The 57,671-nt window shown below is 34.1% G+C and carries 45 protein-coding genes and 1 tRNA gene (2 of these 46 cut by a window edge); 32 read left to right on the top strand and 14 right to left on the bottom strand.

From position 1 onward, the window contains the following. The 4 genes from FLACHUCJ7_RS18480 to FLACHUCJ7_RS18465 form a co-directional block, all read left to right on the top strand. Positions 1 to 958: the 3' portion of a tetratricopeptide repeat-containing sensor histidine kinase gene (locus FLACHUCJ7_RS18480; protein WP_180909964.1), read on the top strand. It extends 782 nt beyond the left edge of the window; 958 of the gene's 1,740 nt are visible here — the last part of the coding sequence; its start codon lies off the left edge, out of view; the stop codon is at positions 956 to 958. Beyond that, positions 945 to 1,691 (top strand): LytR/AlgR family response regulator transcription factor, encoded by a 747-nt coding sequence (locus tag FLACHUCJ7_RS18475; RefSeq protein ID WP_078228576.1) that lies wholly within the window; start codon positions 945 to 947, stop codon positions 1,689 to 1,691. Before FLACHUCJ7_RS18480 ends, FLACHUCJ7_RS18475 begins: the two co-directional genes overlap by 14 nt. 218 nt (positions 1,692 to 1,909) lie before the next feature. Then, the gene (locus FLACHUCJ7_RS18470) at positions 1,910 to 3,238 is read left to right on the top strand and encodes a beta-1,3-glucanase family protein (protein ID WP_180909963.1); all 1,329 of its coding nucleotides are present in this window, start codon (positions 1,910 to 1,912) and stop codon (positions 3,236 to 3,238) included. 435 nt (positions 3,239 to 3,673) lie between these two features. Next, the gene (locus tag FLACHUCJ7_RS18465; RefSeq protein ID WP_110306461.1) at positions 3,674 to 4,498 is read left to right on the top strand and encodes a hypothetical protein; all 825 of its coding nucleotides are present in this window, start codon (positions 3,674 to 3,676) and stop codon (positions 4,496 to 4,498) included. Between the two features lie 683 nt (positions 4,499 to 5,181). On the opposite strand, the gene FLACHUCJ7_RS18460 is transcribed toward FLACHUCJ7_RS18465, so the two are convergent. From FLACHUCJ7_RS18460 to FLACHUCJ7_RS18435, 6 genes are all read right to left on the bottom strand, one after another. Continuing rightward, a tRNA-Met gene (locus FLACHUCJ7_RS18460) sits at positions 5,182 to 5,254 on the bottom strand. A gap of 135 nt (positions 5,255 to 5,389) precedes the next feature. Further along, complete coding sequence (locus FLACHUCJ7_RS18455; RefSeq protein WP_180909962.1) at positions 5,390 to 6,505, bottom strand: PepSY-associated TM helix domain-containing protein; 1,116 nt, start codon at positions 6,503 to 6,505, stop codon at positions 5,390 to 5,392. 457 nt (positions 6,506 to 6,962) lie between these two features. Beyond that, complete coding sequence (locus tag FLACHUCJ7_RS18450; protein WP_180909961.1) at positions 6,963 to 7,922, bottom strand: HTTM domain-containing protein; 960 nt, start codon at positions 7,920 to 7,922, stop codon at positions 6,963 to 6,965. 8 nt (positions 7,923 to 7,930) lie between these two features. Further along, positions 7,931 to 8,503: a hypothetical protein gene (locus FLACHUCJ7_RS18445; RefSeq protein WP_180909960.1), complete on the bottom strand. Its 573-nt coding sequence runs from the start codon at positions 8,501 to 8,503 to the stop codon at positions 7,931 to 7,933. 76 nt (positions 8,504 to 8,579) lie between these two features. Further along, a complete protein-coding gene (locus tag FLACHUCJ7_RS18440; RefSeq protein ID WP_123922033.1) occupies positions 8,580 to 9,227 on the bottom strand; it encodes a hypothetical protein in 648 nt (215 codons plus the stop codon). A 390-nt stretch (positions 9,228 to 9,617) separates the two neighbouring features. After that, positions 9,618 to 10,673 carry a glycoside hydrolase family 130 protein gene (locus FLACHUCJ7_RS18435; protein ID WP_180909959.1) on the bottom strand — a complete coding sequence of 352 codons (1,056 nt, stop codon included), beginning with the start codon at positions 10,671 to 10,673 and terminating at the stop codon, positions 9,618 to 9,620. A gap of 466 nt (positions 10,674 to 11,139) precedes the next feature. Between FLACHUCJ7_RS18435 and katG the strand changes: the two genes are divergently transcribed. The 4 genes from katG to FLACHUCJ7_RS18415 all read left to right on the top strand — a co-directional run bounded on the left by katG (position 11,140) and on the right by FLACHUCJ7_RS18415 (position 18,856). Next, positions 11,140 to 13,413: a catalase/peroxidase HPI gene (gene katG / locus FLACHUCJ7_RS18430; protein ID WP_078228499.1), complete on the top strand. Its 2,274-nt coding sequence runs from the start codon at positions 11,140 to 11,142 to the stop codon at positions 13,411 to 13,413. Between the two features lie 430 nt (positions 13,414 to 13,843). After that, positions 13,844 to 14,878, top strand: coding sequence for a LacI family DNA-binding transcriptional regulator (locus tag FLACHUCJ7_RS18425; RefSeq protein WP_180909958.1), 1,035 nt, complete (start codon positions 13,844 to 13,846; stop codon positions 14,876 to 14,878). A gap of 217 nt (positions 14,879 to 15,095) precedes the next feature. Further along, entirely contained in the window at positions 15,096 to 17,387 is a 2,292-nt protein-coding gene (locus tag FLACHUCJ7_RS18420; RefSeq protein WP_379780569.1) for a GH92 family glycosyl hydrolase, read from the top strand. 38 nt (positions 17,388 to 17,425) lie between these two features. Beyond that, on the top strand, positions 17,426 to 18,856 hold the full coding sequence (locus FLACHUCJ7_RS18415; protein ID WP_180909957.1) for a glycoside hydrolase family 125 protein: 1,431 nt from the start codon (positions 17,426 to 17,428) through the stop codon (positions 18,854 to 18,856). Positions 18,857 to 18,949: 93 nt separating this feature from the next. Here the strand turns inward: FLACHUCJ7_RS18415 and FLACHUCJ7_RS18410 are convergent, their stop codons facing one another. Beyond that, a complete protein-coding gene (locus FLACHUCJ7_RS18410; RefSeq protein ID WP_078228491.1) occupies positions 18,950 to 19,318 on the bottom strand; it encodes a hypothetical protein in 369 nt (122 codons plus the stop codon). Positions 19,319 to 19,771: 453 nt separating this feature from the next. Here FLACHUCJ7_RS18410 and FLACHUCJ7_RS18405 point away from each other — a divergent pair, with 453 nt between their 5' ends. The 8 genes from FLACHUCJ7_RS18405 (at position 19,772) to FLACHUCJ7_RS18370 (ending at position 31,828) form a co-directional block, all read left to right on the top strand. After that, positions 19,772 to 20,020: a hypothetical protein gene (locus tag FLACHUCJ7_RS18405; RefSeq protein ID WP_078228490.1), complete on the top strand. Its 249-nt coding sequence runs from the start codon at positions 19,772 to 19,774 to the stop codon at positions 20,018 to 20,020. Between the two features lie 534 nt (positions 20,021 to 20,554). Next, positions 20,555 to 21,118, top strand: a complete 564-nt coding sequence (locus FLACHUCJ7_RS18400) for an RNA polymerase sigma factor (RefSeq protein ID WP_180909956.1) — start codon at positions 20,555 to 20,557, stop codon at positions 21,116 to 21,118. Positions 21,119 to 21,252: 134 nt separating this feature from the next. Further along, positions 21,253 to 22,395, top strand: a complete 1,143-nt coding sequence (locus tag FLACHUCJ7_RS18395) for a FecR family protein (RefSeq protein WP_230408865.1) — start codon at positions 21,253 to 21,255, stop codon at positions 22,393 to 22,395. A gap of 131 nt (positions 22,396 to 22,526) precedes the next feature. Then, positions 22,527 to 26,165 (top strand): SusC/RagA family TonB-linked outer membrane protein, encoded by a 3,639-nt coding sequence (locus FLACHUCJ7_RS18390; protein ID WP_180909955.1) that lies wholly within the window; start codon positions 22,527 to 22,529, stop codon positions 26,163 to 26,165. A 4-nt stretch (positions 26,166 to 26,169) separates the two neighbouring features. Continuing rightward, entirely contained in the window at positions 26,170 to 27,594 is a 1,425-nt protein-coding gene (locus FLACHUCJ7_RS18385) for a RagB/SusD family nutrient uptake outer membrane protein (RefSeq protein ID WP_180909954.1), read from the top strand. A gap of 5 nt (positions 27,595 to 27,599) precedes the next feature. Continuing rightward, entirely contained in the window at positions 27,600 to 30,041 is a 2,442-nt protein-coding gene (locus FLACHUCJ7_RS18380; RefSeq protein ID WP_180909953.1) for a zinc-dependent metalloprotease, read from the top strand. After that, positions 30,038 to 30,559, top strand: a complete 522-nt coding sequence (locus FLACHUCJ7_RS18375; protein WP_078228482.1) for a DUF3347 domain-containing protein — start codon at positions 30,038 to 30,040, stop codon at positions 30,557 to 30,559. The genes FLACHUCJ7_RS18380 and FLACHUCJ7_RS18375 overlap by 4 nt, the downstream gene beginning before the upstream one ends. Positions 30,560 to 30,868: 309 nt before the next feature. Continuing rightward, a complete protein-coding gene (locus tag FLACHUCJ7_RS18370) occupies positions 30,869 to 31,828 on the top strand; it encodes a YheT family hydrolase (protein WP_180909952.1) in 960 nt (319 codons plus the stop codon). Between the two features lie 175 nt (positions 31,829 to 32,003). Here FLACHUCJ7_RS18370 and FLACHUCJ7_RS18365 read toward each other — a convergent pair whose 3' ends face one another. The 6 genes from FLACHUCJ7_RS18365 to FLACHUCJ7_RS18340 form a co-directional block, all read right to left on the bottom strand. Continuing rightward, positions 32,004 to 33,065 carry a glycosyltransferase family 9 protein gene (locus FLACHUCJ7_RS18365; RefSeq protein ID WP_180909951.1) on the bottom strand — a complete coding sequence of 354 codons (1,062 nt, stop codon included), beginning with the start codon at positions 33,063 to 33,065 and terminating at the stop codon, positions 32,004 to 32,006. 147 nt (positions 33,066 to 33,212) lie between these two features. Next, entirely contained in the window at positions 33,213 to 40,331 is a 7,119-nt protein-coding gene (gene sov / locus FLACHUCJ7_RS18360) for a T9SS outer membrane translocon Sov/SprA (protein ID WP_180909950.1), read from the bottom strand. Positions 40,332 to 40,850: 519 nt separating this feature from the next. Next, positions 40,851 to 42,032: a DUF3570 domain-containing protein gene (locus FLACHUCJ7_RS18355; protein WP_180909949.1), complete on the bottom strand. Its 1,182-nt coding sequence runs from the start codon at positions 42,030 to 42,032 to the stop codon at positions 40,851 to 40,853. A gap of 17 nt (positions 42,033 to 42,049) precedes the next feature. Further along, positions 42,050 to 42,283 (bottom strand): DUF4266 domain-containing protein, encoded by a 234-nt coding sequence (locus FLACHUCJ7_RS18350; protein WP_031453335.1) that lies wholly within the window; start codon positions 42,281 to 42,283, stop codon positions 42,050 to 42,052. Next, positions 42,280 to 43,212 (bottom strand): FAD:protein FMN transferase, encoded by a 933-nt coding sequence (locus FLACHUCJ7_RS18345; RefSeq protein WP_180909948.1) that lies wholly within the window; start codon positions 43,210 to 43,212, stop codon positions 42,280 to 42,282. Before FLACHUCJ7_RS18345 ends, FLACHUCJ7_RS18350 begins: the two co-directional genes overlap by 4 nt. Position 43,213: 1 nt before the next feature. Continuing rightward, on the bottom strand, positions 43,214 to 43,654 hold the full coding sequence (locus FLACHUCJ7_RS18340; RefSeq protein WP_078228473.1) for a thioredoxin family protein: 441 nt from the start codon (positions 43,652 to 43,654) through the stop codon (positions 43,214 to 43,216). Between the two features lie 400 nt (positions 43,655 to 44,054). Here FLACHUCJ7_RS18340 and FLACHUCJ7_RS18335 point away from each other — a divergent pair, with 400 nt between their 5' ends. From FLACHUCJ7_RS18335 to FLACHUCJ7_RS18315, 5 genes are all read left to right on the top strand, one after another. Continuing rightward, the gene (locus FLACHUCJ7_RS18335) at positions 44,055 to 44,801 is read left to right on the top strand and encodes a phosphatase PAP2 family protein (RefSeq protein WP_180909947.1); all 747 of its coding nucleotides are present in this window, start codon (positions 44,055 to 44,057) and stop codon (positions 44,799 to 44,801) included. Positions 44,802 to 45,020: 219 nt separating this feature from the next. Further along, on the top strand, positions 45,021 to 45,842 hold the full coding sequence (locus tag FLACHUCJ7_RS18330; RefSeq protein WP_180909946.1) for a phospholipase A: 822 nt from the start codon (positions 45,021 to 45,023) through the stop codon (positions 45,840 to 45,842). Between the two features lie 47 nt (positions 45,843 to 45,889). Further along, on the top strand, positions 45,890 to 46,342 hold the full coding sequence (locus tag FLACHUCJ7_RS18325; protein WP_078228862.1) for a hypothetical protein: 453 nt from the start codon (positions 45,890 to 45,892) through the stop codon (positions 46,340 to 46,342). Positions 46,343 to 46,557: 215 nt separating this feature from the next. Next, entirely contained in the window at positions 46,558 to 47,151 is a 594-nt protein-coding gene (locus FLACHUCJ7_RS18320; protein WP_078228448.1) for a hypothetical protein, read from the top strand. Positions 47,152 to 47,218: 67 nt separating this feature from the next. Continuing rightward, positions 47,219 to 48,046, top strand: coding sequence for a universal stress protein (locus FLACHUCJ7_RS18315; RefSeq protein ID WP_180909945.1), 828 nt, complete (start codon positions 47,219 to 47,221; stop codon positions 48,044 to 48,046). Positions 48,047 to 48,566: 520 nt separating this feature from the next. Here FLACHUCJ7_RS18315 and FLACHUCJ7_RS18310 read toward each other — a convergent pair. Next, positions 48,567 to 49,454 (bottom strand): AraC family transcriptional regulator, encoded by an 888-nt coding sequence (locus FLACHUCJ7_RS18310; RefSeq protein WP_180909944.1) that lies wholly within the window; start codon positions 49,452 to 49,454, stop codon positions 48,567 to 48,569. A 270-nt stretch (positions 49,455 to 49,724) separates the two neighbouring features. Between FLACHUCJ7_RS18310 and FLACHUCJ7_RS18305 the strand changes: the two genes are divergently transcribed. The 11 genes from FLACHUCJ7_RS18305 to FLACHUCJ7_RS18255 all read left to right on the top strand — a co-directional run. After that, on the top strand, positions 49,725 to 50,102 hold the full coding sequence (locus FLACHUCJ7_RS18305) for a hypothetical protein (protein ID WP_223255479.1): 378 nt from the start codon (positions 49,725 to 49,727) through the stop codon (positions 50,100 to 50,102). A 105-nt stretch (positions 50,103 to 50,207) separates the two neighbouring features. Then, a complete protein-coding gene (locus tag FLACHUCJ7_RS18300; protein WP_180909943.1) occupies positions 50,208 to 51,011 on the top strand; it encodes an MbnP family protein in 804 nt (267 codons plus the stop codon). 133 nt (positions 51,012 to 51,144) lie between these two features. Next, positions 51,145 to 52,188, top strand: a complete 1,044-nt coding sequence (locus FLACHUCJ7_RS18295) for a cytochrome-c peroxidase (RefSeq protein WP_180909942.1) — start codon at positions 51,145 to 51,147, stop codon at positions 52,186 to 52,188. A 25-nt stretch (positions 52,189 to 52,213) separates the two neighbouring features. After that, positions 52,214 to 52,999 carry an MbnP family protein gene (locus tag FLACHUCJ7_RS18290; protein ID WP_180909941.1) on the top strand — a complete coding sequence of 262 codons (786 nt, stop codon included), beginning with the start codon at positions 52,214 to 52,216 and terminating at the stop codon, positions 52,997 to 52,999. Between the two features lie 3 nt (positions 53,000 to 53,002). After that, a complete protein-coding gene (locus tag FLACHUCJ7_RS18285) occupies positions 53,003 to 54,073 on the top strand; it encodes a cytochrome-c peroxidase (RefSeq protein WP_180909940.1) in 1,071 nt (356 codons plus the stop codon). Positions 54,074 to 54,076: 3 nt separating this feature from the next. Then, on the top strand, positions 54,077 to 55,036 hold the full coding sequence (locus FLACHUCJ7_RS18280; protein WP_078228431.1) for a transporter family protein: 960 nt from the start codon (positions 54,077 to 54,079) through the stop codon (positions 55,034 to 55,036). Positions 55,037 to 55,082: 46 nt separating this feature from the next. Further along, the gene (locus FLACHUCJ7_RS18275; protein ID WP_180909939.1) at positions 55,083 to 55,697 is read left to right on the top strand and encodes an SCO family protein; all 615 of its coding nucleotides are present in this window, start codon (positions 55,083 to 55,085) and stop codon (positions 55,695 to 55,697) included. Positions 55,698 to 55,706: 9 nt separating this feature from the next. Further along, positions 55,707 to 56,078, top strand: a complete 372-nt coding sequence (locus tag FLACHUCJ7_RS18270; protein WP_180909938.1) for a hypothetical protein — start codon at positions 55,707 to 55,709, stop codon at positions 56,076 to 56,078. Between the two features lie 36 nt (positions 56,079 to 56,114). Continuing rightward, the gene (locus FLACHUCJ7_RS18265) at positions 56,115 to 56,348 is read left to right on the top strand and encodes a hypothetical protein (RefSeq protein WP_180909937.1); all 234 of its coding nucleotides are present in this window, start codon (positions 56,115 to 56,117) and stop codon (positions 56,346 to 56,348) included. A 243-nt stretch (positions 56,349 to 56,591) separates the two neighbouring features. Continuing rightward, the gene (locus FLACHUCJ7_RS18260) at positions 56,592 to 57,134 is read left to right on the top strand and encodes a cysteine hydrolase family protein (RefSeq protein ID WP_180909936.1); all 543 of its coding nucleotides are present in this window, start codon (positions 56,592 to 56,594) and stop codon (positions 57,132 to 57,134) included. Between the two features lie 177 nt (positions 57,135 to 57,311). Further along, positions 57,312 to 57,671, top strand: partial view of a helix-turn-helix domain-containing protein gene (locus tag FLACHUCJ7_RS18255; RefSeq protein WP_078228422.1) — the start only. 513 nt of this gene lie beyond the right edge of the window; 360 of the gene's 873 nt are visible here — the first part of the coding sequence; its start codon is at positions 57,312 to 57,314; its stop codon lies beyond the right edge, outside the window.

Genomic DNA, 57,671 nt, shown 5'->3' with positions numbered 1-57,671 from the left:
GAAAGATTCTTTGAACAATCAAAATAAAATATGGGAAGTTGCAGAGCTAGAGAAACAATTTGCAATAAAACAAAAACAAAAAGAAGTAGGTTTGCTTCAAGCCGAAAATAGAATTAAAATAGCCGAAAGAAATGGGTTCTTCTACTCATCCATTGTCCTTTTATTACTATTGGGAACGGCTGTTTATTTTTACAGGGAAAAAATAAAAACCAACAAAATCATCTTAACCCAGAAAGAGGCACTTGATGAATTGAATGATACTAAAGATACCTTGTTTTCTATAGTAAGTCATGATTTACGTTCCTCTGTCAATGCTATGAAAACCAGTAATACTAAATTACGGGAAAATTTAGCTACTAAAAATCTGGACGAACTGGATTCTCTTTTACATCAAAACAGTGCTATTGCAAATGGTACTTATAACTTATTGGATAATTTATTGCACTGGGCTCTGCTCCAGACAAAACAATCTTTCTTTGAGGTAACTTCCATGCGTTTGTATTTTATTGTAGAGCTGATGGCTTATAATTATCTCCCTTTAATATCTGAAAAAAATCTTGTTTTTGAAAATTCAGTTTCTAAGAAAGATATTGTTTTTGCCGATCAGGAATCTTTAAAAATAATACTTCGTAATTTTTTAGACAATGCGATTAAATTTTCAAAAGAGAATGGGATATTAAAAATTTATACTCAAAATACTAATGAGGACTATTGCGAGTTGATTATTGAAGATAATGGGATAGGCATGAGCGAAAACACACGAACATCTCTTTTGAAAGAAACCACATTAATGTCTAAAAAAGAGAATGCAGAAATAATTGGTACTGGTTTGGGAATGCAGTTGTGTAAATCAATGATCCAAAAAAATAACGGGAAACTGGATATAGAAAGCGAATTAGGAAAAGGAACAAAAATCATCGTATCTTTGGCTAAAAAGTACCACAATGGACAATATTAATGTATTAATTATTGAGGACAAACCATCAGAAAGTGATGCTCTAATAAAGGGATTACAAGCCAATAACTATACAATTGCAGGGCTGGCTACAAATCATAAAGATGCTTTATCCCTGTTTTATAACAATAAGGTTGACATAGTCATAATTGATATTTTTTTGAATGGTTTGCCCGATGGTCTTGCTTTTGCGGAAAGTATCAATGCCGATCCCAATGCTTCAAAGCCTTTTGTTTTTTTAACGAGTTCTACAGACAGAAAAATATTTGAACGTGCAAAATTGACAAAGCCTTTTAGTTATTTGATGAAACCATTTAATGAGCTTGAACTTTTATATGCTCTTGAGTTGGCTTTCGAAAAATTCTATGCCCAGGATGATGTTTTTTTGAGCGAAGAAGAAAATACAGTAATTAGCAAAGAATATTTATTTGTTAAAAAAGGTAAATTACTAAAAAAGGTCGATATCAGTGATATTATCTATATTGAAGTCGAAGAAAAATATTGTAATATTATAACAGAAAAAGAAAAATTTGTTATCCTTATATCATTAACCAAAATCTTAGAATTGTTTGACAGTACTGTTTTTTGCAGGACACATAGAAATTTTATAGTTAACACTAAAAAAATAACAGAGATTATTCCCTCAGATAATTTGATTATACTACAAGGAAACCATAGAGTGATACTAAGTGATAAATACAAAGATATCATTAACAAGACCTATATTTTGAAATAATCGATGTGTTCTGCTTTGTTCCAAAAAGACATCCATTCGACTGGTTTATTTTTTTTGCATTACGGTAAAACATCAGAAAATAATTTTTAGGACTGATTTTCTATTCTTATTCAAAAAAATCACGGTTTCGTTCCTTTTTTTTTAATCCGGATAATTTGCCATACTACCTTTATTGGACTAAAATTATAAATAGTTCATAAACTAAAAAAAACAATATTATGGCAACATTAAAAGTAATTTTCAAGAACAACAGCGGCTTATCTGATAAACTTGTATCAATAGGTTTTGTTTCCGGAAGTGATACAGCTCTATTTAGCATACACTACCCGGATCCAAATCAGTTACAACCTTTAGAACTCGAAATACAACCGTTAAATAAAGAAGCAGGAAAAGGGAACTGGTATTCTTTAACTGATTTGGGTGCAGGAGTGTCCATTCAAAATTTTAGTGGCAGGATTTATATATCGTATGGTCAGACATGGTCTGTTCTGAATGCGGGTTATGAGCCTGCCCAAAATATTACCGACCCAAATTTTTTTCTTCGCTATGATAAAATGGAATTAACGTTTAATGGAAATCCGACTGATGTAGCCGATTTAACCAGTATTGACTATTGGAGTATTCCCATGCAGCTAGAGACTTTTTTGCATAAGGCAATTGTACAAACAGATAATGGCATTAAAACAGGTAAAACTTCTCAAATGATTTATACACAATTAAGTGCTATTACAGCTACACCACAGTCTGGTTTAAGCAATGCTTTGCCTGCTCTTGTCCCTGGCAGTTTTGAACAGTTGCCAACGCAACCGGGAACTGGTTTTACACGTATTATTGGGCCTTCTTCTTATCCGCCAATTGGTGGTGTTCCAGTTACGCCTTATGATCTTTTTGAAGACTATCTTAACTCACTGATTCAAAATTTTGGACCCAATACGATGGTTGGAAAAGTGATACCCGGATTAGGAAATGGAATTATAGCCACAATTGCAGGTCAGTTTAATGGTGTTGGGCCAAATGTACCAACCACCGGGCCTCAAAGTGCCCAAGCTTATAATTTAACCGCTACAATTGACAATACAGGTGATATTACTTTAACCGGGACTATAGGCAGTGTAGTTGGGACAACAACTATCGTTTATAAAAAAAATGATTTAATCAATCCAAGTGGTATTTATGGTGCCAATGCCTCTTTTTCAATTAATGGAGGAACTTCACAAAATCCTGCAAACGACGTTTATGGGTGGATAACCGGAGATTTATTAGCAGGATTTAATATTGGAGCTATTGGTTCTGAAACAATAATTGGCAAAACAAAAGTGGGAGCGATGTCAAGTACTGATTGGTTTTCCATATCCAGTGCTTCACTATTTAGTGCTTTGCAAAATAACCCTTTGCACTACAACCAATATGCTGCTGTTTTACAAAAACTTTCTGATACTTATAATTTTGCTTATTCAGATCGTTTTTCACCTGTATTGGTTTCAGTGAATCCTGCTGTTGCAGATACATTGCAAATTTCATTACTTAATGTTACAGAAGACAATTAATAAATACATTTTTCTTTAATCCAACGAGGCTGTCCGAAAAGTATGGACAGCCTCTTTTTTATACTAAAATATTTGGACTCCTATTGGAGACGAATTTTATTTGTGCAATTCTCAGAGGCTAGCTTCGACTTTTCGGACAGCCTCATTTTGTATATTATAATTAACAGGCGAAACCTATTTTGTTTTGTATTGTAAAAATGTTGACAAAAAATTCTTGTTCCATAGTTTCGCCTTCTTATGGATAAAAAACTCAGACTTATGGGATTTTTTTAATTTAAACTATTATACCACAATACTTTTACTAAAGAAATTAAAAAGCTAGCTAGTTTTATTTTTACTCATTTATTTAAAAGTGGAGTTCAGAAACCACTATAAAAACGGGGTGAAATCCGAAAAGCCTTATGAGTAGGAACTACTAAATAAATCATAGAAATTATGGAATCAAATAATCAAGTTCAGACAATAATGATGCTAACGCAAGGGGAAAATCCAGGGTATACTGTGACTGAATACTTAGAAAATCAAATCAATTCAAACAACGGGAAATTTACAATGAGTTTTTGTAACCTACCGTCAGACTTAAAGCCTACAAAACTTGAGTTTCGTTTTATAAATGGAATTCCGAAAGACAATATTATAATGAATTTCAGTCAAGGTTGTCCTAATCCTGATTGGATTGTTACCGAATATATTACAAATCAAATCAATGCTAACAATGGCGATTTTGTAATGACTTTTTCCTTAAATGCTCCAGCAGACATTCAACTAAATAGTTTAGACTTTCAATTTGAAAACAATCAAAGTACAGCAAATGATTCGGTATTTCAATTGTCCGCTTTAAGTCAAAATGATCCAGGAGTAGCAGATGGCAACAAACTTTTTTGCAATGTAACCAGTATTACTGGCGGTACATTAAGAAGTGGTTCATTCCCTATTAACAGAGCAGTAGCTTTACCTATACCTCCCGGACAAAATGGTTCAGGACCAACACCAACTTGGTTTATTGTTCCAGATAATACAATTCAAGAGACTGCTTTCAATATAGAAGTATCTTGCCCAACAGATTCAAATTATCCTACAAAAAATATCCAAGTCAAAGCATCTGACGTTCTAAAATGGGCAGCTGTACCTTATGATGAAAGAGATAATCAAATTTATCAGGAAGGAGAATATGGTATTTTTGGTTTTGCGCAAGAAGGCCCTAATGGATTAATTTATACCGTTACAGCTGGGGTTTTAAACCCACAATTACAAGGATAATAACTCATTTAAAAAAAGATTATTATTATTAAAAAGAAGCCATGAAAGTTTTCGTGGCTTCTTTTTATAAATTGGTAGTGTATCAGATGGGTTAGAGGTTAATTATTCAATCTAAACATTTTTACAGATAATCAGAAATTTATAGTAATGTAGTGTGAAAATTTAAGAGTCTGTCTCAAAAGTGAGGCAGCTTTTTTTGGTACAAAAAAAGGAAAGATTTCACTTTCCTAAATCTTACAATTTGATTAAATTGTGTTATGTGTATAGCTTCAAAAGTAGTCTTTGAAAATTACATTTCTAAACACATACCTGTGGTTTTGAGAATACAAATTTTGGAGATAATAAATACAATATATATGCGATTCAGTTTGATACCGAATTAAAGATGATTGAAAGCCAGATATACTCCAATGCCAAAAAAAATATCTAACCATAAAAGAAATATCGATAAGGTAGTAGAAAAAGTCTCGAAAATCAGTAAATACTGGAGAGAGGGAGATACTAAGAGTAAAATCAGGATTCAAAACTTGGTATTTCCTGAGGGGCTGTCAATTAGGACTGAAAACAGGCTATATATAACCAATAAAGAAACCTTTTTTTTAGGTTAGTCTCAACATTTACAAGGCTTTAGGGAAGTAGTAAAAAACAAAAAACCCATCAAAAAGTTGATGGGTTATTCTCTGTAGCGGGAACAGGACTCGAACCTGTGACCTTCGGGTTATGAGCCCGACGAGCTGCCTGCTGCTCTATCCCGCGATGTTTCGGGTGCAAAGATAAGCACTAAATACGGTTATCCAAATAAATTCCTGATTTTTTTTAATTTAAAACTGTAATTTTTAATAAATCGTTAATTTATAGTTATTTAAAAAATGAAAAAATTAAGATTATATTTTAGTGAGCTGCTTTCTTTTTTCGTTTTCCCAGCCAGATCAATAATCCTGTAGTAGGTAAGGTTACGGCAAAAAGACAAACCAAAAAAGCGATTATTTTAGTTGGATACCCATAAATGCTTCCTGTATGAATGGGATATATCAATCGTTTTAATTTATCTCCCTTGGAAAAAGATTCGTAAGGTCTGATTTCTATGTTTTTGCCTGTGTATTTATCAAAATAAAGCGAACTGGATTGATTTGGTATATTGAATTCTAAGTTTTCTTTTGAAACTAAGATACTGTTAACGGTATCTGCCGGCATCCTGATTTGGATGTTACCTTTATATGGAAAAATACTATCTGTTTTTTGATATATACTTTGATAAAATGAGACTTTGTCAGACTGTGGATCAATTTTAGTTGGGTTTTCTACTTTAAGAGAAGGCCTTTCGAGAGTACCATTTGCTATAAAATACATTCCATCTTCAAACCATTTAAAAGACCATGTTAAACCCGTAAGTGCAATAATTAATAAAAATAGGAAAGTATAAAATCCAAAAGTCGAATGAAAATCCCAGTTGACTCTTTTGAAAGAAGCTTTCCATTTTACGGTAAGTCGCTGTTTTAGGTTTTTAACTTTTTTAGGCCACCATAAAATCAGGCCTGAAATCAGCATGAACACAAAGATTAAACAACTACAACCTGTAATGATTTCACCAATATCATGCATCAATAAGTGTCTGTGTATGTTTAAAATTACAGAGAAAAATCTGTTATCCTGTGCGATAGTTCCAAGCACTTTTCCTGTATAAGGATCTATTGAGAAAATTTGTGTTTCTCCATCGGTGTCTTTTCCTATGATAGTCATAGTACGTTTTGGATCATTATAAACTACAATACGGTTTATTTTTTCAATTCCATATTGTTTCTCTATCGCAGCTGTACAATAATCAATTGTTTTTTTTTCTTTGCCTACATTAGGAACAATATAAAACTCTGGATTTATATACTGATCAATTTCTTTTTCAAATACCAAAAGGCTGCCTGTTAAAGCTACCACAAATAAAACAAGGCCGGAAGCAAGTCCTAACCAAAGGTGTAATTGTCCAATTTTTTTCTTTACTTTTTTCTTCATTATTCTTTAAAGAATTTCAATAAAATGGTTATTAAATCTGGATTTCTGAATTGATTTTACATGAATGCAAATCTATACTTATTTAGACTAATTTTATAATGTTTTTATTGTCATTCTAAATAATTTCATCTTATACTATTTATAGCGCTACAGTATTTTACGTGTAGCCAAAATGGAGAGTGTACATCACAAAACACAAAATTTAACTAATGATAAATATTGGAGTAGACGGGAAGTGCTTCAGGCAATAATAATTGTTTTGGGAAGTTTGTGATTTAAGTTTTAAAGCTGTTATACAAAAGGCTGTCCAAAAATAGGACAGCCTTTACTAATTTCTTATCGATATATTTTTTCTATGTTAGAAATTTAAATTTTCATTACTAATTAGAGTATTGGCATTATTTCAATAATAAATCTCAAAAATAAATTTTAAACAGGTTCTAAGAAATAATTTTTTCTATATTCCTACCGGACTCGATTTTTTATAAAAGCGTCGCTCTAAACTTAGAGATTTGATGGTAACTGTTTCTCTTTCAAAATTAAAATTAGTCAGGTTCCAGATGATCATGATGGCCGAAAAATAATAGAGGTTCAGCACTAAAGCAATTCCCAAATGCATGCTGATGGTAAGTATCATCCATGTTTTTTGCGTTTTAGGTATCCAGATAAAAAACGGATACAGCATTTCAATAATGATAGTAGACCAGCCAATAATAATTAAAATATAAGAGTGGTCTGCCATCCAGGAAAAATCAAAATTAAAATCCCTGTTAGCATATGGCAAATTAATGGCTTTCCAGATAGATTCACCATTGCGCCAGTTGTATCCCAGTAACTTATCAAATCCTGAAAAGAAATAAGCTATACTGATATGAATTTGAAACATTCTTTTTACAGGCATAAAATTGACTTCCGTAGCTTTCTTTTTTATGATAAAACGTAGTACTGAGCAATATGCATCAGAAGGTAATAAAATCAAATAAAATAAAGACATGCTGGTAAAAAAATCGACTCCGTAAATAAAAAACGAACTCCCTTTGAGCAAAGCAACCTGCAATAGCAGTAACACAAAAGCACTAACCCGGGAATAAAATCCTATTATGATGTTAATGCACAATGTTATAAACATTATTTTAGCACCTAAAATCACAGTGTTTTCTGCAATTCCAAAAGATTCAAAAAAATGAGTAATTTTTGAAAAAGAAATTAGCCAGTTCGGATTAAAAACAGACATTATATCCTGTGGAACAAGACTATTACTGGAAAAAAACATGTCAAAATCGCTTATGATAGATAAAAAATGTAACAGCGCCAATGCCCCAGTTGAGATCCTAAAGAAAGCCAGAAATTCGGGATTTCCTTTATTTACAAAAAATAGAGACTCAATTTTATTATATAAGATGGTGGCTTTTTTCATGGTTATTTTTATTTAATTTGACTAATTAAAATCAGGTTGTCTTTTTTCTCTCCATTTTTATATCTGTCTAAAGAAGGATAATCGTAGAGATAAAGTTTGGCTGTACATTTTTTCGCACCATAACTCTCTTTAAGGACGCTTTTTGCAATTTGTTTAAGCACCACATCCAAATATTTGTGATATTGGGATTCGTTTTTCTTTTTAGAAGCAACCACTTTGTCTATGAACATATTAAAAACAGAAGTATATCTCACAATACTTTCCTTACTCTTCCATTCCGGCATAATCCGTTCTTCCAGAATATTTCCGTTAGCGTCCTGCAATTCAAAAAGCAAGACAAAATCGCTTGCAACATTCGGCGCAAAAAAACCATACCCTGTATCAAATCCAGTGTAAGTCGTAAACATACTAACAGGTTCAAATTCTACAATTTTATTTGAAAGTTCATAAAAGAATGGTTTTTTATACTCTTCTTTATCATAATAAAAACCATAATAACCGTCAAAGGTTCCTTTTAATGCAATTGTAAAAACCATAAAGAGTAAAAGGAATATACCAAAAAGCTGCCATTTTCTTTTCATTTTCTATTGTATTTGATTGAAAATATTTTTTTATAAAAACAAGGACAAACTTTATCGATTGACCTTGTTTTGATAATTATTGGTATTGTTTGATAACATTAATAACCTGTTGATTTAAATTTTTATCAAAAGGTGTTCTGGTAGTTCTCATTAGCAATCTGCTAAACGCTTTGGTTCCCATGTAATCATTACAGATATTATTTTCATCAATTCCCACTACTGATAATTTGTTAAAAGTACTAATCTCTTGTTCAGATAGTTTGGTAGCTTTGGTTACAATTTTATTGCCCGCAATTCCAATATTACCATCCAATGAAGCATATTCGTATTTTGATAATATATTATCCAGTCTTGCTTTGATATCTCCATAATTGTTCCAATTGATATCAATTACATCAAAACAACCCTTATGGATGACATTCAATTTTGCGATTTTTGATACTCTGGTCAAAGTCTTTATTTGATTAACGTGCTGAATTATTTGCGTTTGAACGATATAATTTAAGAAGCCGGAACCTCCAAATTTCGTATATTCCTTATCAAGTGCAATAAGTCCGTCAATATCTGCTCTGGACATTTCCTTTGCATCTTTAATCAGGAAATTATTATCGACAAAGTAATTTCCATTTTCATTGTAGACCAACATTTTTTTGGGTTTGCATTGGGAAAATAATATTAACCCAAAGGCAATAACACCAATAATTAATAGTGTTTTTGTTTTCATAATTGTGATTTTTTCTGATGCCTACTCTTTTTTGGCTTTTCGGCTTTCTCCATTTTAAATGTTTGTATTTTATTAGTAACATAAAAGTACTTTTATTTAAAATATTGAAAAAGAGTATATTAGCCCCTTTTCAAAGGGTATTTTTCCCCTTTGTTTGATTTAAGGCAACTGAAGTATATTAATAGAGATGTAAAGTATGATCTCCATGGCTCTCTGCATTTGAGAGAGTTTTGAAGGAAGAGGAAAACACAAGTAAGCAGCGATTATATTCCGAAATTTCGAGTAGTGTTATCTTTATTAATAGTTTTAAACTTTTTTATCTACTGGAACATCTTACTTTAGATAGAGATTAAGGATAAGAGTATAAATAAGAATACAATAAAATGTTTATCAAAATTCAGGAATAAGATTTGATAAGATTTCTGTAATGGAGAAAGAGGCTCCGCAGACAAATTCATCGGCTGCTCCGTAATATATTGTAAGTTTATCTCCTTCTACAATATGACCATTCGTAAAAACTACATATCCAAAAAAACCACTCAGTTCGTAATTTTCTTGTGGCATCATTATAGGTTCTAATGTTCGGGCAATTACTTTTGAAGGATTTTCTAAGTCCATTAAGAAAGCGCCAAGACAATATTGGTGTTCTGCATTTGCTCCGTGATATATTTCAAGCCACCCTTTATCCGTTTTAATAGGTGCTGCACCAGCGCCAACTCTGGCACTATCCCATAGTCCTTTTCTGGTTCCGACAAGAAATTGATGATTTCCCCAATAGATACCATCAGGAGATTCAGCCAGCCAAATAAAATTGCCTCCAATCTGAGGACTTGATGGGCGGTGCAGTGCATAGAATTTACCATTAATTTTTTCTTCAAAAATGGCACAATCTTTATTATGGGGAGGGAATATCATTGATTGAGATTCGAAATTTTTCCAGTTTTTAGTCGTGCGCAATCCTACACCCACACCATTAGAAGAAACGGCAGTGTAAGTGATATAATATTTATCATCAAGCTTGCTTACCCGCGCATCCTCTATACCAAATTGTTCCAATATTCCTGAACCAAACAAAGAACTATAACCCTCAGGATCATAAAAGTGAATACCATCATCACTGCATAAAAGGCGTAAATGCGAAAGTGTTGTCAGGTAGTCAAGACCTTTATACTGAATTATTCTGGCATCTGTAGCAACGAGATCCGGATCATTAAGAGGGATCTCAATAATTTCTACTTTGCCCATTTCATTGATAACCGGAAAAAATATAACACCCTCTTTTTGCGCAATAGATTCGGCAACTCGTACTAAAAGCCATATTTTTTCCTTAAATGTAAAAACTCCCGGATTTAAAAGACTTATAATTTGTAAATCAGGAGTACTGGGATGCAGGTCTTTTGGTATCAGTAAGGGGTTTTCAGGAAATCTGTGGGCAATATCACTCATTGAAATTTTTGTTTTAAGTAATAATGTAAGCTTAATTGTCGAGCAATTATTGATGTATTTTATGAGATTATAAAGAAAAGTTTTTCGATTTAAACTTCTTTATATAATATTGTTAGAGTATTATAATATTTTCATTAGCGGTACTTATAGGATCGTCTTTTAGATGACTATCTAATTTAATAGTCGGAATTTTTAAATTCATATTCGTTTAATAAAATGCAAAGAATAATCTGTTTTATTATTCGAATTAACCTGCACTGATAAAAAGAAGTCTATTAATTGATAATTAGATATATTTTTCATAATTTCAATACCCAATTTCTTAGGCATTATCTACTTTTCATGATATTGTCAATAGATTTTATCTATGAAAGTAGGTTAATATAATATGAATCACGTATAAAGTTTCCTTGTTTAGTTCTTAAATTCGTTTTCGGTTAAATAATAAAAATCAAAAAAATAAATTATGGAAAATCAATCAAATGACATTAGCAAATGCCCTTTTCATAATGGCAGCATGGACAAAGCAGCCGCTTTAGGGACAAAGAACCGCGACTGGTGGCCAAATCAGTTAAAAGTAAATATTCTGAGACAGAATTCTCCGGTATCAGACCCAATGGGTAATAATTTTGATTATGCTGAGGCTTTTAAAAGTCTTGATCTTGAAGCTGTAAAAAAAGATTTACATGAACTCATGACAGATTCACAAGATTGGTGGCCTGCAGACTTTGGTCACTATGGAGGTCTTTTTATCAGAATGGCATGGCACAGCGCTGGAACTTACCGTGTGCATGACGGGCGTGGCGGAGCAGGTGCAGGACAACAGCGTTTTGCTCCCCTTAACAGCTGGCCCGATAACGTTAGTCTTGATAAAGCCAGAAGACTTTTATGGCCAATTAAACAAAAATACGGAAAGAAAATTTCCTGGGCAGATTTAATGATATTAACCGGTAATATTGCTTTGGAATCTATGGGATTTAAAACTTTTGGTTTTGCCGGAGGAAGAGCCGATGTTTGGGAACCGGATGAATCTGTTTACTGGGGTTCTGAGACAACGTGGCTGGGTGGAGATGATCGCTATAACGATGGTTCTGATGGTGTACCAAAAGATCACGGGGTAGTATCATCTGATGACAATGCAGATGGGCATGTTCATTCCAGAAATCTTGAAAAACCACTTGCAGCCGTACAAATGGGACTGATCTATGTAAATCCTGAAGGACCAGACGGTAATCCGGATCCTATTCTCGCTGCAAAAGATATACGTGATACTTTTGGCCGAATGGCAATGGATGATGAAGAAACAGTAGCGTTAATTGCCGGAGGACATACATTTGGTAAAACTCACGGTGCTGCCTCTTCTGATCACGTAGATAAAGAACCGGAAGCATCAGGTATTGAATTGCAAGGATTTGGATGGCAAAATAGTTTTGGTTCCGGTAAAGGTGCAGATGCCATTACAAGCGGATTGGAAGTTACCTGGACAAAAACACCTACACAATGGAGTAATAATTTTTTTGAAAATTTATTTGGCTTCGAATGGGAACTTTCTAAAAGCCCTGCCGGTGCACACCAATGGGTAGCCAAAAATGCTGAACCTATTATTCCTGATGCTTTTGACAGTTCAAAAAAGCATTTGCCAACCATGCTTACTACTGATTTGTCATTAAGGCTGGATCCGGCTTACGAAAAGATATCACGCAGATTCCTGGAAAATCCAGATGATTTTGCTGATGCTTTTGCCCGTGCATGGTTTAAACTTACTCACCGTGACATGGGGCCACGCTCCCGTTATCTGGGATCTGACGTTCCTCAGGAAGAATTGTTATGGCAAGATCCTATTCCAGAGGTTAATCACGCATTAATTGATGAGAACGATATTACACAGTTGAAAGAAAAAATATTGAATTCAGATTTAAGCATTTCACAATTAGTAGGAACCGCATGGGCTTCAGCGTCAACTTTTAGAGGGTCAGATAAACGCGGAGGGGCTAACGGTGCACGTATAAGATTAGCTCCGCAAAAAGACTGGGATGTAAATAATCCCGTACAGCTTAAACAGGTTTTAGATAAACTTGAAAGCATTCAAAGAGAATTTGATGCTACGCAACAAAATGGTAAAAAGGTATCACTTGCCGATTTAATAGTTTTAGCAGGTAGTGCTGGTGTAGAGAAAGCTGCAAAAGAAGCCGGATATTTAGTAAAAGTACCATTTACACCAGGTCGAATGGATGCAAGTTTGGAGCAAACTGATGTTGAATCTTTTGGTTATCTGGAACCTAAATCAGATGGATTTCGTAATTTCCGAAAAACAAAATCATCAGTTTCTACAGAAGAACTTCTTATCGATAAAGCAAATTTACTGACACTTACGGCACCAGAATTAACAGTGCTTTTAGGAGGACTTCGTGTACTTGATATAAATTCTGACGGTACAAAAAATGGTGTTTTTACACATCGTCCGGGTCATCTTACCAATGACTTTTTTATCAATTTGCTTGATATGAGCACACAATGGAAAGCATTATCAGATGATAAAGAACTTTATACAGGAAATGATCGTAACACGGGACAACCGAAATGGATTGGAACACGTGCAGATCTTGTTTTCGGATCCAATTCAGAATTAAGAGCTATTGCGGAAGTTTATGCAAGTAGTGATGCACAGGAAAAATTTATAAGTGATTTTGTTTTCGCATGGAATAAAGTAATGAATCTGGATCGTTTTGATCTAATCTAAATACTTTACATTATTCATAGCTGTATTGCTTAAGATGTTTTGAGCTGCATTGTAATTCTTATAGCTGTTATTTAAAAGTTGATAACAGTTTGATTTACATTGAGTAAATGTTTTCATTAAGTGTAAGCTAATCATTTTTACTTTTAAATAAAGGGTATCAGAAATAAAAATCTGATGCCCTTTCTTAATTTGTGTAACACTGAAATTTGGCAGCATACTGATCAAATAATACTTCTAACGAAGAAGACATTATTCGCCTGCAGCATGATTTTAGACGTTAAAACAATTTGTTTATTAAAGGAGTACGACAAGTAAGTCAATACGATTTTTTATAAATGTTTAAATTCCACCAAATCAGATTTTAGCAATAGGCTTTAACTTTACTATATTTGAATCAAATTTGTGTTTAAAATTAAATGAGGATTTTTAAATGAAAAAAAAACCTGTTTCTATTAGAAATATTGCAGATGAACTTAAAATATCTGTTACAACGGTATCTTTTGTGTTAAATGGTAAAGCAAAAGAAAAACATATTTCTAAAGAACTTACTAAAAAGGTTTTAGACTATGCAAAATTAATAAATTACAGGCCAAATCAAATTGCCCAAAGTTTACGGACAGGTAAATCAAAAATTTTGGTTTTTATGGTGGAAGATATTTCAAATAATTTCTTCTCTAAATTAGCTCGTATTTTTGAAGACATTGCTTACGATAAAGGGTATAAAGTTATATTTTGCAGTAATGAAAATGATGATGAGAAATCCAAAGAGCTTATCAGCTTATTTAATTTTCGCCAAGTTGACGGGTTTGTTGTTGTACCTTCACCAGGCTTAAAAGATACTATTGAAAATTTAATTAAAGACAATATTCCGGTCATATTATTAGACAGGTTTTTTGAAGGATTAGATTGCAGTAGTGTTGTTGTAAATAACGAAAAAGCTTCTTTTGATGCGACACAGCATCTGATAGATAATCAATTTAAAAATATTGGTTTTATTACGATTGCTCCAGACCAGTCTCAGATGCAGGATCGTCTCACGGGATATATAAAAGCAATAAATGAAAATGGTTTAAAACCAATTACTCTTGAGATTCCTTATAATGAGGTTTATACAGTAAAAGGAAAAGAACGAATCAGGGATTTTTTTGATAAGGAGATCAATTTAGATGCTGTATTTTTTGCAACTAACTATTTGACACAAAAGGGACTGGAAATTTTTAAGGAAAATAAACCATCTTTAACAAATGATCTTGGAATTATTTCTTTTGATGATAATGATATGTATAAAATTTACAGCCCTACTATCACGTCAGTCTCTCAACCTCTTAATGACATAAGTGCTAAATTAATGGAAATTATGTTGCCTCTTTTGAAGAAAAAAGATGTAACAGAAACAGTTCACAAAGTCATGATTAATGCAGAACTTATTATTAGAGAATCTTCATTAACTAAAATAACTGATTAAAGAACTTTTCTTTATTTTTAACTAAGGAATTTGATTGTCAATAATAATTTGTAGGCAGATTTTTTTGTACATTATTTCACAACATCTAATCCATCGCTTTTATTGTCTAATGATATCTTATAAAATTAACATAAATTCATATTTAGTAAAATTTTTTGTTTTAACTAAAACGTTTTAGTATGTTTGTTATGATCTACATTTAAATAACTAAGCTTTGATAAAAATTAAATACACTTTTGCATTCGTGATTTTTGCTTTTGTTTCTGCTAATGCACAAAATACACAAGTAATTACACCACAACAGCCTATTGACTGGGTAAATCCTTTAATAGGAACCGATTCTGATTACGGAATTTCAAACGGGAATGCCTATCCTGCAATTGCAATGCCGTGGGGAATGAATTTCTGGACTCCGCAAACCGCTAATATGGGCGATGGTTGGGCTTATACATATAAGTCAAGCCGGATTAAAGGTTTTAAACAGACGCACCAGCCTTCACCTTGGATGAATGATTACGGTCAGTTTTCGATTATGCCTGTTACAGGTGAACTGAAATTTAAGGAAGAAGACAGACAAAGCTGGTTTTCTCATAAGGCTGAAACCGTTACGCCGTATTATTACAGCGTTTATCTGGCAAATCATAATGTTACGACAGAAATCACGCCAACTGAAAGAGCTGCGAGATTTAGATTTACATTTCCGGAAACAGATAAGGCTTACGTTGTTATTGATGCATTTGATAAAGGATCTTACGTAAAAATTATTCCGTCAGAAAGAAGAATTATCGGTTACACGACCAAAAACAGCGGTGGAGTTCCGGAAAATTTCAAAAATTATTTCGTGATTATTTTTGATAAAGATTTTGAGGTAAATGCAACTTTTAACGGAGACGTTTTAGGGAATGCTTTAGAAATGAAAGCAGATCATGCCGGAGCGGTAATTGGTTTTAAAACAAAAACTGGTGAAAAAGTAAACGCTCAGGTGGCTTCATCTTTTATAAGTTATGATCAGGCCGAGCTTAACTTAAAAGAAATAGGCAATACTAATTTTGATCAGCTTAAAGAAAGAGGAAAAGCAGTCTGGAACAAAGAATTAGGAAGAATAAAAGTAGATGGCGGAACACCGGATCAAATAGGGACTTTTTATTCTTCTCTGTACAGATCGCTTCTTTTTCCGAGAAAGTTTTATGAATTTGATCAAAACAACAAAGTAGTACATTATAGCCCGTATAACGGAAAAGTTTTGCCGGGCTATATGTTTGTCGATACCGGTTTTTGGGACACTTTCAGGGCTTTATATCCTTTTTTAAACTTCATGTATCCGGAACTGAATACGCAGATGCAGGAAGGTCTTTCAAATGCCTTCAACGAAAGTGGCTGGCTGCCAGAATGGTCGAGTCCGGGATTACGAGATATTATGGTCGGAAATAATTCTGCATCCATTGTATCTGAAGCGTATTTAAAAAGCGATAAAGTAAAAAAATACGATATTGAAAATCTTTACAAAGCTGTAATCCATGGCGCTAATAATGCGGGTCCGCTGAAAGCCGTGGGACGCGCCGGAATTGATTCTTATAACTCTTTAGGATATGTTCCTCATGATGAAATCAACGAAAGTGCGGCCAGAACATTAGAGTATGCCTATGATGATTTTGCGATTTATCAATTGGCAAAAGCCCTGAATAAACCGCAGACAGAAATTGATTTATACAAAAAAAGGAGTTTAAATTACAAGAACCTTTTTGATCCGAAATACAACCTGATGCATCCTAAAAATAAAGATGGAAAATTTATGGAACCTTTTGATCCTTTTCAATGGTTTAACGGATTTACAGAAGGAAACAGCTGGCATTATTCATGGTCAGTTTTTCATGATGTACAAGGTTTGGTTGATTTGATGGGCGGAAAAGAAGTATTCGTTTCGCAATTGGATAAAGTTTTTTCTTTACCTCCCGTTTTTGCTACAAAAGATTTTAAAGATGGTGTAATTCACGAAATGAGAGAAATGCAGATTGCTAACATGGGACAGTATGCACATGGAAATCAGCCCATTCAGCACATGATTTATCTTTATAATTATGCAGGAGAGCCCTGGAAAGCACAATATTGGGTAAGAGAAACCATGAACAGAATGTACCATGCAACACCCGATGGCTATTGTGGTGATGAAGATAACGGACAGACTTCGGCCTGGTATGTTTTCTCTTCCTTAGGATTTTATCCTGTTACTCCGGCTTCTGATCAATATGTTATAGGGGCTCCATTATTTAAAAAAGTCACAATACAACTTGAAAATGGCAAAACCATAACCATAAATGCAGGTTCAAATAGTAATGAGAATCGATACATTAAAGGAATGAAATTGAATGGAAAAGCTTATTCAAAAAACTGGCTGAGCCATTCCGAACTAATGAAAGGAGGAACACTTGACTTTGATATGTCGGCAACGCCAAATAATAAAAGAGGAATAAATAAAGAAGATTTTCCGTATTCACTATCAAATGAATAACAGGAAGTTCTTTTTTTACAATTTTAAAATATAAAGAAATGCAAAGAAGAAAATTTATCCAGAACACTGTTTTATTTAGCAGTTTAGCACTTGTTGATCCTATGGAAATAATTGTCAGTACTAAGGCAGTCAAAGATTTTCCGATTGTAAGAGTTGCAAAAGGCAAAAGAAATTTCGAAAGTGAATTTATTGAAAAAACAATAGTAGAGTTTCAAAAGAATGTAAAGGATAAAGAATTAGGATGGCTATTTAATAACTGTTTTCCTAACACTCTTGATACAACGGTGACTCACACCCAGAAAAACGGAAGGCCTGACACATATGTTATTACAGGAGATATCGATGCGATGTGGTTAAGAGACAGTTCTGCGCAGGTTTGGCCTTACATGGCTTTTGCCGGAAAGGATTCAAAATTAAAAAATCTTATTGCAGGTGTTATAAACAGACAGACAGAATACATTCTGAAAGATCCGTATGCAAATGCATTTTATAATGACCCAAATAAAAAAGGGGAGTGGACCACAGACCATACTGATATGAAACCGGGTGTTCATGAAAGAAAATACGAAATTGATTCGCTTTGCTATCCAATAAGACTGGCTTATAATTATTGGAAAAATACCGGAGACATTGCCCCATTTGATGAAAATTGGGTCAAAGCTATCATAACGACACTTAAAGTTTTCAGGGATCAGCAGCAAAAAGACGGCAAAAACCCTTACACATTTCAAAGAACAACACAGTTTGCTACTGATACAAGGCCATTAAAAGGGTATGGATATCCAGTAAAACCAGTTGGCCTTGTTTGTTCTGCTTTCAGACCAAGTGACGATGCAACTGTCTTTTCATTTCTTATTCCATCTAACTTTTTTATTGTAGCCAGTATGAATCAGGCTGCAGAAATGTTGGAAGTGATTACAAAAGATACAGCCACAGCAAAAGAATTAAGGAATTTAGCAAATGAAGTTGATAAGGCTATTAAGGAACATGCAGTGGTTAAACATCCTAAATACGGAGAAATTTATGCATTCGAAGTGGATGGTTTTGGAGGTCATTTATTGATGGACGATTCCAATGTTCCGAGTTTGTTGAGTTTGCCTTATTTGGACGCAATTGGTGTTAAAGACCCAATTTATCAAAATACCCGAAAGTTTGTCCTTTCAGAAGACAATCCGTTTTTCTTTAAAGGAAAAGTAGCCGAAGGAATTGGAGGACCACATGTTGGGATGGATATGATCTGGCCAATGTCTCTTGTAATGAGGGCTTACACAACTTCTGATCCAAGCGAAATTAAGGATTGCATCAGAATGTTAAAAGCATCACACGGAGATACCGGATTTATGCATGAATCTTTCCATAAGGACGATGCTAAAAATTTCACAAGATCCTGGTTTGCATGGACAAATACTTTGTTTGGGGAGCTTTTATGGGATACTTATAAAACGAATCCTAGATTACTTGAACTGTAACTAAGACCAAATAAAGTTTATACAAAAAGAGACATACTATTTATCGTATGCCTCTTTTTTGTTAGTACTACCAAATTCAGTTATTTTTCATCCTTAAAAATCACTTTTCTTTTCATGATTGGTATTAACATCATTTTTATTTGTAGTTTTTTCCTCATTCTGAATATTTTCTGAATTGCTATTTTTGTTGATTTCAAAATCGTTTTCAGGATGTTTAAAATCTTCAATAAATTCTTCCTGATATTGATACGGATCTTCATCTCTTGCATAGTTATCATTATCAACAAGTGTATTTTGATCTATAAAATCAGGATCGCTTTCTCCAAATTCAGTTTTGCTTTCTTTGTTCAGATCCTGTTGAGAATGATTTTCATTTTGAATATCATTACCGTCAACAAGTGTGTTTTGATCAATAAAATCCGGATCTGTTTGACCATATTCGTTGTTGTTTTGCTTTTCCATGATATTGTGTTTTAGAATAGTTATTTTATGAAAAAGGAATTTTTTAAACTTATTTTCTTTACTGTTTTAAGTTTAAATTAATTTCTTTTCTACAAATTTATTCTAAAGAATAACTGAAGTATTTACAGAAAAATAAATTTTAGTTGCATAATTAATAGATTGCTTTCTAACATCAATAAATTGTATCAGGTTAAGATTCCCTTTCATGATTATTCTTTTAATCTGTACGTAATTTATGACACCTGATACCAAAGTAAAGTCTCTTGAAGAGTTTTAGAAACAATTTTAAGAGTATTTAAATAATAATCGTTTTCAGGAAAAAAAGTAATGGTTTTTTTTGTTATTAATGTGTTGATAAATAATGTTTTATAAGTTTTTTTTGATGATTGTTTTAAAGTAATTAATAGTTATATTTGAATTAATGAACGACTTATTAATTTAAAAATACTTACTATGGATAAAGCTATAAAACTAAAAGTTCGTAAAGAGTTAAATGGTCAGCAGCAGTTGAATATAATTAGATTAAAAGGAAGCTTAATTTCTAAAGGTTATACAGAAATAATACATATTCTTGATCAGGACGACGAATTTCATATCAATTCTTTTGAAACTCCTTTAGAGTCTACTAATGAAGTACAGGAATATATTACTGCATTTATTAATAAAGAAAACCTGAATGATACTATAACACTGTATAAATGATTTTTTACTTAGTTTTCAACTTATAAAATAACTTAAAAAAAAATAAGTCAACAACACTACAGACAACAAAAGTGTTTGAATATTCTATGATTATCTATAGATCTTATTCGGTTAAATAGTCATAAACCGTTATTAAATTCATTCCTAATTTTAATTTGTAATTAGTCAAATTTTCTTAAAAGACTAATTCAATTATGTTTATTTTTTATTTTAAATATTGATTGTCCTTGTATTATATAGAGATTTTTATAATCCTTAGGATTAAATAATCACGTAAATACAAACGAAAGCAATGCATGATTAAGATAAATAGTATTAAAGAACATTTGTTGTTAAAGATATTGGGTAAGATATTTACTAATATTGTTTTTTTATTATAATTTAACGGTTGTATTTTTTTTAATATTCAAAATTCTATGGAGTATAATTGTATTTTTTGTAATTATTCAAGGAAATTCAATACTTATTTGCTGAAAAATTAAAAATACATAGATTTGTTTTTTGTAGCCTATTTGCTTTTTTTTAATACTTACGTTGGAAATAGATATTGTTTTAAAAGAACTTCAAAATCAAAATAAATCCGTTTATAAAAGTGTATTTGATCATTTCTATAAACGATTGGTTATCTATGCCAATAATTTTTTGTTCGATCAGCAAGCAAGTGAAGATGTGGTACAGGAAGTATTTATTTTTTTATGGGAAAACGCCCATAGCATTGAAATAAAAACCTCACTGAAAGCCTATTTGTATGCAATGGTACGTAATAGATGTTTGAATTACCTTAAATCAGTTAAAATTACAGATGATTTAAATTTGATTGATTTAAACTCAATGCTAATTTTGGATGACGATTTAGATTTGATTTCCGAAGAAGAAAAAACAATTCTTTATAATCAAATTTTAAAACTTATTGAAACTTTTCCTGAAAGTATGCAGCAGGTTTTTAAACTCAAATTTATTGAGAATTATAAATACGATGAAATCGCCAATGAAATGGGGATTTCTGTAAATACTGTAAAAACTCAGCTTAAAAGAGCTAAAATCAAAATCAGCGAATTATTAGTTGTGATATTAGTTTTATTTTCCATGAATTCGTAAGAAAGTTACTCTTCTTTCTTTATAATTTAATTTTTTCTTCATTTTTTCTTAAACTTTTGTCACCCATTCTTTAGTTTCGGTTGTCTTAGTATTAAATTACATCATGTAATTGTTAATTTAAAGAGATTCTACAAATGGAATTTAAACTGATCATAAAAAAAATAAACGATACTCTTACCCCAGAAGAGAATTCGATTTTTGAGCTATGGTATAATGATTCTCAGGAGAATAAAAAATATTTTGCTAAAGTTCAAAGTAACTATCAAAATGAGATTGAGAATGTAGATCTTGATAAAGCATGGAAAGCTTTAGATGGAAAAAAGAATCCGGAGAAAAATAAGAGTCAGTTTTACAAATATGCTGTTGCCGCATCAATAGCTTTATTGTTGGGTACAGGAATATTTTATTTTACAAAACCCAAAGAACAAATTATTCAGGTAGTTGAAAAACCAAAGGAAATTGCCCCAGGTGGAACAAGGGGAATCCTGACACTTTCGAACGGAAAGCAAATTGTACTGTCTGATATTTCGGCAAAAGATACTATCGCACAAGAAGGAGAAGAAGTTACCATTAAGATGGATGCAAACGGAGTTATTATCTATACCATAAATCCGAATGCTGATGTTTCAAAAGCTGATGCAAATTCATTCAACACGCTTTCAACACCAACGGGCGGACAATACAATATCGTTTTGGGAGATGGTACAAAAGTATATCTAAATACAGTTTCATCGATTAAATATCCAACCCAGTTTAATGGAAATCAAAGATTGGTAGAATTAGAAGGGGAAGCTTATTTTGAAGTAGCCAAAAATAAAGACAAACCTTTTATAGTAAAATCAGGTAATCAGTCTATAGAAGTCCTTGGAACCCATTTTAACGTACATGCTTATAATAATGAACTGATTACAAAAACTACCTTATTAGAAGGAAGTGTTGCCATTACTTATAAAAATCAAAAAGCAATTTTAAAACCGGGACAACAGTCTAATGTATCTGATAATTCTAACGGGATTGCAATTCGAAAAGTAGATACCGAAGCTGCTATTGCCTGGAAAAATGGCCGTTTTAAATTTGATAATGCCGATCTGAAATCAGTAATGAAACAGCTGGAGCGCTGGTACGGAATTAAGGTAGAATACCGTGGAGATGTTTCGGATGTAAGATTCAACGGAGGTACGTTTATGAATAAAAATTTGTCTGAAGTATTAAAAGTGCTTGAGCTTAGCAATATCAAATTTAAGGTCGAAGGAAAAACAATCATAGTGTATCCCTGATTTTAAATTTCCCCGATTATATTGCGCTATATACTAAAAAACCAGAAGCAGTTGCGATGCTTCTGGTTGTTAAAAGGTACTAGCCAATATAAGTTGTTCACCATTGTTTAACTAAAACCAAATGTAAATGTATGAAAATTAATTTGCAACAAAAAAAGCCTTACAAAAAACTAGAAAAAAAGATTACTGTGTTTAATTTATCTACTTATTTATGGATATTTAGTGCATTGTTTATGCTGTTTTGCAATTCTACAGCACAGGCGCAGAGTATTTCCATTAATTTTAAAGATGCTCCACTTGAAAAAGTTTTGAAAGAAGTGGCAAAGCAGGCCAATTACGAAGTTTTTTATACGCAGAAATTGCTTAAAGATTCGAATCCTGTAACTATTAATGTTAAAAATTCAGGTTTAAAAGAAACACTGAATCAAATTTTCAGCTCTCAAAAATTAAAGTACACACTTACTAATCAGACCATAGTGGTAACTGATGTTAAAGAAAAAGAGGAGGGACGGGGAAACGGAAAAATACAAGGAAAAGTATTAAATAGTAAAAATGAACCTTTTCCGGGAGTAAGTGTTACCATTTCCGGGACGAATACACATAGTATAACTGATTTTGACGGCAGTTTTTCTTTTGACAATGCACCTTTAGATGGTATATTGGAATGTACAGGATTAACAATTGAAAAAAAATCTTTTGCTATCGATGGACGTTCTCAGTTGACACTTGTTGTTGAAGATAAAGTATCTGCCATGAAAGAAGTAGTTGTAACAGGTTTTCAGACACTTACGAGAAGCCATTCTACCGGTGCAATTGCCAAGATAGATGAGAAAGTGTTAAATGAAAATATCAACGCCAATCTAATGACTGCTATTGAGGGTCGTGTGGCAGGTTTAATGTTCCAGAAAAACCCAACCGGAGCTTCTGGTGATACTCCTATATTGAGAGGTATCGGTACCTTTTCTTCTGTAGAAGTAGGTTATAGCCCGCTCGTGGTAATTGATGGTTTGCCAACAGAATTAACTCTGGACGAAATTAACCCTTATGATATTGAAAGTGTAAATGTCCTTAAAGATGCCGCAGCAGGATCTATTTATGGTGCAAGAGCAGCAAACGGTATCATTGTTTTGACTACCAAAAAAGGAAATGGTAAGTTAAAAGTGAGTATAAATTCTGATTTCTTTATTTCTACAAAACCAAGTATAAAGGATATGAATTATGCTTCTACCAGCGATTTAGTTGATTTTGAACAAGCTGTTTATAATAGGGAAAGAGCCAGATTTACTAATACTGCAACAATGTTTAATAGTTATGGAGACATTGGAAGCAGCAGTCCGAAGTATTATAGTCCTCTTTATCAGCTAAACAGAGATTTGGAAGATGGAAAAATTAATAATTCAGATTATGACAGTACTATTGCCCAGTGGAGAAAGAATGACTACATAAAAGATTATCGAGATAATGTGTGGCAAAACGAATTCAGACAACGTTACAATATCGCATTTTCGGGAAGCACAAGTAAGCAAAATACATATGTGTCATTAAATTATGACGATGCAAAAAACAGAATAAAAAACAATACAAGCCGTGAGTTTAATCTTTATGCAAAAAGCAGTTTTCAGGTAAACAACTGGTTAAACGCTACTTTTGGATTAAATGCAAGTTATAGTAATGACGACGTTACTGATTTTGATTTGGGCAATTATAATATCCAAAAAAGATACGAGCGTATTACTGATGATAACGGAAATTTAGTAATGTCACCCTTTGTAGGTATTAAGGATGGTTTTACGAGCGGTAGTGTTCTTAACCCTGCCATGGCTGCAAAAATAAATAGTTTAAGTGGTTTTAAATCATTAAATTTTAACGTGTTAGATGCGCTTCAGGAAGGTATCACACATGAAAATTCGCTAAGCTTAAGAGCTTTTACAAACTTGCGAGCCAAGATATGGAAAGGTCTAAGCCTTAATACACAATTTCAATATGAGCTAAGAAAAAATGATAACGATCAGTATTATGCTGTAGACTCATACAGAATGCGTTATGCAATTAATGCCTTGACAGGTTACAATCCTACTACAAATGCCTACACCTACGTAGATGGTTTTTCTACAGGAGGACGTTATAAGCAATGGAGCAGTCAGGTAAGCAACTATTCTTTTAGAAATCAATTAGATTTTAGTCAGGATTTCAGTGAAGGAAAACACTCGGTTAATGCCATAGCGGGTTTTGAAATGCGCGAAACTTTTGCCCCTCGAGGTATTGAACAAATACGATATGGTTATGATCCCGTTACACTTACCTCTGCTACATTAAACAACCTTTCGTTAAGTCAAACAGGGGTTGCGAGTTATATCTATGGAAATAACGCCACTTTAGCAGCTTTATCAAGATCGCAGACAGAAGTTTTACATCATTATTTTTCAGTTTTTAGTACTGCAGGTTACACCTATTTGTCAAAATATAACGTAACAGGAAGCTATAGAGTTGACAGGGCAGATTTATTTGGAGTTGATTCTAAATACAAAAACCGTCCATTATGGTCTGCTGGTTTAGGATGGAATGTTAGCAATGAAGACTTCATGAAAGATATAAAATGGGTCAACATGCTTAAATTAAGAGCAACTTATGGAGTTAGTGGAAACATTGATCAAAGTACAACTCCATACGTAACGGCTACAAGAAGAAACGATAACTTATATCAGTCTTTACAATATATAAACATCACGGCACAGCCAAATCCTATGCTAAGATGGGAAAAAACACAAACCACCAATTTAGGATTAGATTATACTTTGTTTCAAAATAAATTAACGGGTAGTATTGATATGTATCGAAAATACAGCAGTGATTTATTAGCTACAACTGATTTAGATCCAACTGTTGGCGCAACAAGCAGAAGAATTAATGCCGGAGCTTTGCTAAACAAAGGAATAGAATTTAGTGTGGGTTCTCAATGGTATAATAATGGTAACTTCCGTATTAATTCTAATGTAGTTTTTGGGTTTAACAAAACAACTATTGACAAAGTCACCAGAGCAGAATCAAGTGCTTCAGTATACATTAGCGCACCAACAAATTACTTTTTTGAAGGAGAAGTATTCAATAGTTTATATGCTTACAAATATGGAGGTACAGTTAACGGATATCCTTATGTTTTGGATGAAAACGGAAATCCGTCAATTACTTTTGATGCCAATGGTAATCCAATATCCACCACTGTAAAAACAATTACTAGTCCTAAGGCGTTGGTAAATATGGGAAGTTTAACCCCAACATACACAGGTTCCTTATCACAGCGATTTTCGTACAGACAATTTGATCTGAATATGCTGTTTGTTTTCTCAGGCGGAAATGTAATGCGCAGAGAAACTATTGACATGAGTACTGATGCAGTAAATCTTTCAGGTATTACGGATCGTTACACAGATGCACAGCCAAATGGCAATACGCGTTTATATGTAGATTTTGCAGAAAACGTTAGAAGTTATGCAGGAACAATCAGCAGTCAATGGAGAAACTCTAATGCCAATGTTGTAGATGGTGATTATATCAAATTAAGAAACATTTCATTAGGCTATAACCTGCCAAAAAATTTCGCAAATAAAATCAAAATGGAATCGGCTAAATTTACTTTTCAGGTAAATAATATCTGGTATTGGAGTGCGGCCGGTAGTCGAATCGATCCGGAAGTCTATTCGGCTAATTCCGGTATGCGTAATTTACCATTGCCTGCAACTTACTTATTTGGTTTTAATTTAACCCTTTAAAAAAATGAAACATTTACATACTATAATACTATCGCTAATCCTGCTAACTGCAGCATCCTGCGAAGAATATACAGATCTTACCCCTAAAGGAGCTTTAGTAGTAGAAACTGCAGATCAATTTTACGAAATGGTGTCTTTGCCAAACAGAGGTTATCCCATAAATAACTTTCAGTATCTGGTTGATGATCAATGGATGAAAGAATCGAATGTAATAGGAGTAACGCCTAATATCAATACGATCAATTTTACTTTTGATGAAACTACGGATAGGGTTTCTTTAATAAACAATTCAAGTTTTTATAATCAGGCTTATACCTATATTAACAGATGGAATACCATTATTACATTAGTTGATGACAGTAAAGGAGAATCGGGTACTAAACAATTAGCAAAAGCAGAAGCCAAAATTAACAGGGCATACGATCACTTTTTATTAGTAAACCATTATGCAAAAGGATATGACCCGCAAACTGCTGCTAATGATGGAGGTATTTGTATTATGGATAAATTCGATTTAGAGGCACAGCCATCAAAATCTACTGTTGCGCAGGTTTACGATTTTATTCAAAAAGATATTGAAGATGCATTGCCATATCTTCAGGAAAAACCACGTGATGTATACCACCCGTCTCTGGCATTTGCTTATGCATTCAAAGCAAAAGTTCATTTGTTCAAGCGTGAAATTGCTCTTGCAAAGGAAGCTGCCGAAAAATCATTAAGTTATAATAATAAAATATTTGACCTGGTTGCTTATAGTGCACAAGGAGGTCCAAATGTACTTTCTGTACCGGCAGCAAATAATATAGAAGTACTAAGCTACCAGTATATGACAGGTTATAATGAGATGAATTTTGCATATCAAAATATCATAAGCCCTGAGCTGAGAACTTTATTTGGTACAAATGATGCACGTTTTAATTTGTTTTTTAATACAACCAGTACAACAAATCTGGATCAGGGCTCAAATACAGCGTATTGGGCTACTGTATATACCAGATTCTTTTATCCTACTGTTGGAATGAAAACTACAGAGGTATATTTGATGCTGGCAGAATGTTATGCCAGAGAAGATAAGCTTACAGAAGCGGTTGATATTTTAAATACATTAAGAGCAAAACGTATTTTATCAGGAACGGTAAATTTAACTGTTCCGGCTACCCGAAAAGAAACCATGGAACTTGTTATCAATGAACGCAGAAAAGAATTACTTTTAGGTTTTAATCGTTTTTTTGATCTTAAGAGGTTAAATACTGAAACTGAATATGCAAAAACGATTACAAGAGTATTTCCAATCGTGAATAAGACCGTTCCTCAAAAAACGTATACTTTATTACCTAACTCAAGATTATATATTATTCCGTTTCCTTTATCTGTTATGATAAAAAATCCAAAACTTACATTAAACACAGACGAAAAAGTTCCATTTTAATTCTGATGAAAAAAATATTTATAATACTAACCATGCTGCTTGCCATACAGCAGCATGGTTTTTCACAAAACCCGACAGAAAAAAAAGCAGACAGCACAAGCACGCAGCCAAAAGGTATGCTGGCTTACAGCAAAGTAATTACTGATAAAGCTAAAAGCAAAACAGGTCTTTTTACGGTTAGTCAGGTTGATACTAAATACTACTTTCAGGTTCCGGACAGTTTGTTTAACAGGTATATGCTGGTCGTAACACGTTATCTTTCTACTCCTGAAGGAATGGGCGTTTTTGGTGGAGAAAAAGCTAATGAGCAGACCATTTATTTTGAAAAAGGGGCAAACAATACCGTTTTTCTAAGATCATTACAATACAGACAGGATGTCCGCAACGCAGATTCGATGCTTGCAAAAGCACTGGCAGGAAGTAATGAAAATCCTATTGTGGCTGCTTTTCCAATAAAAACAACTAATCCGGATAATGGAAATGTTGTTATTGATGTGACAGATGCCTTTAAAAAAGAAAATGCAATGTTCTCTTTGGAGAGCAAAGAAAAAACAGAAAAAAAACTAACTGCTCTTGCAGATGATAAATCTTTTGTTGAAAGTATAGACACCTATCCGATTAACATCGAAGTAAAAACAACAAGAACATATACAAGTTCTACAGCCAGCAGCGGAACGGTAACACTTAGATTGAATACATCAATCGTATTACTGCCAAAAACGCCAATGCGCAAACGTTTTGCTGATGAAAGAGTGGGGTATTTTGCGAATAAATATATTTTGTTTGATGACGATCAGCAGCGTGCTGAGAAAAAATTCATTATTCAGCGTTATCGCCTGGAGCCTAAAGATAAAGACATCAAAAAATATCTAAAAGGGGAACTGGTTGAACCGAAAAAACAGATCGTTTATTATATTGATCCGGCAACACCAAAAAAATGGAGACCTTACTTAATTGCCGGTATCAACGACTGGCAGAAAGCTTTTGAAGCAGCAGGTTTTAAAAATGCTATTGTTGGTAAAGAATGGCCTGAAGATGATAAAACAATGAGCCTGGAGGATGCAAGGTATTCTGTAATACGATATTATGCTTCTGAAACTCCCAATGCTTATGGGCCACGTATAAGCGATCCGCGAAGTGGGGAAATTATTGAAAGCCACGTGGGGTGGTATCATAATGTGATGAAATTAGTACAAAGATGGTACATGATTCAGGCAGGACCGTTAGATCCAAAAGCCCGAAAAATGCACTTGGATGATGAATTGATGGGACAGTTAATCCGTTTTGTTTCTTCGCATGAAATAGGACATACCATTGGTTTACGCCACAATATGGGAGCGAGCAGTGCTACTCCGGTAGAAAAACTTCGTGATAAAAACTGGGTTGAAGCAAATGGTCATACCGTTTCTATCATGGATTATGCCCGTTTTAATTATGTTGCACAGCCGGAAGATAATATTGGTCCGGCAGGTATTTATCCACGTATTGGAGCGTACGATAAATGGGCAATTAAATGGGGATATAGCTATCTTCCAAACACTAAAGATGAGTTTGAAGAAGAAAACATTCTTGCCAAATTAACAACAGACAGCTTAACGGCTAATCCTAAATTATGGTTTGGAGGCGAAGGGAAAGACGAAGATCCACGAAGCCAGTCAGAAGACCTTGGTGATGACGCAGTACTTGCCAGCGATTACGGAATAAAGAATTTAAAGCGTGTAGTGCCTAACCTTGTAGAATGGACTTATGAGCCAAACGATGCTTATAACAATTTGGAAGATATGCATAAAGCGGTTGTAGCACAATATTCAAGGTACTTGTATCATGTGCTGAAATATATTGGGAATAACTACGTTACTAAAAGAACTGTTGACGAAAAAGGTATCGTAAACCAGCCTGTACCTAAAGCAAAGGTAAAAGCAGCTATCGATTATTTAGGAAGACAATTGTTTGTGGCACCTCTTTGGATGTATCCACAAAATATTGATCAGCTTATTTCTTTAAAAACAGAGGATCAGATTTCAGATCAGCAGAATCAGGTATTAAATATAGTGTTAAGTTCAGGGATACTTTACAATATCAATCTTAAATCGATGCAGTTTGAAGGAGCTTACACCGTTCCTGAGTTTTTAAACGATGTGCAGCAAACCGTATGGGTAAAATTTACCGGTGACGCAAAACAGGACTATTACAGAAGATCGTTACAACGCAGCTATATTGATAAATTGGGTATGTTGTTATTGCCTAAAGAAACAGAGCCGGGTAAAGCTTTGAATGCAGCACAGCGCAGTGATGTAAGGTTATATGGCAAACAGCATCTTTTAAAATTAAGAACTGATGTTACCAAATTAATGAGTGCATCAACAGGATTAAACAAAGAACATTTTGAAAGCATTTTGATAGAAATTGACAAAATTATTTCAAAACTAAATAAAACAGATATATGAAAAAAATAGTAGTTATAGCATTCATCTGCCTGAGTGCTCTGGGACATGCTCAATTAACTTCAAAAGAGGAAGTAACGCCTGAATTAGTTGCTAAACGTGAAACACAAAAAAAAGAAGTCACAAAAAATTACCTGGCTTTAAAAAACAGTCTTATAATTTCTGATAGTCTTGCTGTTGTTAAAAATGCAGAGGCATTAAAGGCATCATTAAATAAGTTCAAATTTAAAAAACTAAGTCTTGAACAAATGAACGAGGCTACTATAAAAAGAAAGGATATTATTGATCTTGTAACTCAGGTAGCAGCTACTAAAAATATAAATAAACAACGAAAAATTGTTCAGGAACTTTCTGTTAAGTTCTGGGAGTTAGCACCAAAGTTCAAAGCTGAAGATGCAACATTATATCTTCAGGTCTGCCCAATGACAGGTGCTGTCTGGACAAGTGACAGTAAGGAAATCAAAAACCCTTACTATCCCAAAAATATGCTGACTTGCGGTGAAGTAAAAGCAACGTTATAAAAATTGAATTAGTTTGATAAATGCGGTATTCTGAAAAGAGCCGTATTTGTCTTTTTTAATAAAATCGTTTTCTTTTTGAGAAACCAATATTTTTAATTTATCAGGATAAAATTGGTTCGGCAGTTCAATACTTATGGTTTTAAATTAATCACTTCCCGGATAGGGAGGTGTCCATGCTCTGCGGAACAATTTATCTTCTTTAGTTGTATTAAAAAAAGAACCATTTAGAAAGTGAAATAAAAAGACAGTATTAACCGACATATGGATTGATTTCTTAGATTTGTATTAAGGACTCTAAAACTTTTTATTATGCCTATAGTTGAACAATCAGAATATAATTTTCCGGCTATAATTCATCGTAACAGGCATATTTCTACCATTTATGCAGCTGTTTTTAAAAGGTTTGAAATTCCAAAATATACAAGAGAAAAGCTCGAGTTAAGCGACGGAGATTTTATTAATATTGATTTTATTATTAATGATTCTAAAAAGGCAGTCATTTTATGTCATGGTTTAGAAGGAGATTCTCGCAGAACATACAATAATAGCTGTTCGGCTTATTTTCAGCAGAAAGGTTTTTCTGTTTTCGCATGGAATAATCGTACCTGTGGAGGAGAAATGAACCGTCTTCCCAGGCTTTATCATCATGGCGCAGTTGATGATCTTGATGAAGTGATTAGATTTGTAATGCAAAAAGGATTCGAAGCAGTTTATTTGATCGGATTTTCTATGGGAGGTGTTCAGCTTCTGAATTATTTAGGATGGACAGAAATTGATGAGCGTATAAAGGCTGCAGTCTCAATTTCAGTACCAACTCACATCGCAACAAGCGCTGCTGTCCTTAAACAAGGATTTAACCGAATCTATTTAAAGAATTTTACAATCGATATTAAAAGAAAGCTGAAATACAAAGCGGCACAATTTCCTGATTTTATAAACCGTGATCAAATTGATAAAATTTCTTCTTTTGATGAAGTAGATCAGTATTTTACTGCACCACTGCATGGTTTTGCAAGTCGTGACGATTATTACCAGCGTGTTTCTCCTGAATTTTCCCTTAAAAACATTACCACTCCCGTTTTAATTATTAATTCTCTTGATGATCCTTTTTTAGGCGAAAGGTGTTATCCCACAGCTATAGCCCGGGAAAGTGCATACGTATATCTGGAAACCCCTAAATACGGAGGGCATTGTGCTTTTCCTTTACGTAATTCAATGTATTCGTATGTTGATAAAAGAGCCTATGAGTTTTTTGAATCTTGTAAATAGACTGCATAATATTTTCTGAAAATTTTGAATATCGATATATTTTCAAGGCAAAAAACTGAAATTCTCTGTTTTCAGGATTTTTAATTTATTGAGCTGCTTTAAATAAATTATTCATAAGTCATTCTTGAATAATATATTTTAGTTATTGTTTAATGACTAATAGTATTTATAAATTTCAGGTACGTAAACGGTATCGCAGTATAGTTTCTAAAACTTCTATGATATTTTCTATATCGTTATCAGCAGTTTCAATACCAAGACTATTGTGATTATACGGACTATATTTTAACGGGTTTGTAACATTGAACAGTCCTATAACAGGTATTTTTGAAGCGCTGGCCAGATGCATAATCCCGCTATCAGCCCCTATAAAAACAGATGTATTGGCAATAACAGAACCTATTTCACGAATATCCCGACTATAATAAGTTAAAGCTTTAGACCCAATCTGTGAAATATTCTCGACGGGCAAAATTTCAATAATGGTATAATCTAAGAAATGGAGACGAACTTTTTCATAAAATTCCTCCCACCATTCAACACAATGACATTTGCTTCCGGTAGCATAGGTAAACAGACTGATTACTTTTGTATTTTCCGGTACCAATGATTGTAAAATTTTACGTCCATTTAATATTTCCGAATGATCTAATTTTAAATCCAGATAAGGAACCTTGTCACTCTTGTCGAAGATGTTTTCCTGTAGTCCGGCAAAACGAAAATTATATACCGGAGCTTTGGCGATATGTTTGAAATCAAAATACATTAATCCAATAGACTCATTTAAAGAATCTCCAAAAAGCTTAAATCTAGCCCGTGAAAACCGGACAGATAATCTCCCCGATGAAGATACTTTATCGACGTTAATAGCCAAATCATAACTTGTCGTTCTGATTTTTAGCCAGGATTTCAGATAACGAAAAGGTTCTTTGAAAGGCTTTTTAGGCAGTTCAATAATAGTATCTATAATATCATAATTCTGGAATATTTGAGGGGCTACACCGCCTTTTACAAATAAGTCAATCTTACATTGAGGATAAACTGTGGCAATTTCCTGCAGCAAAGGGGTGATTAATAAAAGGTTGCCAAGTCTTTGATTGGGTCTTGAAATCAATATCCTTTTGATGTTGGTATCCTGGAAAATGTTTTCAGACGAGTTGTTTTTACGTCCAACGTTTGCAGTTAAGGTTCGCATTAAGGTCCTTCTTATTATATTTATTCTCTTTTTAAATTCCATTTCTGTATACTTTATTTTAATTAGTATTTATAAAGGTATGGCCCCATAAATCCTTGAGCACTTCTAAATCTACTTACCCCTAAATTCCATAGACGAACTATCTGATTTTACGCCATTAAGTAAGAATTAATGTATTGCTTTGTGGGATTAATTCCCAAAAGCATAACGCAAGGTGAATCCGGAACTAATGGTCGTAAGCGGAAATGAGGTTGAAATTGCCGGCTTTGAAAAAGAGTGATTGTAATAAAAGATCATAGTTAAGTTTTTACTTAGCGAATAATCTGCGCTGGTTTTTAAGGTCCAGATATTTTGTCCGGCAACTAACTGATTATTTTCGTGATCAAGATATCTTACAATGGTTTGATTGTTTCTTAAAATCAAATCGGCTTTTATAATGATGTCACTTTTTATTGTATTGGTATGATTATCAGCTAGTTTTGAAGTAAAAACAACATCTTTTATTCGATATCCAATTCCTATTACATATTCAATTCCGCTAACTTCTGTCAAATTATTATTGTCAAAACTCATTGATAACGTCCTGTCTTTATTAATTTGGGTCAAAAGTTTAAAAGAGTTTTTTAATTCAAAATCAACTTTTAAGAACGGGTTAAATTGTTCAGCCAAAGTCACATTAGAGGTTATGGTCTGGTTGTAGTAGTTTCCATTATCATCCATTCCGTCTGGATTTTTGGTGTAATTATAATTTGAATTGAAAGCACTTACCGTATAAGTTGCCTGATAACTGTGCTGTAAAGAGAATCGTTTGAAGTTTTTTTTGAAAAATTGGTAACGCATCAGACCATTATATTTCAGCGACCAGTTTGGGATAGGAATATTTTTAAAAATCCCTAAGGCCGAATTATTGGCATCGACACCTGTATAAGCCGCTAAAAAAGAAGCTAATAAAACAGCCTGGTTTGTACTGCCATACCCTAGTGGAAAACCGTCCGGACCTACATTGGCGGCATTATTTATGTTGATTCCTCTTTGTATAGCGAGTCTCTTTGCTATTATGAGTCTGTTTTTTCTAAAATCATTAAAAGCTTCTGAGCTATTTTCATCGCTGGTTAAAAAGGCAGTTTTGATTAACACAGTTGAAATTGAAAATGCACCGGAAGTATAAGGAGATCTTGAATTGTAGTGACCATTGCTGACATCATATTGTTCAGAAAAATTTTCAGAATAGGTTCTATTTGCAAATAAATCAATCTTTAAATCTGTTATAGGTTCTATATTGGCGAGACCTTTAAAAATCTGACTTTTTGAGGTTGTATAATTTTGATTGAAATCCTGATAAGTAGTCAGCCAGCCCTTTCTGGCAGCTTCATCACGAATATCATGCTGGCTTCCAAAAATAAACCCTAAAGTCGGTTTTGAGAATCCCATAAAACCCGATGTTGGGAGATAACCGGGTAAAACTGTTCCTTTGTTTTCCGTAAAATTCAACGTAATATTTTTTACGCTGGTCAATACATTGTAAAAACTTTTTAAAAATGGGCTTCTGATGCTTTTTTGAGGAATATCTGTACGTGTAATTTTTTCGCCGGGTTTGATAACGGTTGTCTTTTTTACAGGAGTTTTAACATCGGCAGTTTTTGAAATTCCGACATATTTATAAAAAGTCTCCATATTAAATGAGGCACTTAGATTGCTTGTATTGGCATTTTGTACCGTATTGCCTAAATTATAATTGACGCCATCGACTTCTATTTTTGTTAATGCCTCAGAAGAACGCTGCCAATTATAATCACCGGTATAAGTCAGATTGGCTTTTACAAAACTAAATACCGGAATTTTATTCAGCGGAATTTCATAAGTTACCACAAGCTTCTGAGTATGTTTGTTGGGTTCTCCAGGATTAAAATAATTATCAGAAATTTTGAAATTGTCAATAGGCAGATTATCACTGTTCAGATAGTTTTTTACAATGTTGCTTGATGATGATGTGAAATTTAAGCGTAAAGATTTTGTCAGGTTAAAATTAAAGCCATATTGAATATTAAATTCAAAATTCCTGCTGTACGATGGATCTAAAGCAATTCCTTCAACATCTACTTGCCGGTATTGCTGTTTGTTATACTGCCTGATAATATTTGTGTTGAACGTAATATTTGAAGGCATATAATTAAAATTAAAATCACTCAAAAGCTTCCAGTAATTGTTTTTTTTCATGAATTTGGTATTCTTAAAAGGTTCAATATTTTTAGCCTCCGCACTATAATCATAATTTAATGCGGTATTGGTTTTTTGATCAACATAGCTTTCTCTTTCATAATCATGACTGGATGTTTCGTTGTAAGATTGTGAGAACGAAAAATTTTCAATATCATAAATATGCACTTTCTGTTCCGGTTTCCTTTCTTTCCTAATTCCAATTAAATTAATACTGGTATTTTTAGTATAATCGACCGCCCGGTTTTTAATATTTGCTTTTTCTTGTTCGGTTTCTGTAGCATCTATGGCTGTCTGCAGTGTAATATCAGGATTTTCAGGATCGTATTTTGGAGTAATAAATGCTTCGGATGCTGCATAATTTAATGGCAGGTTTAGTCTCCAGTTTTTAGGTAGTAATTTGCCAAAATTGATATTGGTCATTACACTATATTGTTTTACATTTTCCTGGCTTCTTTCGCCGGAGTTCTGTTGTAAAGACCCAAATCCCATGGTACTCATTTTTCCGGTTGCTGAAATAGTAGCAAAATCAGCTAAATTTGAATCAAGATTGACAACGGCCGCCATTCCGCCGCTATTATCCATTTCTGCCAGTCGTAATTCATCAAACCAGACTTCTCCTTTTATATCCTGATGCAAGTCATTATTTTTTATTCCTACCATTAAAGTGCGTACAGATCCTAAGTTGGGATTCCCTTTGACACCTAATCTTAATTTATTGATTTTATCACGTAATGAAGGATCCAGTTGCTCATCATCTTCATTTAAATAATAAATTCCGTCAGCAGGCAGATCAGCAGTTGCAATCTTTTTATAGAGCATTTTTAATTGAGACAATAGGGAGAGTGACAAATCGATTTCATTATCCTCGGGCCAGACAATTTCTGAACTCAAAGGCGAACAACCTGAGGAAAGCGTAACTTTTAAAGGAATTTCAATCTGATAAAAATTTTCTGTGTAATCATTTCCTAACCGTATAAAAGCTGTCATTTGATTGTCTGAAAGTGGTATTTGACCGGTTAGGGATTCGGCATGCAAAAACATTTTCAGTTTTTTATATTGTCGCATATCCATACTAATGCTTTTATAAACCGATCTGGAATCATTAGGCTCCAATCCTTTACCTGCGACTTTTAATCCTAAAGACTGCTCATTTTGGTAAGTAACAGTATTTCCGCTGTAGGATTGTTCTCTTTCTACGCCCGGAGGCAAAACATAATTTACAGGGCACTTTCCATCATTTTCTTGAATATTTATTGTTAATACATCTATATCTGTATTATCATCGTCCGGGCTGCTGTCTGCAATGTCTAAGGTTTCGGTGTATCTTCGCCATTCACCTCGCTGCAAATCCAAAGAACCAAAACGTAATGTTACAGGTTCACTAAATCCGGTCATAAACATTCGCATGAAACGTATAGAGGTAAAATCTGAGATACTTCCAATGGTGTTTTCAGGCTTTGAAATCGGAATTTTAAACTGAATCCATCTGGCTTCTGTCGAATTTCCGTTGGGCAGTGTAACTTGCGTATTTCTGATATCGGTAATATAATTTTGGCCAATTTCCATATTCGGTTTCATATCAATACTATACTCATAATAGGCATTGATGGTATTCATGGTATAATCATTATTAATATCTTCCGTATTGGGCAGGGTAGTAGCCCCTCTGTTAGCATCATCTGCACTTACGGCTGAGTTTCCATCGGTGCCATTGTATTTTTTATAGCGTTCTAAAACATCTCCGGTAGTATTCAAATAGTAGCTATAATCATCTGCCGCTGGATCATTTTCAGCACTATAATTGGTATAAATCTGAGTTTCCTGACTGTTTTTTAAACCATCCAGTCCCACATCCTGATTAGATCGATTGGCAGCATCGGTATCAAAGGCATACGTTAAGGATTGTGAAGCAGGAACATCACCCCAAATTCCTTGTGGCGTTACCATAAGCTGGTCTGTTCCAAGTCCGTTTTCGTATTGTTTTCTTCCGTCTTTCAGAACGTCTTCGGAGATTTCGCCTAAATTAAAATACAATTTGCCGGAATTGTTATCATTCGTTTTGCTGTTTCCAACATAAGGATCTAAAACCCAAAACTGAATATATTCTACATTTCCCTGTTCAAAATTGGTTGAAGTTAGGGCTCTCATGATACCTCCAAAATTATCTTTTGGAGTATTTGAAAAATCTACTCCATTATTGTAAGGGCCTCTTTCAGATGGGTAATAGCTTAAATCCAGCGTGTTGACAACAAGTGTTTGTCCTGTTTCTGTTTCCAGGTTCGGATATAATTCTTCTTTGTAAATTCTTCTGGTAGCATTCAGGGAAAGATGATTATTTGAAATTCCGGATGGTTTAGAAGTATAAAAAACAGGATCAATTGTATACCAGGCTAATTTGGCTCTTTTGAAACCATAACTTAAATCATTGGTACTTTCGTTAAAATTGTAGGTACTCGAAGTATTATTTGCGGGAGTTGACGATAAACTCCAGGCATAGGCCGAACTCAAATCCGTAGTCGAGGCAGCGCTTTCAAAAGCATCTACATAAATAGTAGATTCTCCTTCAAAATCACTTGCTTTTGCGGTGTTTGGCTTTAGATATGCAACTTCTCCGCGTACTGAAATGTTTGACGGAACATCAGTATCAATATTAGGAAGTTTGTTAACCAGTCTGGTAAAAAAGGGAACTTCACTAGAAAAATTAGTATTGAGCCCAAAAATAGTATTATCTACAGATTCCTGACCATAAACTGATTTTTGAGTCAATGGTTTTTCAGTATATTTTAAATAAGTTGCCCCAATCGTAAAATTATCTGAGATTTTATGGTCAATATTTAAGCCAATGAAACTTTTAGTCTGTTGTCCAAAAACAGAATTATTTTCTAATGTTACTGTAATACTGGCATTGGATGCTAAAAGCGCCGCATCAAGAATATGAACTTTTCCTAATTGATAATCAACGCTGTAATCGATTCCTTCGGTCAACGTTCGCCCATCAGCAGTGACAATTACAGAACCATTTGCAACATTGAATGACCCTATCGAGATTCCGTCTGATCCTGACGATTTATATTTTCCTTTTAGTAAATATTTGTTTTTATCACTGTCCTGCAAAGCACCTGTTTGTGTATTGTTGTATAAACTTCTAAAGACATATTTTTTTTGATTGGCGTTGTAGGAAGTCGTATTGTTGTAGTCTTCAGTTGAACTAGTCGATAGTTTTTTAAAAATTAACTCTCCAAAAGGCTCTTTTGTGGTAAAAATGATTCTTCCGTTCGTGGCATCCATTGTGATACCGGAGACGAAATCGAAGAAACCGTCACCACCTTCCTGAGGGTCATTAGTCGAATTTAACCTGTCCAGATTAAAGACTTTCAGCAAAGGAGTTTCTGCTATTTTGTTTTCATCAGACGGGTTGGGAGGGAAGGATGTTACCGGCTTAATATAATTTAACGGTGATGGATCAGAATAAAAGATATTAAATTTAAAATCTTCCTGACTCAGCTGATAGCCGCTTGGAATTTGATAAATGTTTTTCATCATCAGATTCCAAACCGGATTTTTTAAATTTACAAGACTGCTTTTTAGCATTTTTAATACTAAACTTTGCGTAGTAACAGTTTCTGAATTTGTAACCACAGTAGCGTCAACACCATCACTGGCAAATTCTCCTACCTGATACACCTGGTCGCCGGAGGTGTATTGGTAAGCAACAGCCAGTACTTCATCATTGGCGAGTTTTTGTACCAGCGAAATATAGCCCAATTGTTTGTTTAAGGTGTATTCAGTTGAGCTTAATTTTCGGGCATTTTCGAGTTTTGAATAATCCTGTCCTTCACTTACCGTAACATTAAATCCGGAAGATGCAGTAGCGATTTCACGAATATTGCTATTCAGTAAACCGCTTCCGGACTTGATTTGTGCAGGATCGTAATCGTTATTTGAGTTGTCCGAAGGCGAATCGGCGCTGTTGTTAAATATTCCTGACGACGGATTCAAAACCACGACCTGATCATCTGTAAGATCAGATAATTGTGATTCTCCCAAATCCTGAATTGCAATAATATTTCTCAAATTGTTTGCGGTTGTACTGACCTGGCTTTTTTTATTGGTCACCCACACTTCAATTCTTGAAATCTGGATTCGGCTGTCTATTAGGGGATAATTTTTTAGAGAGGTATCGTATTTATTTCTAAAGTATTGTGATAAGAAAAAGTGTCTGTTGCTATCGTAATCAAGCGCATACATATTAAATTCCTGAACGGCTCCGCTCCCTTGTGCGGTGACACTTTTTGTTTCTGACTTTTGCTGTGAGAAAACGCCGGTAACAGTAGTTTTTCCAAATTGTAATTGTGTTTTTACACCAAATAAATTTTGTGCACCAGTTATCAAAGTACTGTTTAAGGGCATACTGACATTTCCAACTTCAATGTTTTTAACGATATCATCTTCGTCTGGGGTATAGGCCAATTTGAATAAATTTTGAAAAGCAAATGTAGATTGCGTATCGTAATTTACATTTACACTTAATCTCGTACCCACCTTTCCAACCAAAGACATACTAATTCGCTGGTCAAAATCAAAAGTGAGATTCGATCTGTTACTTGGCGATAATGCTGGATTATCTTGTTTAGAATACAATAATCCTATGTCCATTTCTACAGATCCTGCAGGTTTTACATCGATAGTATTACTTCCAAAAATGGATTCAAAAAATCCTGAATTAATATAATATCTTGGCAATAAATCTTTTTGTTTTGTTTCTGAACCTGCTTTTTTAGCTTCAATAGCATCTGCTTTTTTTCTGAAATAATTACGTCTGGATTCTTTCAATACCAAATTTTCATATTCAGCTGGTGTTAGAAACAAAGGATAGTTGATTGAGAATTCACTCTCAGAATCGCTATAAACGTAAGTATTGGTAAAAGAATCATAAACATAGGCGGATAATATGCTAGCAGGATTTGTTATTTGAATTTTTCCAATGGCAAATCCGCTTTTTACAGTATCCTGAACCGTGGCCGCAACTTGGGCCTTTGATACAAGAATACAGAGAAACATCAAAATAAAAAATAATTTTTTATGCATTTAAAGGCTTTCCGGTAACCTTTATTGTTTTTTAAAATGATTAAGATATTCTTTAATTCAATTTGTTTTCAAAACTAAAATGCGCTCATATTATCATTAAAAGGATAGTATAAATTGCTTGTTGAAACAAAAAATTATGTGATGTTACCAGAAAGTAATTTTGCTGAATAGGCAAATGAATTTTAAATGTGTAGAGGTTTATTCCTCCCAATTCCTATTCAAAGAAATTACTTAAGGCTGGTATAAAATAATAAAGTAGAAGTATGAAGCTATTTGCTATACAAGGTTGTAAATTCGATCGATGAAAATATTTGAAAAGAACAAATAGGATATGAAAATCAAGAAAATTTAGAGTTTTTATAAAAAAATCCCTGGTTTCAAATTTTATGAAACCAGGGAATTATATAAAACAACATTTTTAAAACCAATAATTAAGTTGTTTGTATGGAGTTTTTACCGATAAAATTTTGAAATTTACCCTTGTATTGTTCCGTAACCCTAACTTTTTAAGCTATAGGTTTATTTGTATTTAATATTAAGACTTATAATATCAGAAGTCAAATTGTTGGATCTATCGTAATGTCCGTATCGGATTTCAAGCGTATTCCAATGTTTAAGACCAAAAATACCATCTGGAGGCGTGAATTTCATCCCCATTCCAAAAAAACTGCTGTCAAACTTAGACAGGTCATAGTTGCTGGTGTAGAAGTTATCAGTATCGGTATGAGCTCCGTATGGTTTGAAATACTTTGCGGCACTTTGTGTATAATATCTGTAAAAAGGACTAAGCGAAAATGACTGGGTCAGCTTTACCGGTATTTCAAGATCAGCCGTATGGGCTTTTAAATTCCAGTCATCAGTATAATACCTGTAGTAGGCTCTTATGATAATATTATCGCCTAGAAAATAACTGGCTCTTATTCCCAATGGAATTTTAAGTCTGGTATCAGGCATTTTTTCCTGTCGAACTGGGCCATCAGCAAAATAAACCCTGTGGAAAGGAAGACTTAAGTAACCGTTCTGACTGATAATATCTCCTACAAGCATAACCTGAAGCCTCTGGTTGATGATTTGAGAATAACTTAGTGTTCCGGCAAAAGTGTTTCGGTTTGCGCTTCCATAATTTTCACCTGAAGTACGAAGTTCAAGGGGTTCAATAAGTTTTAACTGGTCAATAAACGTTTGGAATTTAGCTGTAAATTCACCATTCTTATTTTTTGTTTTTTGTGAGAAGCTGATGTTTCCTCCAAAAGACTGATAATCAAATTCTGTAGAGGATGAAACGCCTATTCCAAAAGTCCTTCCCTTTTCTTCATTCTCCCTGAGATAGCTTAAAGAAGGGTAGAAGCGGTTATCTGAAGAAGAAGCAGAAGAATTAGCACTCAGGTCAATCATATCTGAAGAAGCTGATGTATAGTGATCAATACCCGCTTCAATATCAAAGGTGTGTTTAATTCCTGTTTCGCCGTATTTAACGAGTTTAACATCGATAGTATTCGCTATATCGGTTAGGTGCTGTGATCCGATTCCTCCTCCGACAGCTGAATTATTACCATCTTGTTTATAATAACTCGATACTAAATTTACCTCTTCAAGTTTTAATTTTTTGCTTTTGTAAGCCGTCGAATCAGAAGGTATATTTTGTGCTTTTAATTGGAATAAAGCCAATAATGCAAATCCTGTAATGAATATTCTTTTCATCTGTTTATGATATCAAATTAGTTACAGCCACAGCCTCCGCCGCTTTTACCTGCATTTGCTCCCGAAGCTCCCTCGCGGTAGGATTGAAAACTTAGTTCTGTTTTTTCAATTTTCCTGTTGGCAAGTACCATTTCAGAATCGTTGATTTTTCCCTTCTGATATTCTTTAACAGAAGTACAGGATGATGTGAGAATGCCTGCTAAAGCAATACTGCACAAGAGTACGAGATTTTGCTGCTTTTGATTTTTCATTTTAGGCGAATGTTTTTTGAAGTGTAAATTTTATTGTTGTCATCTATTATTATACAATGCAAATCAGGAATCTGATCTATTAAATACAAACCAGCTTTGATTCCCATAACGGCTATTGGAGTAGCCATTGCATCTGCAAATTCAGCATTTGATGCGATAATGGTAACGCTTTTTATTCCCGTTATCGGAAGGCCTGTTTTTGGATCTATGGTATGCGAATATTTCCTGCCGTTAATGGTTACAAATTTTTCATAATTTCCGGATGTGGCTACTGCTTTATTGGATATTTCCATATAAGAGAAAGCCGCATTTGGAGCATCAGGATCAGCTACTCCAATAGTCCATCTGCTGCCATCGGGCTGTAATCCCCATGCGCACAAATCCCCGCTGGCATTAATGATGCCGCTCTTTACATCGCGTTTCAGCAGGACTTGTTTTGCCATTTCGGCTGCATAACCTTTACCAATTCCTCCAAAGCCGATGTGCATACCCTTTTCTTTTAAAAATACACTTGTATTTTCTTTATCCAGAATTATATTTCTGTAATCAATAAGATGTACCATTTTCAAAGCTGTTTCGCTATCTGGAAGTGAGGTCATGGAACGATCAAAATTCCAAAGTGTTTTGTCAATGCTTCCGTATGAAATATCAAAAGCTCCCTGAGTAATACCAGAAATACCAACTGATCTTTCAATAAGATTGAAAACTTCCGGATCAACTTTTACGGGATTGATGCCGGCAGCGCTATTAATCTGATTGGTCTGGCTGTCATCTTTATAGGTCGTAAGCAGATTTTCAATACGCTTAATCTCTTCAATCGCAGCATTAATATGTTCGTCAGCAGTAACCTGATTCCCGGCTGTGACAGTGATAGTGAACATATTTCCCATAAGTTTCAGGGACTGTGAATATTTTTGATGATCAGACATGTTATTTTCTATTATCACATAAAGCTTTTATCTCAGCAGTCCACTGTTCTGCAGCGTTCTCTGGTTTTCCGTGCCATGTTTTGAGGACTTTTCCTTCTGAGTCAAGCAGCAGTGTTAAAGGAAAACTTCCTTCTTTATTGTATATTTCAGCAAGCTCTTCATTTTGTTTTACCTGTTCAGGAGTACCAATGTTTTTCTTTTTTCTTGGAAAATCTGCATTTACCAATATTAAATTTTTGTCTGCCAATTCAGTAAAGGAAGGATTCTGAAAATAATCTCTATGCATTACAATACAAGGCCCACACCAGTCCGAACCCGAGAAATTAAGAAGAATGAGTTCGTTTTTTTCCTTTGCCGTTTTTTTTGCCTTATTAAAATCAGTTTCCCAGTTTATAGTTCCCGGAAGAATCCCCAATAAAAGGAACATAGTAATTAGTTTCATATTGATGTGTGTTTTATATATCTAATTAACGAAATATATGCATTATTGGTTTTTCAGCATGCTTAAGATTTGATTAAGTTTTCAAATTTTACTTTAGAATAATAAAATGCATCTGTAATTTTTAAGCTTCATAATATTACACGTATTTATTTTAACTCTTATAAATATACTTGTTTTTTATTTTTTTGTAGGATAAATATATTAAAAATATCTGTATTTTTGAAATGTTTATTCTAGCTATTATTTATTATCTTTCATTGAATTAGAATTAAAATATTTATCTCTAGAATGTTGTTGATTTTGTACTCTAAAAATTGAATATTTAATGCAACTGCTGTTTGAAAAAAACTTTCGTTTAACCTAAAGTCTGTAGCCCGAAATGTATTTTTATAAAAAAGTGATGAAGAAAATTTATTCGTTAATTATAAGTAGTTTTTTGACTTTAAGCGCCTTTGGGCAGTCTCACAGTTCGGATAGTCTGAATATCAATAAAGACTTAAAATTTAAATATGAAGCCTTAATTATTCCGGGAGTTTTAATTGGATATGGAGTTATTGGGCTCGAAAGTCACACCCTTAAAGACATCAATACAGATACTAAAAATGAAATAAAAGAGCATATTGACAAGAAGTTTACTATTGATGATTTTTCACAGTATTCTGCTTTTTTGTCTGTTTATGCTCTAAATGCAGCAGGCGTTAAAGGGAAAAATAATTTCAAAGACCGCACAATTATTCTGACCTCAGCTTATTTAATTATGGGAACAACGGTAAATGTAATTAAAATGACAGGAAACGAAATGAGACCTGATGGGACTTCAAACAACTCATTTCCTTCGGGTCATACAGCAACTGCTTTTATGGGAGCAGAATTTTTGTATCAGGAATATAAAGATGTATCTATATGGTACGGTGTTTCAGGATATTTGGTAGCTGCAGGAACTGGATTTTTCAGGATGTATAATGACAGACACTGGTTTAGTGATGTTGCAGCCGGAGCCGGCATCGGAATTTTGAGTACTAAAATAGCCTACTGGCTTCACCCTGTTACTAAAAAAATATTCAAAAAAAAGGAAAATCTAAACGGAGTGATTCTGCCAGTATATAATGGCAGAGAATATGGACTTGCAATGGCGGTGTCATTTTAGAGGGGATTTAATTTCACCCAACGGGTTTTTATTATTCTCTTTTTATATTTTAAAAAGGGCAATTCATGAAAATTATTTTTTCTGTTTTTGAAGTCATAGGAGGTCTAGCTATTAAATCAATGAAAGGCTGATGAATAGTTATAAAAAAAACAGAAACTGACTAATAATGGCTTAAAAATGACCTTTTCCATACCTTGGTTCTGAAATAAATTTGCCGTAATGAAATACCATTACATGAAATTCAATTTCCTTTTCTTTCTTTTTTTTACGGTATTGAGCTACGGACAGATTCCGGTTGACAGGGATTCTGTACATACAATTATTACATCACTTCCTGCATTCTCTATATATAAGGATAACTATTTCGTAACAGGCGTTGACATGGGAGAGCAGCCGTCACGCAATACTATGGATGCCAAATTCCAGTTTAGTTTTAAACAGCGTTTGGCCGACAAGGCTTCTATAGCAGGCTTTTATTCCTATCTTACCTATACACAAAAATCGTTCTGGAAAGTATATAAAGCATCAAGTCCTTTTGAAGAAAGCAACTATAATCCAGGGCTAATGCTTTTAAAACCGGTATTTAAGGAAAACCGCTTCTTTGGTGCCCTTACTCTTGGTATAGAGCATGAATCCAATGGACGAGACAGTATTTATTCACGGAGCCTTAATACTGTATCAGTTGGTTTTACAAGGATATTTTCACCAAAACTCATACTCAGCTTCAAAGCATGGATTCCTTTTCTCATTGATAATAATCCATCATTACCCAGATATATTGGCTATAGCGAAGGGCATTTGCAGTGGGCGCTGCACAAAGACAGACTGTTTTTTGATCTGACAGTAAGGAAAGGGGCCGACTGGGATTTTAAAGGAAGCATCAATACAGCGGTTAGTTACCGACTTACAAAAAGTGCAAATCAGCTGGTTACCCTGCAGTGGTGGCAGGGTTACAGTGAGAGCCTTATTGATTTTAAAAAAGAGCGGGGCATGTTGCGCGTAGGATTTATTATTAAACCGACTTTTTATCGCTTTTATTGAGCATGTTTGACTGTTTAAAAAAGATGATGTTATTAAAAATTATCAATATGAACCTGAACTTATTAAAACAAAGCATTTATTGGATTAGTATTCTTGTAGCTTTATTGGGCGTGACCAGTTGTAATGATGTAAAGCAAAATCAGACTTTTTATACGGCAGTAAAGGGAAGGGATACTGCATTTTTAAGAATCGAAACTTATGAAAAGAGATTTTACGGCAGCTATGAAGTGTATTACGGAAGCAGAACCATGAAAGATTCCGGAGCTGTGGAAGGATTGATTTCTGGTGATACCCTTCGGGGTAAATTTCGATACATTAGTTACGGAGGCAGCAAAACGATAAGTCCGATTATTTTTCTGCGAAAGAAAAACAAACTAATCCAGGGTCAGGGTGTGGTGGCAAGCTATATGGGAATTTCTTATTTTATGCCCGAATATCCTATAGAGTTCAGTAATAAAGGATTTGTTTTTGGTGCTTCTGCTGACAAAGTTTCAAATTAGAAATAGTGAAGAATGAATTTCCTTTATTATACGTTTTTCATAAAGCGGGAAATTGACCAATATTAGCAGAAAAACGCCCTTTTCTATGCCATCTATGTGGAATATCTTTGATTTTGGATGTATTTGGCGCAACTTATATCACTTGTTTTCTTTATGGAATTCTTAAACAATCAGATAGAGATATGGTTTGCAGTCCTAAAATAATCTACTAAAAGATGATAACTCAAACTACCATAAAAGGACAGATTCAAATGGCAAGACGGCGGAAAATCATAGCCGCAGTCCATTTTTTTTTCAGGTATAAGGATTTTTTAGGCAATAAAAAAGAAAATGCCATAAAGCAGGATACCAATGTTTTTTCTGGAATGAATTATTACTTTGAACAGGAAAATTGGGTTTTCAGGGAAAGGGCAAGACACAACAGTACTCTTTTTTTTACAGAAGTATTGCAGACTTTAAATAATGCCCAGTCAACGACAGAACAAAAACTGGAACAGCTTGTACTGAAATATGTTGAACTATTATTCGAAAAGCCAGACTTTGCGGCTTATTTAATTGCAAATAAAACTGATTTGAGTTTATTCTGTTATCAGAATCGATTAGAATTTATGGCTATAAAGAAAATGATCACTTTATATTCTTTTAATCCTTTTCCTGTTGTCATCAGCCTTATTGGAATGCTTCTTCTGCCTTTGGCCATGACAATTAGTCCCGAGGATAATCAGTTCTCACAGGTTAATGAATTTGACGAATTAATAGAAGACCGTAAAAAACTCTTGCCATTATGGATTCATTTTGCATCACTATAAGGGAAATTTTCATCAAATTCACAGACCAAATCATTGCTGAACTTTTAAACTATAAACTATATTATTTATGTCACTATCCACATCCATAATTGCTGCAACAAATTTTACAGCAACAGCATCAAACGCGGTAAACTATGCGGCGGCATTCGCAAAAGTAAAAGGATCAAGACTAATCCTTTTTAATTCATTTACTCTTTCAATTCACAGTTCAAATTCAAGAATTTCAGGTGATAATATGCAATTAGAACTCAACAATTCTGAAGAAAGACTCAAACATCTTGCAGATGATATTGCACGTTTATATAGCATTGAGGTAGAGAGTTTGTGTCTTTATTCTTCACTTGAAGAAGAGCTTCCCCTGCTGATTGAAAAAAATCAGACTGAACTTGTCGTTATGGGAATGGCAGAGCGGTCAATCGAGCAGGACTTATTGGGTAATTCAACAACCTGGGTTATTAAGAATGTAGATATACCGGTACTCGCCGTACCTCACAGTGCCCGTTTTGTAAGTGAAAAAAAAATACTCTTTGCCTTTGAAAGTCGTAATTTAGAATCCATTCAGAAATTAAGCTGGTTCAGCCAGACTGCCGAAGCTTTAAAAGCTGAGGTTGAGTTTTTCAGCGTTGACCACAGAGTTGAAGAAATGATCGAACAGCAGCAGGAGGTAATAGGTGAGAAGGAACAGTCGGAACACCGGGCTGAATACCGTTTTAAAAGTATCCGTTCAAGCGATGTTGTTAGAGAAATTAAAAAAGAGATTGAAAATTATAATGCCGATATGTTAGTGATGGTGCCACAAAAATATGGTTTCTGGGATTCCATGGTTCACATTAGTAAAACCCGGACTATGGCATCAGGGCTTCAGATACCATTATTATCACTTCCAAATTTTTAATTTTTTATTACGACATTAAGAGTATCGGTAGTACTCAGCATGTAAATAATGATCACCACAAAAGAACAAATGTTTGGCCGGTTTGCAATTTACAGATAAACTGGTTTTATATTTTGTATTAGTTAATTATTGTTGAAAAAAGAGCCTTCAAAGCATCGCCTTCTGAAGGCTTTTTTCTTAAAAAAGGTTTCTTACAGACTGATTTATTTTTTTGATAAAATTATCTTTTCTTTGAGGTTGATAATACTCTAGTAAGTGGTTTCTGTATTAAGTAGTACCGTGTTGGCAGTAAGTTTATTTTGAAGTTTGCTTACTGAAACGGCTTTTGAAGCTGCCTGTCTGGCATAATTAATTTTACCTCCAACAAGATCAGCTGTGTTAGTGCCAGAGAGCCGTTCCCCTGTATTCTTATAGAATGGTATATATGGGGTCGCATGAAATACCAGAAACTCAAGGGTCAAAAAGAGTTACAGAAAGTAAATTAAGAAATTCTCATTAAGCAAGATGTAATCAACTGCTTTTATGTTTTTCTTCTGTATTCGGATGGTGATAAACGGGTGTGCTTTTTAAAAAACTTTCCAAAGAAAGACTGATCGCTGAAATTCAGTTCGTCTGATATTTCAGAAATGCTTAATGTTGGATTGGCCAGTAGAATACAGGCCTCAGTTATAATAGCGGCATCAATAAGTTCACCGGTTGTCCTTCCTGATACTTCTTTAAGTATTTTCGAAAGATGGCCTGCTGTCATGTGCAGGGTATCAGAATAGAACTGTACTTTTCTCTGCTGTTTAAAATTTTTCTCCAACAGTTTTATGAATTTTGAAGTTATTTCTTCCTTGCGAGTCATTTTTATAATGTTCTCATCGTATCTTTCCCTGTATACAGCGGCAACCTGATACATCAACAGATTGAAACTGTGAACTAAAAGTTCTTTACCGTAAAAACGACTTTCAGTTGTATTTTTTTCATGTAGCAGATGAGTTAGTTTAACAAGTTCTTTGATTTCTTCTTTCTTTAATCCCAGGTTCAGGGCAGTTTTTGAAGCAAAAAACTCGAAGGCATTCAAGTCATTTCGGTTAATGCTATGGGTTAATGCAAAATTAAGCGTGAAAGTAATTGATATAACAGACATACTTTCTTCAATTTCCATAATATGAGTTACTGTATGGGGTGAAATCAGCACTATATCATTTGTTTGAAGAGTATAATCCATTAAATTAAACTGGATTTTTGCACTCCCAGACAAGATGATCATAATGCTGTAGCTATCTGTACGGAAGGGATAAGGAAAGGGATTTTCGCTTATACTTTCAGTGCTAATGTAGATATATAGTTCGTCAGCCTGAGGCTTGTCGCCCAATGCTTCAAGGATATCCGTAATAGAGTTTTTCTTAATATTTTCTTTCACTCAAAGTTTTTTGTAAATATAAAGTTTTTATTAAATTATGCTGGCTACATAATCGTGAGAAAAGCGGAAAGACCTGATTTCTAAAATACCGCACTAGGATTTTTCTTTTGCTTATCATACACTCAAAATCTATAATTGAAATTGATTCTGCTTTTGTTTAAGTGGTTGAAAGAGAGTTTATGATGTTTTTTTTACTTAATAAAACAAGAAGTTTCTTCAAAATAAAAACAAAATTAGTTTACTTTTGCATTTCTAAGCAAACAAACATTCTTGAAAAAGTATATTATCATATTACTTTGTGGTCTGATTTTTCTTCCTTCTATGGGCAGTATGTTTGTATATGCCAATTTTAAAATAAATCAGCAGGAAATTGCCAGAACTATCTGTATCCAGCGTAAACAGATTTTTAACACCTGTAATGGGCGATGCGAACTGCAGAAAAGCCTTAAAAAATATTCCGATAACGAAAAACAAATGCAGGACAGCCTGAAAGAGAATTTTGAGCTTGTTTATATTTGTTTTTCTTCTGACATTGACTTTACTTTTAATCCTGCAATAGAACCGCAACAAAAAAACTTTGCTTTTTTTAAAAGCAAACCTGTTGGAGTTTCGTCAATTACTTTTCGCCCGCCCGCCGCTATTTTATAATTTTAAATCCTTTTCCCAATTTTCATTGGGACTAATTTCTTATTGCGTTAATGCATTGATTGGAGCATTCCTGCTCTGAAATAATTTAATTTTTATAAAATACAAATGAAAAAGATACTATATAAAGTGATAATAGTAACATTAGGGATTTTTATTACCTCATGTTCAAGTGATGATGAACAAAACAATACTGCTACTGAAACAGGAAAATTAGGTTTGAAGTTTGACAACTCTTACAATAATAATGACCTTATTCTTGATACGCAGGTTATTACAACGGCTAATAATGAAAAACTGAAAGTAAATGTTGTTCGCTATATTGTAAGCAATATTGTTCTTACTAAGTCTGATGGTACAACTTTTACTTATCCAAAAGCAAAAAGTTATTTCATTGCTGATGAAGATGATGCTGCGGGTTACCAGTTTGATCTTGCCGATATCCCTGCGGGTGATTATACTAAAGTGAAATTTGGTATAGGAGTAGACAAGGAGCAATGGCAGTTAGGAGCTTCAGGTCAGGGCGATTTTCTTGCGAAGGCTCAGGCCAAAGATTTGCTTTGGAGCTGGTCGGCGGGTTATAAATTTCTTGCTTTCGAAGGAACTTTTACCTCTGCCACTGTTACAGAATCTTCCTCATTCATGATCCATACCGGACAAATTGGAACTTCCTATAATTATACAGAAGTAACATTAGACTTACCTACTAAAGCTTTGGTGAGAAAAAATATCACGCCGGCTATTCATGTCGTAACAGATTTGTCTAAAATTCTTGACGGAGAAAACACTATTAAACTCTCTGATTATAATGAAGCAGGGATGGGCGCCATGATTATGGGCGGAGAAGCCCTGCCTAAAATCACTGCCAACATTTCAAAAATGTTCAGGATAGACCACGTACACAACGACTAATTAGCTACAGTAAAACCAAGTATTGATTTCTGCCTTTTTGCGGGCCGATTTTTCTTATCTGTTATTTTATGCAGGTTAAGGAAGATTGTCTTTCTTATGCTATAAATAATGCTTGCGTTCTTAAACTTAAAATATGTTCAAATTAAAATATTTTATCTGTTTAGTGATTCTACTCCTGATAGCCTGCTCTGATAGTGAAGAACAAGAATATGTAGATGTTCCACTGAATTTTACGATTCCATCCAACTTTCCATCTCTTGCTTACAACATCGAAGGAAACAAACCCACTGAAAAAGGTTTTGAATTAGGAAAAAAACTTTTCTACGATGGAAGACTGGCATCAGATGGACTGGTATCGTGCGGTTTTTGTCATCTTCAGGCCAATGCATTCACCCACCATGGGCATACGGTAAGTCATGGAGTTGCAAACGCTATGGGTACACGTAATGCTCCCCCGATTCAGAATATGGCATTTCAAACCAGTTATATGTATGATGGTGCTGCTGAAAATTTAGACCTTCAGCCTATTATTCCATTGACGAGCGTTATTGAAATGGATGGAAATCTGAATACTATTCTTCAAATGATGAAAGGGGACAAAGAATACCAAAAGCTCTTCGGTCAGGCATTCGAAGATAAGGCCATCACAACTGAGAACATGCTAAAGGCATTATCTCAGTTTATGGTAATGATGGTTTCTTCAAACTCAAAGTTCGATAAATACAGACGTAATGAAATCGACGGAACTTTTACCAGTGATGAACTGGCCGGATATAATTTATTTAAGTCAAAATGCGCCTCTTGTCATGCAACCGATTTAATGACCGATAATTCGTTTCGAAATAACGGTCTGGCGGTTAATCCAAAGGTGAACGATGTAGGCCGCTATAAAGTTACGGAGCTTGTAGAGGATTATTATAAGTTTAGAGTACAGAGTCTTCGTAATATAGAAGTAACAGTTCCTTATATGCATGATGGACGTTTTGGAACTTTAGACGCAGTATTGAATCATTATGCTTCCGGTGTGATAGATTCCCAGACATTGGATCCAATTTTAAAGCAGAATGGCAAGCTCGGAATTTCATTGTCAGATACAGAAAAAAAACAAATTATTTTGTTTTTAAAAACACTCACAGATACACAATATTTAACCGATAAGCGATTTTCGGAATTTTAAAAATTAAATATAAAAATATACAAAAATGAAAAACTTTATAAATTTTGCATTGGCTTTTATTGCCATAATTTCTCTTAATTCCTGTTCAAACGATGATGCTCAGGCTGTTGCTGCATACGGCACGGCACAGATCAATTTTGATTCAAAAGTAGCAACAGCTGATTTTGCTTTGAATACCCCTTTTACCATCAGCGGACAATCCTATCAATTTGATCGTCTTCGTTACTGGATCAGTGATGTTAAACTGGTAAGTGATAAAAATGAAACCTACGGGCTTTCGAATTCTTTTTTTCTTATAGAAGAAACTACAGAAATTAAAGTTCAGGATGGTAAATATACTTATCCAGCCAGAAAAAGAGAAGCTGTTGATTTGAAAGCTGTTCCGTCAGGATCGTATACCAAACTTATTTTTTCTGTTGGGGTTGATGCGGCCCACAATGATAATATGAGTATTCAGGATGGTGAGTTATCTCAGCTTAACGGTATGACTAATATTTCATGGATGTGGCATACGAGTTATATTTTCTCCAGTTTGACAGGAAAAAATATGACACCGGAAACTCCGGTTGCAATTGCTGTGGAAACCGGTTTAAATACAAATTACAGAACAGTGGAAATTACATTGCCAACTGCTTTGGTAATCAGCGCAGACAAATCTTCAAAAATAAACCTGAATGTTGATGTTGAGAAAATTGTGAATGAGATTGACCTGGCTGCCACTCCAAAAATATCCGCGAAAACCCCTGAACTTATGACTAAGGTTGCCGATAATTACAAAAAAACTGTTTTTACAGTTAAAAGTGTAGAATAATTAATGCGGTACAGGAATATAAAATTTTGGAGTGTTTTAGCAGCAGTGACTATATTTAGTTTTTCCTGTAATGACCTCGATGATTCTTATCAGGAACCGTTGCTTCTGGTAACGATTCCTGATAATTTTCCTCAATTTACTGATTCGAAAACAAATCCTTTAACAGCAGATGGAATTGCTCTTGGGAAAAAACTTTTCTTCGATAAAAGACTTTCAGGAAACAACCAGATTTCTTGTGCAACCTGTCATCAGCAGCATCTGGCTTTTTCGGATGGTCTTGCTTTGACCAGTCAGGGAGTTTCAGGAAATACTCTGGAACGAAATTCGCCCGCTTTAATAAATCTGGCCTGGGCAGAGAATGGTCTGTTTTGGGATGGCGGCTCTAACAATTTAGAATCACAGGCTTTTGCCCCTTTGGCACACGAAGACGAAATGCACCAGAATCTAACCGAACTGATAGATGAGCTGAATGCCGATGCAAATTATCCGGGATTGTTTAGTAAAGCATTTGGCAAGGCTATTAATCAGGCTGATATTGCAAAAGCCATTGCCCAGTTTGAAAGAACGCTGATTTCAGGAAATTCAAAGTATGACAAGTATGTTCGCGGAGAATTAGGTGGTGTTTTAGATCAGGACGAACTAAAAGGACTGGAGCTGGCCAGGCAACTCTGTTTTTCATGTCATGCAGGGGTTTTAATGACAGATAATTTATATCACAATAACGGAATCGATATTGATTTTACAGATAATACTGAACTGATGATGAAGAGAGGAAGAGCCAGAATTACTAATAATTCAGAGGATTTAGGAAAGTTCAGGACACCTACTCTGCGCAATGTTGAAAAAACAGGACCTTATATGCATGACGGACGATTTATAACTCTGGAGGCTGTAATTGAACATTACAGCAATGGGGTACTGGATTCCCCAACATTAGATCCTCTTTTAAAAAAAGATAAAAAATTAGGCGTTACGCTTTCTGATACAGAAAAAAAACAATTGATTGCCTTTTTGAAAACGCTGACAGATTATCAGTATTTAAACGATAAACGCTTTTCAGAATATAAACAATAAAAAATGAAAAAAGTAATAGCACTCTTGATGTTTTTGGCTGGAAGTTCAGCCTTTAGCTTTACAGAAAAAGACAGTATTTCACGTTTTACTTTTCAGCGTCTTGTGATGATGGAATATTTTGATTGCGATGCATGTGGCTGTTCAGCTAGTGGAGGTAGTATGGGATTTAGTTCAATGCTCAATAACAATTTTGTTGGTGTGCGGTATTTTAAGCAGAGCTATACCAGTCGTGACGGAATCTTTGCCAATTCGCCATGGATTAATGAAAATTTCAATACAATTCAGGCCTGGACTAGAATTCCGATAACAGATAAAATCCAGATTTCTGCTTTGATTCCATACCATTTGCATGAAAGAGAACTGACAAAAGGAACGGAGAATATTTCGGGTTTGGGTGATATTACAGTAATGGGACTATACACGGTTTTTGAGACAAAAAAAGACAGTACTGTTTTTACTCATAAAGTAAATATCGGAGCAGGTATAAAAATACCAACCGGAAAATTTACTCAGGCTAATAATTTGGGCAGCATAAACCAGAGTTTTCAGCTGGGAACAGGAAGCTGGGATTATTCTATGGTTTCAGAATACGTTATCAGCAGAAATGATTTAGGCCTTAATACAACATTGAATTACGTTTTGAAAACACAGAATAAAAAAGAATATCAATACGGAGATCAGTTCAATTATGCTGCTACGCTGTTTTACACGATTGATCTGGATGCTTTGCAGATAGTGCCTCAGGCAGGTTTGGCAGGAGAGGTTTATCAAACTAACAAACAGCATGGACTTTCTCTACCCAATACAGCCGGAGATATTCTCTTTGGTAAATTCGGTTTTGAAGCCGGAAAAGATAAGTTTTCAATTGGTTTGAATACCATGCTTCCAATCAGCCAGAACTTATCATCTGGAAAAATGGAAGCCAACTACAGATGGAGTGTCAATCTGAATTATACTTTATAAAAATGAAAATAAGTTTAGCTAGTCTATTCTTGCAAAAAATAAAAATATGAAAAAAATAATTTTAGTACTGTTATGCTGTGTGCTGGCAGTATCGTGTGAAAAAGCACAAGAGAAACTTCCTGTTTTAGGAAATCCAATAGTAAAAGGAAATGAAACCCAATATCCCCGCATCAAAGATTTTTCGTTTATCAATCAGGACAGTCTTGAGGTAACAAACAATACTTTTTCCGGCAAAATATACATCGCTGATTTTATTTTCCTTTCCTGTCCTTCAATCTGCCCAAAAATGAATGTACAGCTCAAAAAGGTGTATAATGCATACAAAACAGATGGCGAAGTCTTGTTTCTTTCTCATACAATAGATCCGGATAATGATACTATACCCCGTCTTAAGGCTTATACGGTAGATAACGGCATAAAAAAGAACTGGCATTTTGTTACCGGCAACAGAGACAGCATCTATAAAATTGCAACAGAAAGCTACTTTGCAACAGCTTATCCTGATGAAAATGAGCCGGGCGGTTTTGTGCACAGCGGCGGGTTTTTGCTCATTGATAAAAACAGACATGTACGTGGGGTTTATGATGGGACTAATCCAAAAGAAACCACAAGACTGATTGCCGATGTCAAAAATCTTTTAGCAGAAGACGAAGCCAAATAATAGCCGCTGATGAAAAAATGCATCACTTTAATTGTTTTGATGCTGCTTGCGTTTCAAAATGCCGACAGTCTATGGATTATTGGTGACTTTTACATCAATCAGGATTACATTGCCCAAAATGTTTGTATCAACAGGTTCGATGCCGTGCCCATATGTAACGGAAAATGCTATCTGGAACAGAAATTAAAAGCGAATGACAGGGAGGAGCAAAAATTCCCGACAGTGACTTACAGAGAAGTCCAGCTGTTTCTGCAAAACCAGATTCCGTTTTCATTTACAGTTGTATTCTTTTCATTAAAAAAGGAGTATCCTATGCTACGGGCATACAATCAGAGATACAGTTATATTTTTTCTATTTATCATCCTCCCAGATGGTGTTAGTACTCTTGTTTTAGTATTAATCATAAAATAAAAAAAATGCAAATATCAGAAATACCAGATCGCAGCCTGCAATTATTTACAGGTGATGGCAGTCATTTCTGGATGGATAACACGGTTAATCTGCTGCAGCGTTTTCCTGTTTTGGAATATCCGCACAGGCAGGATTTCTTCATGCTGCTCTTTATTGACAATGCTGAGGGCGAAATCAGTATAGATAATCATAAAATCCGTCTGGATAATGCTAAGGTGATTGTTATAAAGCCTCGCTGAGACATTAACAGAAAAGCAAAGGGGAAAATAATTTGTTTCACAGAAGATTTTTTTTCGCTGCGCTACAACAACAATATTTTAGATCAATTTTCATTTCTTCATGATACTGCCGATTATGGGATTGAAAATTTACAGACAAAAAGTTGCTTATCAAAATGGTATCTATTGGTAATGCTTTGGTATCTGGTTTCGCTCGTTTAAGTTTTAATTTTGTCTGATAGAAATTTTTAAATTTAAAGTAAAATGAATACCGCATTATTGTTAATTGATATACAGAAAGAATATTTTGAAAATGGGGCGCTAGAACTTGTAAATCCTATTGCTGCAAGTGAAAACGCCAAGAAACTACTGGAAAATTTTAGAAAAGAAAATGGAACCATAATTCACATTCAGCATATATCCCCAGAAGGTGTTCCCTTTTTTGTTCCCGGTACAAAAGGTGTAGAAATTCATGAAAATGTAAAACCACTGGCAGGAGAGAAGGTGATCACCAAACAATTTCCTAATAGTTTTAGAGGAACTGATTTATTGGAATATCTTCAGTCAAACGATATAACGCATTTAGTAATCGCGGGAATGATGACGCACATGTGCATTGATGCAGGGACCAGGGCTGCTTTTGACTTTGGATTTGAATGTACAGTAATTGGTGATGCCTGCGCCACAATTAATCTTCAAATAAATGGTCAGGATGTCAAGGCTGCAGATGTTCATAATGCATTTTTGGCTGCATTGGAATTCTTTTACGCAAAAATTACAACAACAGAAGCGTATTTGCTATCATAAGATAAAGAACAGTTAAAGAATTTCTTTTATAAATGAGCTGTAAATTATTACTGCTCATTTTTTTTGGTTTGAAGTAATTTGTAAATGAAGTTGTAAATTTGCTATAATTATAACATTCCATCACATCTTAAAGAAGTAAATGAAACGGACTTCAATACGCTAATGAATTAAAGAAAAATGAAAACAGTTAAATTTCATAAATCAGAATGTGGTGTTGAAGTACTTCTCAATGTATTACACGGTGGTATGCTGAGTGAGAAATATTTGGAACGTGATACGTACAATACTGATTTTTTTGAAATATTGCTTTTTAAGACTGCCAAAGGAACACTGATTTTAAATCAGCAGAAAATTAATATAACTGACAATACAATTATTTTTATTTCTCCTTTTCAAAAAAGGCAATGGGCTTTAGAGAAAGAGGGATTGGATTTTACTGTTCTGGTTTTTCAGGAAAATTTTCTTAATGACTTTTTCTCAGACAAATTCTTTACGTATCGCCTTCTTTATTTTTATCAGTTGAATTATCCTTTGCAT

Source organism: Flavobacterium salmonis (assembly GCF_903819435.1).
Lineage (GTDB): Bacteria > Bacteroidota > Bacteroidia > Flavobacteriales > Flavobacteriaceae > Flavobacterium > Flavobacterium chungangense.
This window is presented reverse-complemented; position numbering and strand designations above follow the sequence as displayed.

Bases quoted from the DNA above. Each gene is read 5' to 3' on its own strand.
- FLACHUCJ7_RS18475 (WP_078228576.1), top strand. From the start codon at position 945: ATGGACAATATTAATGTATTAATTATTGAGGACAAACCATCAGAAAGT.
- FLACHUCJ7_RS18470 (WP_180909963.1), top strand. From the start codon at position 1,910: ATGGCAACATTAAAAGTAATTTTCAAGAACAACAGCGGCTTATCTGAT.
- FLACHUCJ7_RS18465 (WP_110306461.1), top strand. From the start codon at position 3,674: ATGGAATCAAATAATCAAGTTCAGACAATAATGATGCTAACGCAAGGG.
- FLACHUCJ7_RS18455 (WP_180909962.1), bottom strand. From the start codon at position 6,505: ATGAAGAAAAAAGTAAAGAAAAAAATTGGACAATTACACCTTTGGTTA.
- FLACHUCJ7_RS18450 (WP_180909961.1), bottom strand. From the start codon at position 7,922: ATGAAAAAAGCCACCATCTTATATAATAAAATTGAGTCTCTATTTTTT.
- FLACHUCJ7_RS18445 (WP_180909960.1), bottom strand. From the start codon at position 8,503: ATGAAAAGAAAATGGCAGCTTTTTGGTATATTCCTTTTACTCTTTATG.
- FLACHUCJ7_RS18440 (WP_123922033.1), bottom strand. From the start codon at position 9,227: ATGAAAACAAAAACACTATTAATTATTGGTGTTATTGCCTTTGGGTTA.
- FLACHUCJ7_RS18435 (WP_180909959.1), bottom strand. From the start codon at position 10,673: ATGAGTGATATTGCCCACAGATTTCCTGAAAACCCCTTACTGATACCA.
- katG (WP_078228499.1), top strand. From the start codon at position 11,140: ATGGAAAATCAATCAAATGACATTAGCAAATGCCCTTTTCATAATGGC.
- FLACHUCJ7_RS18425 (WP_180909958.1), top strand. From the start codon at position 13,844: ATGAAAAAAAAACCTGTTTCTATTAGAAATATTGCAGATGAACTTAAA.
- FLACHUCJ7_RS18415 (WP_180909957.1), top strand. From the start codon at position 17,426: ATGCAAAGAAGAAAATTTATCCAGAACACTGTTTTATTTAGCAGTTTA.
- FLACHUCJ7_RS18410 (WP_078228491.1), bottom strand. From the start codon at position 19,318: ATGGAAAAGCAAAACAACAACGAATATGGTCAAACAGATCCGGATTTT.
- FLACHUCJ7_RS18405 (WP_078228490.1), top strand. From the start codon at position 19,772: ATGGATAAAGCTATAAAACTAAAAGTTCGTAAAGAGTTAAATGGTCAG.
- FLACHUCJ7_RS18395 (WP_230408865.1), top strand. From the start codon at position 21,253: ATGGAATTTAAACTGATCATAAAAAAAATAAACGATACTCTTACCCCA.
- FLACHUCJ7_RS18390 (WP_180909955.1), top strand. From the start codon at position 22,527: ATGAAAATTAATTTGCAACAAAAAAAGCCTTACAAAAAACTAGAAAAA.
- FLACHUCJ7_RS18385 (WP_180909954.1), top strand. From the start codon at position 26,170: ATGAAACATTTACATACTATAATACTATCGCTAATCCTGCTAACTGCA.
- FLACHUCJ7_RS18380 (WP_180909953.1), top strand. From the start codon at position 27,600: ATGAAAAAAATATTTATAATACTAACCATGCTGCTTGCCATACAGCAG.
- FLACHUCJ7_RS18375 (WP_078228482.1), top strand. From the start codon at position 30,038: ATGAAAAAAATAGTAGTTATAGCATTCATCTGCCTGAGTGCTCTGGGA.
- FLACHUCJ7_RS18370 (WP_180909952.1), top strand. From the start codon at position 30,869: ATGCCTATAGTTGAACAATCAGAATATAATTTTCCGGCTATAATTCAT.
- FLACHUCJ7_RS18365 (WP_180909951.1), bottom strand. From the start codon at position 33,065: ATGGAATTTAAAAAGAGAATAAATATAATAAGAAGGACCTTAATGCGA.
- sov (WP_180909950.1), bottom strand. From the start codon at position 40,331: ATGCATAAAAAATTATTTTTTATTTTGATGTTTCTCTGTATTCTTGTA.
- FLACHUCJ7_RS18355 (WP_180909949.1), bottom strand. From the start codon at position 42,032: ATGAAAAGAATATTCATTACAGGATTTGCATTATTGGCTTTATTCCAA.
- FLACHUCJ7_RS18350 (WP_031453335.1), bottom strand. From the start codon at position 42,283: ATGAAAAATCAAAAGCAGCAAAATCTCGTACTCTTGTGCAGTATTGCT.
- FLACHUCJ7_RS18345 (WP_180909948.1), bottom strand. From the start codon at position 43,212: ATGTCTGATCATCAAAAATATTCACAGTCCCTGAAACTTATGGGAAAT.
- FLACHUCJ7_RS18340 (WP_078228473.1), bottom strand. From the start codon at position 43,654: ATGAAACTAATTACTATGTTCCTTTTATTGGGGATTCTTCCGGGAACT.
- FLACHUCJ7_RS18335 (WP_180909947.1), top strand. From the start codon at position 44,055: ATGAAGAAAATTTATTCGTTAATTATAAGTAGTTTTTTGACTTTAAGC.
- FLACHUCJ7_RS18330 (WP_180909946.1), top strand. From the start codon at position 45,021: ATGAAATACCATTACATGAAATTCAATTTCCTTTTCTTTCTTTTTTTT.
- FLACHUCJ7_RS18325 (WP_078228862.1), top strand. From the start codon at position 45,890: ATGAACCTGAACTTATTAAAACAAAGCATTTATTGGATTAGTATTCTT.
- FLACHUCJ7_RS18320 (WP_078228448.1), top strand. From the start codon at position 46,558: ATGATAACTCAAACTACCATAAAAGGACAGATTCAAATGGCAAGACGG.
- FLACHUCJ7_RS18315 (WP_180909945.1), top strand. From the start codon at position 47,219: ATGTCACTATCCACATCCATAATTGCTGCAACAAATTTTACAGCAACA.
- FLACHUCJ7_RS18300 (WP_180909943.1), top strand. From the start codon at position 50,208: ATGAAAAAGATACTATATAAAGTGATAATAGTAACATTAGGGATTTTT.
- FLACHUCJ7_RS18295 (WP_180909942.1), top strand. From the start codon at position 51,145: ATGTTCAAATTAAAATATTTTATCTGTTTAGTGATTCTACTCCTGATA.
- FLACHUCJ7_RS18290 (WP_180909941.1), top strand. From the start codon at position 52,214: ATGAAAAACTTTATAAATTTTGCATTGGCTTTTATTGCCATAATTTCT.
- FLACHUCJ7_RS18285 (WP_180909940.1), top strand. From the start codon at position 53,003: ATGCGGTACAGGAATATAAAATTTTGGAGTGTTTTAGCAGCAGTGACT.
- FLACHUCJ7_RS18280 (WP_078228431.1), top strand. From the start codon at position 54,077: ATGAAAAAAGTAATAGCACTCTTGATGTTTTTGGCTGGAAGTTCAGCC.
- FLACHUCJ7_RS18275 (WP_180909939.1), top strand. From the start codon at position 55,083: ATGAAAAAAATAATTTTAGTACTGTTATGCTGTGTGCTGGCAGTATCG.
- FLACHUCJ7_RS18270 (WP_180909938.1), top strand. From the start codon at position 55,707: ATGAAAAAATGCATCACTTTAATTGTTTTGATGCTGCTTGCGTTTCAA.
- FLACHUCJ7_RS18265 (WP_180909937.1), top strand. From the start codon at position 56,115: ATGCAAATATCAGAAATACCAGATCGCAGCCTGCAATTATTTACAGGT.
- FLACHUCJ7_RS18260 (WP_180909936.1), top strand. From the start codon at position 56,592: ATGAATACCGCATTATTGTTAATTGATATACAGAAAGAATATTTTGAA.